The sequence below is a fragment of the Acinetobacter sichuanensis genome (assembly GCF_003024515.2).
Lineage (GTDB): Bacteria > Pseudomonadota > Gammaproteobacteria > Pseudomonadales > Moraxellaceae > Acinetobacter > Acinetobacter sichuanensis.
Genome location: NZ_PYIX02000018.1, coordinates 1 through 57,671, shown reverse-complemented (window position 1 = coordinate 57,671; position 57,671 = coordinate 1). Strand labels below are relative to the sequence as shown.

Sequence of the window (57,671 nt, the reverse complement as noted above, 5' to 3'; positions counted from 1 at the left end):
TTGGTTGGGGGATACGAATGAAAAAAATGCTACTTGCGCTCAGCCTGTCTGGCGCACTCCTTGGTGGATCAGTTGCGTGGGCTGAAGAAAACGTAACTGAACCCACTTCTACAGCAGTGGCTGAACCAAGTTCAAATGCTGCAACAACAACGATATCAACAACAGCAGAAATTACACCTGCTGCACCTGTAGAAGCAACCGCAGAACCTACTTTAAATACAGGTGATACGGCTTGGATTTTGGTTTCTACAGCACTTGTTTTACTCATGACTATTCCGGGCTTAGCACTCTTTTATGGTGGGATGGTTCGTAAAAAAAATGTTTTGAGTACAATGGCACATAGTTTAATGGCGGCAGCAATTGTCAGTCTGGTTTGGGTCGTTGTAGGCTATTCATTGGCTTTTAGTGGCGGCAATGCTTTCATTGGTAACTTAGATAAAGCCATGCTTTCAGGTATTACAACTGATGCGTTAAGTGGCTCTATTCCTGAAATTCTTTTTGTTATTTTCCAAATGACTTTTGCAATTATTACCGTGGCAATTATTAGCGGTTCAATTGCAGAACGTATGAAGTTTAGTGCTTATATTGCATTTATTACGGTGTGGGTCATTATTGTGTACGCACCAATTGCCCATTGGGTTTGGGGTGGCGGTTGGTTAATGAATGATGGCGCGCTTGATTTTGCGGGCGGTACTGTGGTTCATATTAACTCAGGTGTTGCAGGTTTAGTGACGGCTTATCTACTGGGTAAACGTATTGGACTGGGCAAAGAGTCTATGGCTCCACATAACTTGACTTTAACTGTACTTGGTGCAAGTTTGATTTGGGTTGGTTGGTTTGGTTTCAATGGTGGTTCAGCATTAGGTGCAAATGGTTCAGCAGCTTATGCTTTAGTGACAACTCAAGTCGCCGCAGCCGCAGCCGCAATCTCATGGTTATTGGTTGAAAAAATCGTTCGTGGTAAAGCATCTGTTTTAGGTGGTGCATCTGGTGCAGTTGCAGGTCTTGTGGTGATTACACCAGCAGCAGGTTTTGTGACAGTAAGTGGTGCTTTGATCATGGGCTTAATTGGTGGTGTTGTTTGTTTCTGGGGAATTTCAGGACTGAAACGCTTACTCAAAGCAGATGACTCTTTAGACGCATTTGGCTTACATGGTGTTGGTGGTATTGTGGGTGCAATTTTAACCGCAGTTTTTGCCAGTGAATTTATCATGGGCGAAAAAGTCCCTACCAATATGTTGCATCAACTTTGGGTACAAGTTGAGGGTGTTTTAGCAACGATTGTATATTCAGCAGTGATGACATTCATTATCTTAAAAGTCATTGATTTGGTGATTGGAATCCGTGTTGGTACAGATGATGAGCGTATGGGACTTGATTTAAGTCAACATGGCGAACGTATTGAATAATTTAAAAAGTTATACTATATATTGTGTAAAACAGCTCATTTGAGCTGTTTTTTTTCTATATATTGAGGAAAGCTCAACAAAATTCCTATTTTTTGATACACTAAATAAAATTTTAAAATGTGTTCAATTAAACCACTATGCATTGTCCATTTTGCAACGCTGCTGATAGTAAAGTGATCGATTCGCGTTTGGCGGCTGAAGGCTGTCAGATTCGTAGACGTCGTGAATGTATCAAATGTGCAGAACGTTTTACCACTTTCGAAACGTATGAAGTGGTGATGCCGCGTGTTATTAAATCTGATGGTAAAAGTGAACCTTTTGATGAGTTAAAATTACGTCGCTCATTGATGCATGCATTACAAAAACGTCCAGTAACTCAAGAGCAAATTGAAACGGTACTCAGTGACATTCAACTCAAAATTCGTAGATTGGGTGAGCGTGATGTACGTTCACGTACGATTGGTGAAATTGTCATGCAGTCTTTATTTTCCTTAGACCATGTTGCTTATGTACGTTTTGCATCGGTTTATCAAGATTTCCAAGATGTCGAAGCTTTTCGCCAACAAATAGAATTGATGCAGCATCGCGATCAAGAAAAATCTGATTGATTAGGCAGACATGAGAAGATTATGAATACAACGGTTGAAGCATTACAACAACATCAATATTGGATGCAAAAAGCGATTGCATTAGCACAACAAGGTCAATATTCAACCCGTCCAAACCCTAATGTAGGTTGTGTCATTGTCAAAGATGGGCAAATGGTCGGAGCAGGCTTTCACCCTCAAGCGGGTCAGCCACATGCTGAAGTTTTCGCCTTACGTCAGGCAGGAGAGTTGGCACGAGGTGCAACAGCTTATGTCACCTTAGAGCCTTGTGCACATTATGGACGTACACCACCGTGTGCTAAAGGTTTGGTTGAAGCGGGTGTGGCAAAAGTTATCGTGGCTTGTTCAGACCCAAATCCTTTGGTGGCAGGCAAAGGCGTTCAAATTTTAAAAGATGCAGGAATAGAGGTTGAAGTCGGCATTTGTGAGAAAGAAGCTGCTGTTTTAAATCGTGGATTTTTAAAAGCAATGTCTACAGGCATGCCTTATGTACGTTTAAAAGTAGCATCTAGTTTAGATGGGCGTACTGCAATGGCATCAGGTGAGTCCAAATGGATTACGGGCAGTGAGGCACGTCAAGATGTACAACATTGGCGTGCGATTTCTGGGGCAGTGATTACGGGAATTGATACGATTTTGGCAGATGACCCTCAAATCAATGTGCGTCATTTACCCAATATTGAAATTGATAGTATTGTTCAGCCTCAACGTATCATTTTAGATCGACAAGGTCGTTTACCTTTGACTGCCCAAATTTTGCAACAACCTGACACTGTGATGGTCATGGGACCATTTCGTGAGGAATTGGCTCAACTGGGTGTGGTACAATTAGAGATTCAATCTTTATTCAATTTATTGAAAACTTTAAAAGATTTTCACATTTATGATGTCATGATTGAGGCAGGCGCGACTTTATCGACTGCTTTTTTACAAGCGCATCTTGTCGATGAAGTCATTAGCTATGTTGCACCGACATTTTTAGGTCAATCTGCACGTGCGATGTTCAACGCTTCTTTTGAGCAGATGGCACAACAACTCCGCTTTAAACTTGAGAATGTCACTCAGTTGGGTCAAGACATTCGCTTAAGATTAATTCCTTTGCAAGAGTCAGTATGAATTCAGAGTCTTCGATATATCACAAACGTCGTCATGCTGCACGTACGACGGATGAATATCTTTTCAATCAGCTCGTCCCTTATTTAGGTAATAAACGCCGATTGTTACATCTGATTTTAGAGGCACTTGAGCAAACAGGAACTTTAAATCAAAAAGGTAAAAGAGCCCCAATTTTTGCTGACTTTTTTGCTGGTAGCGGTGTTGTTTCGCGTTTAGCAAGACAAAATGGTTATCGTGTGATCGCAAATGATTGGGAGCCTTATAGTCATGCACTTAATCATGCAATTTTGGCATGTACTGATGCACCCGTATTTAAAGAGTTAGGTGGGTATCAAAAAGCCATTGATTATTTAAATCGATTACCTGAAGTGAAAGGCTGGGTGACACATAACTTATGTCCACGCAATGATGAAATTTATGATCCTGCACGTGATCGTTTGTTCTTTAAACGCCGTAATGGGATGCGTATAGATGCCATTCGCCAACAAATAGCCACTTGGCAAGCGCAAGGTGCGATTGATGATGTAGAAATGAGTGCTTTGCTTGCACCTTTGCTTTATTCGGCGAGTTTTGTTAGTAATACCAGTGGTGTATTTAAAAGTTTCCATCATGGTTGGGGTGGTAAAACCCAAACCGCTTTAGAACGGATTGAGTCTTTATTGTGGTTAACACCAAGCCGTTTTAGTGAAGTAGGTGACAATAAGCAAAAAACACCAATGGCAGAAATGTGGTGTGTAGATGCACAGCATTTGGCAAATCAAATGAGTGGCTTTGAGGTGGATGTTGCATATTTAGATCCACCTTATAACCAACATGCTTATAGTAGTAATTATCATGTGTTAAATTCTTTAACATTATGGGATCAGGTCGATTTACCTACACCAGATACCAAAGGTTTTAAGAGTGGTATTGACCGTGCTTGGCGTAAAGAACGCCCAAGTCAGTATAATTCTTCAAAGCATGCACAAGACGCATATGAAAAATTATTATCTACGATTAATGCACGCTATATTTTAACCAGTTATTCAACTGATGGTAATATCGAAGCCAAAGACTTACTCAAAGCCAATTTGGCACGAGGAAAGGTGACATTACTGACCCAAGATGTACCGCGTTATCGGGTGAGTAAGCAGCGCCAGTCAGAACGCGCACGTGTGTTAGAGTTTATTGTAATTACAGATACACACGCAAAATCTGGTCCACCATTACGTCAATTATTAAGTCAGCTTTATCATTTTGCTGAATTAGGTGGTGTCGATACATCAGGTGTTAGTACTCAGTTAGCACTTTGGTAAATTTCTACTTTTAACAAGTCGGAAACTACATAGTGTGAAACGCGATAGATTAAAAACTTAATGATGAAAAGTTTAGGGTAGTATTTATGTTCACAGGCATTATTGAAAGTTTAGGAAAAGTAGAAAGTCTGCAAAATGTAGGTGGTGATGTACGTTTACGTATTCATACTGACTTAGATATGTCTGATGTTCATTTAGGTGATTCTATCGCGACCAATGGAATTTGCTTAACTGTGATTGATTGGGGCGAAAATTGGTATGCTGCGGATGTTTCGCGTGAAAGCCTAAATCGTTCAACCTTAGCCCAGTGGAAAGTTGGGCAAGCTGTAAATGTTGAAAAGGCGATGCTACCAACAACACGTTTTGGGGGGCATATCGTCAGTGGTCATGTGGATGTTGTTGGTGAAATTACAGTGGTGCGTTCAGATGCACGTTCATTGTATTTTGAAGTGACCACACCTGTTGAAATTGCAAAATATTTAGCTGAAAAAGGTTCAATTACTGTAGATGGAATTAGCCTAACCATTAATCATTTACGTGGTAATATTTTGAGCCTTAACCTTATTCCACATACAGCAGAACGTACCAATATTGGGACATGGAAAGTCGGTACTAAAGTGAACTTAGAAGTAGATGTTTTAGCACGTTATATTGAACGTTTATTGTTAGGCGATAAAGCTGCTGAAGTAAAAACTGAATCAAAATTGAGCATGGAGTTTTTGGCTCAAAATGGCTTTTTAAAATAATCAAATACGCCCTCATAAATCAGAAGTCTAATTTATTTTAGGCTTTTTTTTATTTACATCGTGAAACTAGACGAATATATTGCAATTACTTTATTGAGAAGAGAATTGAGTATTGCTTGATTTTTTAATGCATATAGAACAATTATTGCCTGTATTGCTTGATCAATATGGTTTGTGGATTTACGCCATTTTGTTCCTGATTATTTTTGCAGAAACAGGCTCCGTATTTATGTTTTTTTTGCCGGGAGACAGTTTACTGATCGCCATAGGTGCTTTGTGTTCAACAGCAGAAGCTGTGCATTTAAGTTATATGGGGATTTTGTTGATTATTGCTTCAATTCTTGGCTATATCGTCAATTACTATACAGGTAAAGCATTAGGTTTTCGTTTTTTTAAAAAGCACCCTAAAATTTTTAAACCTGAATATATAGAAAAAACCAATCAATATTTTTTAAAACATGGTGGAAAAACCATCATGATGGCACGTTTTATTCCCTTTGTTCGTTCATTTGCACCGTTTGCCGCAGGTGCGGGGCATATGAAAATGAGTAATTTTATGTTTTATAACGTGGTTGGTGGTTTTATTTGGATTGGACTATTATTGGGGATAGGTTATGGCACAGGTAATCTAATTTCCTATACTGTTGATTTATTTTAATTATTTATTATATAAAATGAGAAAAATAGCCAAGCTCAAATTTGTATTGAACTTGGTTAAAATCATTAATGTTTGGTGATGGTGAGTGTTGTTTGTTCAAACCAAGAGTTTTTTGCTTGGATTTGATCAATTGAAAAAATACCTTTTTGAGATTCACGTACTAAATATACAGAGATCGAATGAAAATCTGAGCGGCTAATCAGTAAGTCTTGAGCAGAAACAGTCCATTTCTCACCTGAACTGAGTACCGCAATTTGCTTCGAGATTTGGTTGAGCATGTCCATATTCTTTTCCTCGTTATTCAGTTTTGAGATATTCAAAAACTGTTTTTATCGTAAAGAGATTTAAAACATGACTATGATGTGACATTAATATGTCAATTTAGTGACATTGAAAATAAAAATAATGAACATGCGATGTTTAAACTTGATCTGAAAAATGAGTATTTTTTAAAATATACGCAATTTCTTCATCTGAAGCTGCTTTTAACTTTGCTCTAAAGTCGTTGACGGCTTGTTCGATAAAAGTTTCAGCTTCTAGCTCTAAACGTAAGCGCACACTTTCAAGTTCAGACATCATCTCTTGATCAGCGACTTTAAAATGATTATTGGCATAATCAGTTGCAGGTGTTTTTGGGTTTTCAGTATAACGTTCAGTATACAGCTCTGTTTCAATTTGAATTTGTTCTTGAATTGAAGCAAGTGTTTGAATTTGTTGTTGTGTTTGTTTTAGTTCATCTTGAATTAATTGTTGATTATATTGTTCTTGTTGCGCACGTTTTTCAGCTAAAGACTGCTCTAAAGCCAATTGCTTACGAATACGTGCTTCTTCGATCAGTTGTGCTTTGAGGTCGGCATAGGCTTGTTCAACTTTAAGCTGAGCGACTTGCATCGCACGTTTATCATTGTCCATCCATGCTTGAATTGGGGACTCAGGAGTGAGTAAATCACAGACACGACTGAGGTCATCTAAATACGTTTGGCGCACGACTTCAGGGGTATCTAGCCAACGTTTTTTAAAATCTTGACCAACATTTAATGCCACAACGCATCTCCTTTTCGGCGCTTTAAAATGACTTTCTTTATAATTTAAATGTTTGAGGAGCAAAGCCTAAACGTCGATAAGTTTTATACTTTTCACGTCCTATCTGCTTAGCAGGCTCATCATTTTCAATTATTTCAATAATGTGACTAAATTGTCCAACTTGATCAAGTGCTTGATTGTTAAAATTAAACACAATCCATTCAGCTTGGGTTGGCAAATGTGCAGAAATACAAATCGGTGCATCTTTTTGGTCAATGCCATGTGCTAAAAAACTAGCAGGGTCAAATGTCCAAAGTAGCTCATCAAGTTGCTGTTGAACCTCAGGATCTGGACAATAAATCCAAATTTTTGCATGCTGTTTTGAGATCTTGCGGCAGAGACGACAAGTGCTTTGCACTCGTCGTTCTGGGCTTTTTTCAAAAAGATAAAAGCTAATTTTAGCCATTGGCTTTAACACGATTGGCAATGAATTGCATTAATAGCGGTACAGGACGACCTGTTGAGCCTTTTGCCGCACCAGATAACCATGCAGTTCCTGCAACATCTAAATGTGCCCAACGGTATTCACGTGTAAAACGTTGTAAGAAACATGCCGCTAAAATTGCACCTGCTTGTGGACCTGCACCACTGATATTACCGATATCAGCAAAGTTTGAATCTAGCATATCTTGATAATCATCAATGACAGGTAAACGCCAAACACGGTCAAAGCTTTCTTCACCTGCAAGATTAATTTCTTGAGCAAGTTCATTATCTGGGGTAAATAAACCACTGAGTACTTTACCCAAAGCAACGACACATGCACCTGTTAACGTTGCGATATCAATCACCACCGCAGGATTAAAGCGTTTTACATAGGTTAAAGCATCACATAACACTAAACGACCTTCAGCATCAGTGTTAAGAATTTCAACAGTTTGTCCACTCATTGTTGTCACGATATCGCCTGGGCGAGTTGCATGACCTGATGGCATATTTTCTGCCGCAGCAATTGTACCGACAACATGAATTGGAAGATTTGCTTCACATAAAGCACGTAATGTCCCAAGCACAGATGCAGCACCACACATGTCATATTTCATTTCATCCATGCCAACGCCTGGTTTAAGTGAAATACCACCTGTATCAAAAGTAATCCCTTTACCCACTAAAACAATAGGTGCTTGATCTGGATTGGCTTTATATTCAAGGGTAATGACACGTCCTGGACGTTCCGAACCTTTACTTACAGCAAGGAAAGAGTGCATGCCCAAATCAGCCAACTGCTGTTCTTCAAGTACAGTAACTTTTAAAACATCAGGGAACTCAGCAGCAAGCGCACGTGCTTGATCTGCTAAATATTCAGGAAAACAAATATTGGCAGGACAGTTACCCAAGTCACGAGCAAGATTTTGACCTTGTTGTACTGCCTCAATTAAACTAATTTGTGCTGCATCAAGACTGGTATGTGTCGAAACAAGCTCAATATCAGTTAATGAAAATTCATTTTTTTTACTTTTGAATTCATCATAAGCATAAGCTGCTTGAGTTAAATTTAATGCAAAAAGATAATGTAATTCATTTGGCAAAACAGAAATATCAATACTGATTTGTTTGAATTTTTTTTGTGATGCTTTGATAATGATTTGTGCGATTTTTGCTAATTTTGCAGCTTTTAATTCACTCGCTTGATCAACTCCGACTAAAATGCTGTAAGCATTCTGTGTGACTTGACCAACCAAGGTTAAAGTTTCTGCAACACTTGCTTTAAATTGTGCCGCGCTAATTGCAGTATCTAAATCTTTGATTTGATAGTTAGATTTTACTTCTGATAAGTTGTCTGAACTTGCCAAAATAAAAAGTGCTTGGCTTGATGCACTGCTTGTTACTGAAGTATTAATGCTTAATTTCATATGCGATCTATATGCCTTTAGAGACGTTTGAAAACATTAAACCATTGAAACACTACCAATGATAGAATTTCAATGTGGTTTTATATTTTTAACATTCGGGTAAAATACTAAAACGCATATTCACCCAACTCACTTTGGAAGATTCCCTTGATTATAAGACGTTATCTCGTCAAACAAGTTGTTTCAACATCTTTAGTTGTTGTCGCACTGCTCACACTCATTATGATGGGTGGACGTTTGATCAAGTATTTTGGTGTTGCAGCACAAGGGCGCTTAGATGCCACAATTTTATTTAGCATCATTGGCTACCGTTTACCTGAGTTTTTAACCCTTATTTTACCACTGGGATTTTTCATTGGTTTAATGCTGGTTTTTGGTCGTTTATATGTAGATCATGAAATGGCGGTACTCAATGGGAGTGGTGTCAGTAAAATTCAGCTTGCGCGCTTATTGATTCCTTTAACGATCATTTATTTATTTGTACAAAGTGTACTGATGATCTGGATGTCACCATGGGGCATTCGTGAATATGAAAAACTGGTTTCAACACAAGCTGTTCGTACAGGTTTCGATCTCGTCCGACCCAAAGAATTTATTTCATCAGGTCCTTATACCATCTATGCAGGTTCATTATCTGACGATCGTAAAAATTTAAAAGATATTTTCTTTTATCAACGCGCTCAAAAAGAGGGTAAACCTGATGTCATGATTTTGGCAAAAGAAGCAACGCGTGTTGAAGTTGCTGATGATACGGCAAACGTTGTGGATTTATTGCAAGGTCGTCGTTACGAGATTTTCCCAGGTACAGCAAAATATACACAAGCTGAATTTCAGTCCTATCGTCTACGTTTAGAAAATGACAAAGAAGCTAAGTTTGAAAGTAACGAAGTCGAAGCTTTATCTTTCTCTAAACTGCTCAAAAATACCGATGATCCTGTTGTTGCGAGTGAGTTGGGGTGGCGGATTTTTGTACCATTTAGCATGATTGTGGCATTGATGTTAGCCACAGCGTTGTCTGAAGTGAGTCCACGACAAGGGCGCTATTTAAAGTTATTTCCTGCTTTGCTGATTTTTGCGAGTTTAATTGTTGCACTCATGGCAATCAAAACCCGTATGAGTAAAGGTGAAATTGGAATTTGGGCATATCCTGCTGTTTTACTGTTTTATGCAATTGGCGCAGCGCTATTTTCCCGTAAGCAAAAATTAGCACCTAAGATTAAGAAACAAATTCAGCGAGTGAAATCATAATGTTAGCACGTAAAATTGTCGCCAAGCATGTGGTCAATACAACAGCGCTCGCAATGTTGGGTGCAACAGCTGTATTGTCAGTCTTACAGGTTTTATTTACTTATTTAGGCGAATTAGGTGATTTAAAAGAAGGTTATAATGCTTGGAATGCGTTGCAATATGTCTTGTGGGGCGCACCCAAATACCTATATGAAATTTTACCTATTTCAGCGTTGATTGGTGCCGTGCTTGGACTGGGTTCAATGGCATCAAATAGCGAATTGATTGTGATGCGTGCCTCAGGAATTAGCCTATGGCGTATTGTGGGCTGGGTCATGCGATCAGCCATGCTATTGGTTGTACTGTCTTTTATTCTCAGCCAATTTGTTGTGCCTTATACCAACGAACAAGCTAAAAGTATCAAAAGTAAACAAAGTGTTGCAGCCTTAGGCGAAGTTAAAGGCTATTGGACACGTGAAGGACAGCGCTTTATTTATATTGATTATGCCAATTCAAAAGGTAATCTAAAGCAAGTACAAGTTGTTGACTTCGATCAAGATTATCGCATGAAGTCGCTTTTGAATGCTGAGCAAGGTAATTTTGTTGAAAATGGTCAATGGAACCTCAGTCAAGCGACACAAGTAAACTTACAAACAGATGGGCGAGCAACCCTCAACCGTGATAGCCAGCATAATTTAGCTTTAGCATTACAACCAAAATATGTGCATATGGTGACGATTGACCCTGAAGATTTAGCACCAAGTCAATTGGTAAGCTTTATGCGCTATATGGATCAATATAGCCAAGTACCCAAAACATATTCATTGGCATTTTGGCAAAATGTTGGATCGCCATTTGCTTTATTAGCGTTGGTCTTGATTGCCTGTTCATTTATTTTTGGACCATTGCGTCAACAGTCTATGGGCTTTCGTTTAGTGATTGCTCTATTTGTTGGACTTGGTTTTTACTATATTCAAGACTTTTTAGGCTATGCGAGTTTGGTTTATTCACCATCTCCTGCATGGTTTGTATTCGTACCTATTGTCTTGATGTTTGGTGTGGGTAGTTATTTATTATACCGAGCTAGATAGTAATCTTTCTCATTTAAAATACTGATGGTACTTATAAATGAATACCATCAGCTTCACATAGAGTCTGCCGTAAAAAAACGGTAAGATATGACGATTAATTTGTAAACAGTAAAGAGTGAAAATTATGACGGATGCAACTGCTGGCAAAATCCCTCACGTTCTAGTGATCATGGACGGTGTGGGTCATCGTGAAGCGGTCGAAGATAATGCGTTTTTAGCAGCAAAAACGCCAAATCTAACCATGATGCAAGAAAAGCATCCGCATAGTTTAATTTCAGGCTCTGGTGAAGATGTCGGTCTACCTGATGGTCAAATGGGTAACTCAGAAGTGGGTCACATGAACTTGGGTGCAGGTCGTGTGCTATATCAAGACTTTACCCGTATTACCAAAGATATTCGTGATGGCGCTTTTTTTGAGCATGAAGTTCTCGTCGATGCTGTAGAAAAAGCCAAAGCGGCAAATGGCTCAGTTCACATCATGGGCTTATTGTCACAAGGTGGCGTACATTCACATGAAGATCATATCGTGGCAATGTGCGAGTTGGCATTGAAACGTGGTGCTAAAGTCTATTTACATGCTTTCCTTGACGGACGTGATACACCACCACGTAGTGCACAACCTTCATTAGAAAAGTTGGATGCTTTATTTGCACAATATCCAAATCAAGGTCGTATTGCGACGATGATTGGTCGTTATTTTGCGATGGATCGTGACAACCGTTGGGATCGTGTAGAACAAGCTTACCGTTTAATGACTGAAGGCGAAGCGCTTCGTGTTGTTGACTCTGCGGTTGAAGGCTTGGAACAAGCATATGCAGCCAATGAAAATGATGAGTTTGTAAAAGCGACTCGCATCGGTGAGATTGCTAAAGTTTCAGATGGTGACAGCATTGTGTTTATGAATTTCCGTGCTGACCGTGCACGTGAAATCACCAAAGCTTTTGTTGAAAAAGACTTTGCAGGCTTTGAACGTAAAGTTGTACCAAATCTGTCTAAATTTGTCATGTTGACACGTTATCAGGCAACGATTGATGCACCTGTTGCGTATATGCCTGAAGAACTGAAAAATTCAATTGGTGAATACTTATCTTCATTGGGCAAAACTCAGTTACGTATTGCCGAAACTGAAAAATATGCACATGTGACATTCTTCTTTAGTGGTGGTCGTGAAGATGAATATGTAGGTGAAAAGCGTATTTTGATTCCATCACCAAAAGTTGCAACCTATGACTTACAGCCAGAAATGAGTGCACCAGAAGTCACTGAACAATTGGTTGCTGCGGTGAACTCTGGTGAATATGACTTATTGGTGGTGAACTATGCCAATGGTGATATGGTCGGTCATACAGGTGTTTTTGATGCCGCAGTCAAAGCTGTTGAAGCTGTAGATACAGGTTTAGGTCGCCTATATGAAGCAGTGATGGCAAAACATGGGCATATGATTATTACTGCCGATCATGGTAATGTAGAACAAATGCAAGACTATGTCAGCGGTCAGGTTCATACTCAACATACCACTGAATTAGTGCCATTTATCTATGTTGGTCCAACTTCAGCAACCATTGCAGAAGGTGGTGTATTAGCCGATGTTGCTCCAACATTGTTGAATCTCATGAATATTCCTGCACCAAAAGAAATGCAGGGACGTAATTTAATTACGCTAAATCCATAAAATCAAAAAAGGTGAGTGAATGGCTCAAGCTTGGAAATACATTGCTGTTTTAACAGGGTTAATTGCTAGTGGAAGCCATTCTCTTTGGGCTGCGGAGCAATCCGTAGTCCTAGACTTTGATAATGAAATAGAACAAGGGACTACAGAAGTTCCGATTGAGTCAATTGAACAATTTGTACAGATTTATGGCTTAGTGAAAGACAACTATGTACAAGAAAAACCAGATGACACATTATTTTTACAAGCAATCAAAGGGCTTGTTGGTGGACTAGACCGTTACTCGCGTTATTTAAGCCCAGAAGAATATAAACAATTAATACAATATACAGAGGCAGATTTAGCGACTGTCGATTTTAAACTGATCTTTGATACACATATGCATCAGTGGCAAATTAGTCAATTAAAAGAAAACTCAGATGCAGCGAAACAAGGATTAAAAGAAGGTTTTACGGTTTTTAAAATTGATAATCAAGAGTTAAAAAATTTAAATGCCGAACAAGTTGAAGATCTACTACATGGTTCAATTGGTTCTAGTTTTCAACTACAGTTAAACCCTAAAAGCACTGCCATTACGTTATTGCGTAATAAAAAATTAGAAATCGCTGATATTGAACCTATGTTATTACATAATCAAGTTCTGCTTTTAAAAGTAAAGGTTTTTCAACAAGATACCGCAAATGAAATTAAACGTATTTTAGAAGAATATAATTCGCCTCGTTTAAAAGCTGTCCTTATTGATTTGCGTAATAATCCTGGTGGACTGTTGTCTGCTGCGGTTGAAACAGCCGATTTATTTTTAAATCAAGGAACGATCGTTTCAACTAAAAGTCGTTCAGAAGGCAATCAACAATTTCAAGCTTTGCCTGGAAATGAGTTCCCAAATATTAAAATGGGGATCTTAATTAATCATCGTTCGGCATCTGCTGCAGAAGTTTTTACTGCTGCAATGAAAGAACATCAACGTGCTTGGGTCATTGGTGAGAAAAGCTATGGCAAAGGAGTTGTACAAAAGCTTTTTCCATTGCCTAATGGTGCGGCATTGCAAATGACAGTGTCACATTATTTTACCCCGAAAGACAGCATGATTGATGGTACAGGCATTGCTCCAAATCAAGAATATACGTGGTCTTTAGATATGAAAGAAGACACATATTTAAATAATGTGTCTGAACTTTTGTTAAAGCATCACTAGCCTAACTTTAGTCTTCTTCGCTATCTAAACCAAACTTTTTTAAACGATAGCGCAAAGATCGAAAGGTCATACCAAGTTTTTTCGCAGCTAAAGTTCTATTCCAATGGGTTTGATTGAGAGCGTTTAGAAGAACCTCTTTTTCTACATTTTCTAAAAACTGCTCTAAACCTTCTGAAGGAATATTATTGGAAATGGGCTGCGTGGCTAAACGTGGCTCGATATTGATTTGTTCTTCAGTTTTCTCAACGTTAAAATTACGTTTCTGTGAATACTGAAGGTGTTCAATACCGATCACATGTTCATCACATAAGGTGATGGCACGTTCAATCATGTTGCGTAGTTCACGAACATTGCCTGCAAAAGGCTGCACTTGTAAAAAACGTTTTGCATCTTCATTTAAAACTTTACTTGGAATATCCCATTCCAAACAAATATTTTTAATAAAATGATGTGCCAAGATAAGAATATCTTTGCCACGTTCTCTTAAAGGTGGTAAGTGTAAGTCCATGACATGAATACGGAAAAATAAATCTTGACGAAATTTTCCTTGTTGTACACGTTCTTCTAAGTTTTGATTTGTTGCGCTAATAATCCGAAAATCCACATCAACTTCTTGATCACTGCCTAAAGGGCGAATTTTCTTTTCTTGTAACGCACGTAATAACTTGGTTTGAGTGGTCAACGAAAGTTCAGCAATCTCATCTAAAAATAAGCATCCACCATTTGCAGATTGGATTAAGCCTAATTTATCAGGTGTCGTTCCTGCACTTGTTGCGCTCACAGAACCAAATAATTCACGTTCGATTAATTCTTCAGAAATTGCCCCACAATTAATCGCGACAAATGCACTATCACTGCGGTTACTTAATTTATGAATTAAGTGGGCAACGACTTCTTTTCCTGTACCTGATTCACCAGAAATAAAAACAGGGGCTTGTGAGCGAGCTACTTTCTTGATGGTTTCTTTCAATTTCAACATTGGTTTAGATTCACCAATAAGAAGTTGATGCTCAAGCTGTAAATTATCTTCACTAAAATCAACTAAAGGCACCTGCCTTTAAGGAAGCAATCGCAATTTCCATATTTCCATAAGCGGTGAGTACCGCAATAGGAACTTTAGGATAATGCTGTGTAACATGTTTAACCAAGTCTAAACCACTTCCATCAGGAAGATTTAAATCGGTAATACATGCGTTGTATTTGTGTTCACTAAAGAACAATTTTGCCTGTTGTAGATGATGTGCAATATGTGTTTTGATCCCCATTCGTGCCAAAGTCATTTGCATTAGCACGCACAAGTCATGCTCATCGTCCACAAGTAGAACTAATGGTTGTCGTGTGGTCATATCCCCAATAACCTAAATTAAGTTTTAAATGGGCACTCTATTCGGAAGCATGCCCCTTGTTGTTTTTTCTGCTCTATGTAAATGAGCTTTGCTTGATTTGCTTCACAGATACTCTGCGATAAATATAAACCTAAACCTGTACCATTAATTTCAGTTGTAAAAAATGGTTGAAATAATTGCGCTAGGTTTTGATGTGTAATACCTTGACCGAAGTCTATCACATCAATAAACAGATGTTGAGCCTCAGTATGCACTAGAATTTGGATAAAATCAGCATCATGTGAATTATGTCTTATCGCATTACGAATGAGATTAATCAAAACTTGTCTTAACTGTGAATCATCAAACTGAATTACATAGTTTTGCGGCAGACTTAACGCAATTTTATTTTTTACATCTGCTAAGTCATTGATGAATAAATCTTTAAAAAATACTTCAAGTTGAATGTCTGATATGGTGGTTTTTTTATTTTTTGCCATATCTAAAGTTTGTTGAATAATATGGTTAATACGATGCGTCTGCTTTTGAATCATTTGATTGAGCATGAGGCGTTGCTCTTCATCAGCATCTAAATTTAACTCATTGGCTTGCGAAATTGCGGCAAGTGGGTTGCGAATTTCATGGGCAATACTCGCTGAAAGTTGCCCTAAAGACGCCAGTTTGAGCTGTTGTGCTTTTTGATTAATTTTCTGTGCATCTTCTAAAGTTAAAAGGCTTAAAGCTTGATGTGGAACGAGAAGCTTTTGTACACGAATATCAATCGTATAATGACTTTGTGCTGAGTCAAATTGAAAACGTTGCCCATCCTCTAAAGGTCGTTTTTGTAATAAATCAAATAACTCTTTTTGAAATTTGATCAATGAATATTGTTCATGTGAATAGGCATATAAAGGTGCAATTCCTAATAAAGAACATGCCGCAGGGTTGCATACCACAATGCGATAATTTTCGTCTAAAACCAAATAGCCGAGTTCAATTTGTTCTAAAATATAACGATTAATATTTTGTAATTTTAAAAGTTCTAAAGACTGTAGAGAATTAATCGTTTCTAAAACTCTAAAGCGTTGAATTGAAATTTGTCCTATGCCATACACAATAAAAAATAGAAAAGCCAAAAGGGCACTATTACTAATATTATTGAGATTAGAAATATCTAAAAAACTACCAACAAATTGTTGATAAATTACGGCAATGACTGAAATAAGAGTAACAATTAAAGCTTCATTTTTTTGCAGTAAAAAATTGGCTGAAAATACCATAATCACAAAAAGCAGACTAATCGAAAGATTTGGTCCACCTAAGGAAAAGGTTAAAGTACTTAAAAATAAAATATCAACAATAAAAATAGCAAAGAGCTGCTGTGCAATAAATTGATGGATAAATCTGAGAGCAAGTAACTGGATTAGACTCATCACAGCAAAAATAATTAAGCTGTCAAAATACAATTTGCTATGTAGATAATTGAGTCCATTATGTTCAGATGTGAACAAAAAAATGCTGATGAGACAGAAAGATAAAGTGAGTCTATAAACTGAATATAATGTGCCTAAACGGTAAATGGTTTGTTGAAGTGAGTTTGCTACCGCAGGCCACATAGTATTCATTTTTATGCCAAATTTATGGTTTGATTAAACCATAGCGTATTGCTAAATGGGTTAATTTAACATCGCTATCAATGCCTAACTTTTCAAAAATACGATAACGATAAGTATTGACCGTTTTGACACTAACAAAAAGTTTATCAGAAATTTCTTGTGCGCTAATACAATTGACAACCATCATCGCCACTTGCATTTCACGTTCAGATAAAGCATCGAAAGGAGAGCTTTGGTTGTCCGACAAATAAGAACTTGCAAGTTGTTCGGCAATATCAGCACTAAAATATTTACCACCTTGCATCACTTTATTAATTGCACGAACCATTTCAGAGATCGGGGCACCTTTCGTGATATAACCACGCGCACCTGCTTTTAATAATAAAGAAGGATAAGGTTCTTCTGCTAAACCACTCACAGCTAATACTTTAGTGTCAGGGGCGGTCTGTAATAAACGACGTGTTGTTTCAACGCCACCAATACCGGGCATATTAACATCAAGTAAAACAATATTAGGGTGTTGTTGGCGGACAATGGCGATGGCTTCTTCACCTGATTCAGCTTGACCAATGACTTGAATATCAGCTTGATCTTCAAGCATACGACAAATGCCCGTACGTACTAATTCATGGTCATCTACCACTAAAACCGTGATCACTAAGACCTCCTTATATTTTCAAAAAAGCAACTTTTTTGTTACACAAAGCAAAAAGTACTTGCAATGTCATAACAAAATTAGCAATGCTATTCGTAATCTTTCTTAAACTTTTATGCACAATGACGTAGCTAATTTGATTATTCAATATTAGTCATGTTTGAGTATAAATGTAAGTCATAATTGAGGTAATTAGCAATAGTGCAAAAAGCCTCCCTGAATGAGTAAGTTACCGTGATAAAGTCAAAAAAAACGTTAATGCATGCCCTGTCTGCAGCAGTGCTACTCAGTTTGAGTTCGGCAAGCTTTGCAGATCTTGTAAATGTTTCAGGGGGGACACAACATGCTTCTATGAGCTGGTCAGCCGATGATGCGAGCCAGTTACTCAATGGCGATATGTCAGTCAGTGAAGATGACGACGAACCATCTCCACCAGGTTCTGTGACCTATTTATCTGCGCCACCAACTAAAACATATACAACAACGACAACAGCCGCAGCACCAATTCAGCAATCTGTTCAAATTTCAGATACTAACCGATATTTAAACCAGCCTTCTGTAAGCGCACGCGCTGCTTTGGTCATGGATGCAAATACTGGTGAGGTGCTTTATAGTAAAAATACCAATACTGCTTTACCTATCGCGTCTATTACCAAGTTAATGACGGCTGTGGTCACAGCAGATGCTCGTTTAAATATGTCTGAAGACATTATGTTGCAATCAATTGATTTTGCTGGAGCTGGTGGTAAAAATTCAAGCTCAACTCTAAAAGTTGGCGATACCATGAACCGTGCAGAGATGTTATTGGTTGCATTAATGAAATCTGAAAATCCAGCAGCAGCCGCTTTAGCACGGACTTATCCAGGTGGACGACCTGCCTTTGTTGCTGCAATGAATGCAAAAGCACGTCAATTAGGAATGAGTTCAACTTATTATACCGAGTCTACAGGTTTAGACCCGCATAACATTTCTTCAGCACGTGATTTAGGAATTTTAGTGAGTGCTGCATCTCAGTATGGTTTGATTCGTCAATTTTCTACTACAGCACATTATGACTTTAATCTTGGTTATCGTATTTTAAAATCCAACAATACCAATGCAATGGTGCGTAATGGTGGTTGGAACATTAATATTTCAAAAACAGGTTATATTAATGAAGCAGGGCGTTGTGTTGTAATGCACACGACAGTAAATAACCGTCCTGCCGTTGTCGTGTTATTGGGTGCAAGCACTTCGCAATCTCGTACTAACGATGCAACCAATCTATTAAATTGGGTGAGTAATTTACCAAAACGTATCTAATAAATATGATGTGAAAATAACCCTTCCATTGTGAAGGGTTTCTTATATTGGTCAATAATAACGAAGAAAAAACAATCAGGAAAACAATAATCAGGAAAACAACAATGACGACTTATGTGATTCGTGAAAACAGCTTCTTTTATGATGATAGCTATGATGCTTATGAAGGCTCTAGAATTGCCAGTTATTTTACAGATCGTGCAGCAGCAGAGGCAGAATATAAACGACTGGAAATTGAGGCGACACGCTATATTATTTTGTGGAATCAAGAAACTTTATGGAATGCACAAGAAGCCTTTGAACCTGAATTAAAACTTTTAAAAGAGTTGGATGCTTTTGTTTTTTCTTGCTGTGGGCAACATTTTTTAGAAGATGGTAGAGTAAAAATAGAATTACCTGAAAATATGCAAGATGATGATATTTTTGAATTTGTACAGCGAGCAGGGATTCAAAAATACGAAATTTTTGAGTTTGAAGAAGAATCGATGTTTTATGCGATTTGGTTAAATTATGAAGAAGAATGGGTACAGAATGAAAGAGAGACAGGAACTTATCTTATTTATGGAATAAGTGAGGAAGCTATATGGCAGGAAGCGAATTGTGGTTATTGTATTAATAATCCAGAAGATTTTATTTTTAATGGTCAACTTGAATGTATAAGTGATGCGCCTATTTTATTACATTCAGTTTTACAGCAGCGAAAATCTATTCAATATGATGAAAAAAACCAAAAAATAACAATAGGTAAGTATAATATTGATGATATTTTAGCGATTAATCCATTGCTAAAAAAACCAATTTTTGAAGTAAAAGCATTGTCTTTACAACAAGTGTTAGAGATTGAAAAAAAAAATTGCATAGTAGGAATATGAACAATGGGAAGCCGAATATCGTGCTCGATTAGCAAAAAACAATCCACCACTTGAGAGTTAAAATAAAAAACCTGCACTTGGCAGGTTTTTTTACATCTATTCAAATTTTACATATTTGAAAGAATAGAATCACGAACTTGGTTAAGCTCAGCATCAATAGATAACATGACTGCATCAGCACATTGTTTGATTGCAGTATCAGGGTCTTTTAAGCCGTTACCTGTTACAGTACATACGATCACAGAACCTTCAGCAATTTTACCTGCTTTAATGTCACGGATCGCACCACCGATAGACGCTGCAGAAGCAGGTTCAACAAATACACCTTCATACATAGAAAGTAAACGTTGCGCTTCTAAAATTTCAGCATCTGTTAACTCATCAAACCAGCCATTTGAATCACGAACGACTGCTTTAGCATGGTTAAAGCTTTGTGGATTACCGATACGAATTGCAGTAGCAACAGTTTCAGGGTTTTCTACAGGACCGCCACGTAAGAATGGTGCAGCGCCAGATGCTTGGTAACCGACCATGATTGGGCGACCTTCTGGGTTTGGACCTGTAAATTTGTCAGTTTCAGCGTCATAAACCACTTGCTCAAACTCTTCTGCTGGCTGGTCAGCAACTGCTTCGGTATAACCCATCCAGTGTGCAGTGATGTTCCCTGCGTTACCAACTGGCAAGCAGTGATAATCAGGTGCACGACCCAAAGCTTCTACGATTTCGTAAGCAATGGTTTTTTGACCTTGTAAACGGTAAGGGTTGATTGAGTTTACAATTGTTACAGGTGCTTGGTCTGCAACTTCTTTAACAAGACGCATACCATCATCGAAGTTACCATGAATTTGTAAAGTCACAGCACCATACATCATTGATTGCGCCATTTTACCCATCGCAATTTTGCCTTCTGGGATTAAAACAAACGCTTTGATGCCTGCACGTGCAGCATAAGCAGCAGCAGCAGCAGAGGTATTACCTGTAGATGCACAGATGATTGCTTTAGAGCCTTCTTCTACAGCTTTTGTTACAGCCATGGTCATACCACGGTCTTTAAATGAACCAGTCGGGTTTAAGCCCTCATACTTCACATAAATTTCAACATTTTTACCAATAAGACGTGGGATATTGTCTAATTTAATGAGTGGAGTATTCCCTTCATTTAAAGAGATAGCACGTGTAGTTTTAGATACTGGTAAGCGGTCACGATAGCGATCAACAAGTCCTGTATAGCGATTTGCATTAGACATGAGGGTGTTCCAAGTGTTATGTAGAGCAAATAGAGATATTTGTTAATTGTCCTAAGATCGGCATATTCAATGAATTGAGTTGCATGATCACTCCTCTTCAAATCAGAGGAGTTTAGGACAATTTAAACCCGATTAGTTATCAAGCAATTCTAAACGAATTCGTACGATTTCGCCATGAATCACAGGTAAAGCTTGAATTTGAGATAAAGCTTCGTTCATTTTTGATTCAACGACTGGATCAGTTAAAATCACAATAGGAATCAAATCTTTTAAGCGCGGTTGCTGCATGATGGCATCAATACTGATCCCTGCACGGCTGAGAATAGTCGTCACATCAGCAAGTACGCCTGTTTGGTCTTCAGCATTGATACGGATATAGTAACCCGTTGTCATTTCATCACTTTCTAAAATTGGAAGGTCTGAAAGTGCCTCAAATGCCAACTGTGGAATAGTTCCTGCACCATCTTCTGTATAAATAATGTCACGAACAATATCAACCACGTCAGCAATGACCGCAGATGCAGTAGGACCCGCACCCGCACCCGCGCCATAATACAATGTTGGACCAACGGCATTGGCTTGTACCAAGACAGCGTTTTTCACACCATTTACATTGGCGATTAATTCTTCTTCAGGAATTAAGGTTGGGTGAACACGCAGTTCAATGCCTTTTGCTGAACGGCGAGCAATACCTAAATGTTTAATACGATAGCCAAGCTCTTCAGCATATTTGACATCTTGTGCTGTGATTTTGGTAATACCTTCGGTATACACTTTGTCAAATTGTAATGGAATACCAAATGCACAAGACGCAAGAATAGTCAGTTTATGTGCAGCATCGATTCCTTCAACATCAAATGTTGGATCTGCTTCAGCATAACCGAGCTCTTGTGCTTCTTTAAGTACATCATCAAATGCACGACCTTTTTCACTCATTTCAGTCAGAATGAAGTTGCCTGTACCGTTAATAATGCCTGCGAGCCAGTCAATTTTGTTGGCTGCCAAACCTTCACGAATCACTTTGATAATTGGAATACCGCCAGCAACCGCAGCTTCATATGCGATTTGTACATGATGGTCATCGGCTGCTTTAAATAGCTCATTACCATGTTCAGCAAGCAAGGCTTTGTTGGCAGTGACCACTTGTTTGCCATGTTTGATGGCTTCCATAATCACTTCATAAGCAGGATGAATGCCACCCATGACTTCCACAACAACATCGACATCAGGTTGACGAACGATATCAAGGAGATCTGAGCTTTGTTTGACACTCGCAGGTAAATTTAGATCTGGACGTGGGCGACGTGTTCCCACATAGGTAATTTCAATTTCACGACCGGTGCGACGTCTAATTTCAGCAGCGTTTTCTTGTAATAGTTTAAGGGCACCACCACCTACGGTTCCAAGACCGAGTATTGCCAGACGTACTGGTTTCACGTCACACTCCAAAATATATAAAAAATTTTATTCGCATTAGATCATAGCTAAAAAATGCGCCAGACTCTAGAGGCTGACGCATCTTTATATTTTTCTATAAAAAATAGTAAATTAACTTATAAATATTGGTTATTTAAGGCGTGCAACAAGCTCTTCAGCAGTCATATATGCACCAATATGTTCACCATTTGCATTATAAATTGCAGGTGTACCATTTACGCCCATTTTTAAACCTAACTCATATTGAGCGCGAACAGGGTTTTTACAGCTTGCAGGTGGAAGCTGTGTACCTGAAATTGCTTGATCAAAGGCGGTTTGACGGTCTGCACTACACCACACACTTTCCATTGCAGGCATAAATTGCTCGCCACGTGGCCATGCGATATAACGTACTTCTATACCTTTGGCAGTAATTGCAGGAATTTGCTCATGTAGTTTATGGCAATACGGACAACTTGCATCAGTAAATACGTAAATGACATGTTTGGTTTTACCTTGAGCAGGGTAGACCAATAAGTCTTCAGTTTTTAATTGTGTTAAATATTTTTTATTTTCTTCTGCTTGAAGCGAGTCACCAATGCTGCTGAGCTCTTTATCACCCAAACGAATCACATCACCTTGAATAAGGTATTTGCCATCACCTGTAGCATAGACAGAACTCATGCCTTCTAAACTCACCCAATATAAATTCGGCATTTCAGTTGGTTTTACATCTAAAATTTTAGCATTAATATTTGCTTTTTTTAGATGTCCTTGCAATGTCTGAATAAGTCGTTGCTGCGCATTACGTTCAGTCAAATTTGATGCTTCGCCCGTCGCAGGTGCAGTCGCTGTCAAAGTATCATCTTTTTTAGTGTCGGGAGATTTTGAGCAAGCACTGAGTGCAAGTCCACTCGCAAGCATACAAGCAATCATCAATTTTGAACGTTTTAATTGCATAAATAACTCTTTGTGTTTTTCAGCTTTATTGTGAGCAAATAAGCATAGCAAAAAAATCGGGGCAGTTCGTTAAAACTTGATTAAGGGATGAAAATTAACGACATTGGCATTTCATCTTTGATTAGGCTCTAGGATGATATTGTTGATGTAATTGTTGCATACGAACTTGTGCCACATGGGTATAAATTTGTGTAGTAGACAAATCACTATGTCCTAGCAACATTTGAACTACGCGTAGGTCTGCACCATGATTGATGAGGTGCGTAGCAAAAGCATGTCTTAATGTATGTGGAGATAATTCTATTTGAATATTGGCTTGTAAGGCATAACGTTTAATAGCATACCAAAAGTTTTGTCGACTCATGATGCCGCCATGTTGGGTTAAAAATAAATAATCTGTACTACTTTTATAAAGCTGAGAGCGTGCTTCATTGAGGTATTGTTCCACCCATTCACAGGCAACTTGTCCTAAGGGAACTAAACGTTCTTTATTGCCTTTACCTACAATGCGTAAATAACCTTGTTTTAAATTGATTAAATCTAGGCGTAAATTGAGTAGTTCTGATACACGTAGACCACAAGCATAGAGTACCTCTAACATAGCACGATCACGCAAACCCAATGCTGTTGTTAGATCAGGGGCTTGCAGTAAATCTTCTATATCTTGTTCTGATAAATCTTTAGGGAGTGCACGACCAATTTTTGGGGTTTTATGCGCGACCATAGGGTTGTCTAAGCGAATTTTTTGTTCACGTAAAAATTTATAAAAAGAACGCAGTGCAGATAAACTACGGGCAATGGAACGGGGGCTTTTACCTTGTTTGGTCAGTGTAATCATAACATCTGAAATATCATCATGTGACCATGTTGGCAGATATTGCGTAGAACATTCACTGCATTGAATGAGATCTGACAAATACGCATTACGCGTATGTGGGCTGACTGTTTGTGCGATTAAATAGTCTTTATAACCATTTAAAAAGCTAAGTGATTCAGGAATCGTAACAGCCGTAGGAATACGAGGTTTTTTATTGAGCATAATGAACAGAAAACTGTAAAATTTTAATCTATTTTTAAAATGTAGACTAAAACAATAAATAAGTCGAATCAGATAAAGTGGATGAGAATTGTAATCAAACCTTACTTGGTAATTATTCTCATTTGTATGTATAATCGACACAAATACCGTTTCTTTTTTAGGGTCAGTTGCAGTGCGTTTGTCAGAATTGAAAGTGAAGCAGACTGCTATTATTACTAAAGTTAATCGAACATTAGCTGATAATTCAGGTCAACCCGATCTCGTAGCGAGTCGTTTAGAAACCTTAGGTTTTGTACCTGGTACAACGGTGCAGGTTATTACCAAAGGTATTTTTGGTGGCGATCCGATTTTAATTCAAGTTGGATTTACCCGTTTTGCATTACGTAAAATAGAAGCTGCTCGTATTGAAATTCAGCAAGAAATGCAAGGAGCTTCCGCATGAGCGAAACTTTAAGAGTCGCTTTAGTCGGAAATCCTAACTGCGGTAAAACATCACTTTTCAATCATTTAACAGGGACACGCCAAAAAGTTGCCAACTATGCAGGTGTTACTGTTGAGCGTAAGGTTGGTTCATTTACTTTAGCATCTGGACGTGCTGTTCGTGTTTTAGATTTGCCTGGTGCTTATAGTTTAGATGCTACAAGTCCAGATGAAGCGATTACACGTGATGTGGTCTTGGGAAAAATTGCTGAAGAGCAAGATCAACATGCATTCTTATGTGTGGTTGATGCAACAAACTTAAAATTACATTTAGGTTTAGTGCTTGAAATTATTGCTCAAGGGAAGCCAATTCTTTTAGTGCTTAACATGATGGATGAAGCACGTCGTCGTGGCATGCAAATTAATACTGAAAAATTATCACAGCGTTTAGGTGTTCCTATCGTGGAAACCGTCGCAGTGCGTAATGCAGGTATTGAAAACCTCATGGGAGCGTTAGATCAGGAAAAATTCCGTACACCGAATTTTGAGTTAAGTGATGTGATTTTGACAGGTTCAAATCATGACAAAGTTTCTCAAATTTTAAGAGATGTGGTGATTTTTGTTGATCAAGAAGATAAACGTACTGACTTCCTCGATAAAATATTCTTGCATCCTATTTTAGGTTTAGCGAGCTTAGCCTTGATGATGTTCGTGGTTTTCCAAGCTGTTTTTGCTTGGGCGGAACCGATTATGACCCGAATAGAAGATAGTTTTGCATGGCTCGGTGAGTTTGTTGGGCAATTTATTTCTCATCCCTTGCTCAATAGTTTGGTGGTGGACGGCATTATTGCAGGTGCTGGTGGTGTAGTGGTGTTCTTACCACAAATCTTGATCTTATTCTTTTTTATTCTGGTGCTTGAAGAATCTGGTTATTTACCACGTGCTGCATTTCTGCTTGATAAACTCATGTTTAAAGCGGGCTTAAGTGGTCGTTCATTTATTCCTTTGCTGTCTAGTTTTGCCTGTGCTGTACCTGGGATTATGGCGACACGAAGCATTAGTGATCCACGAGATCGTTTGACCACGATTTTTGTGGCACCACTGATGACCTGTTCGGCACGGTTGCCTGTATACGCTCTACTGATTGCTGCGTTTATTCCATCACAAACGGTATGGGGCTTTTTAAATTTACAAGGTTTGGTGCTGTTTGGTTTGTATATGTCAGGCATTGTCAGTGCCCTGATCGTTGCAACGGTATTGAAGTTCTTCCAAAAAGATAAATCAGAACATGCGTTATTGATGGAACTACCAAGTTATCGTATTCCTGATATTAAAAGTGTTTGGATTGGCTTACTTGACCGTGCCAAAATTTTCTTAAAACGTGTGGGCGGCATTATTTTTGCCTTATCAATTTTGTTATGGTTCTTGTGTACGTTCCCACAACCGCCAGAAGGTGGCACTTTACCAGCGATCGATTATTCTTTTGCAGGTATGTTAGGACATTTGATGCAACCGATTTTTGCACCACTGGGTTTTAACTGGCAAATTTGTATCGCTCTTATTCCTGCGATGGCAGCACGTGAAGTTCTCGTTGCATCTTTAGGTGTAGTTTATGCACTATCTGCAACGGATGAAGATGCCGTAACTCAAGGCTTATCGCAGATCATCAGCCAAGGTGATTTAAGTTGGTCATTGGCAACAGGTTTATCTTTATTGGTTTGGTTTATCTATGCACCGCATTGCCTAGCAACTTTAGCAACTGTAAAACGTGAAACAGGCTCATGGAAAACAGTTGCAGGTATGACAGCATATTTATTTGGTTTGGCTTACTTGATGTCTTTTCTGACCTACCAAATTGCAACTCATTATTTTGGTTGATAAGACCTCACAAAACTTAAGGAGTTTGAGATGGTTGAAGTATTGATTATTACAGCATTAGTGATTTGGAGTGCGATCTTTGTTTTTAAGAAGGTTTTTCCAAAATCAGCGTATTCGGTATTTTCAAAACTGGCTCAGTTGTGTCGATCGCGTGGCTGGAATGGTCTAGCAAAATGGTTACAACCTGCGATGGTTGCAGGCTGTGGCGGTGGATGTGGTTGTTCAACTGATACATCTGAAGCACCGAAAAAAGTTGAAGTCCAAGCCGTAAAATGGAAATAAAAACTTAAAATATATCGAAAGCCATTCTAATATTAGGGTGGCTTTTTTTTATGGGCTAAATAAAAATGAAAAATAAAATGCGAAAAGTGAGTGTCAAAGAAAATGTGTATTTTTACAAGGTGATTTCAGGGTATTGCGATGATGATCGGGCGATTGCCATTTTAGAAATTTATTTAGAAGGTTATCGTCATACACCTTATGTGATTAATTTTCATTGTCGTGGTGATTTTTATGGGGGTATTCCACTTTCTGAAGGGGTTTTATTATTTAATACACAAACGCATCTGACTGAGTTGGTAAATTTACATCGTCCTTATTTTGTACGGCTTTGTATTTTAAAAGCTTTAGAGGAGGAGTGGGATGCCTCAACAAGGCAAGTGAATGATTTTGGGATGCAATTTTTAACGGAGTTAAATTTAGATATAGCACCGATTACGCCGAAAGCACTTCAACATAAATAAAAAATAAAGCGATTTAAACATATTGATTTGTGATGCAGGCAGATCGATGCTGAACAGGTCTGATTCAATAAAATATGACAGTTTTTTTACGCACTGACACAAAAAATCATAGATAAAGTGAAAACATAAAAAGCTTTCAAATCTGCAAAGTGCTAACATTTTGCAAGTTTCAAAATTTACTCTGAGTGGGACAAAAATGTTAATTCAACGTGGTGGCTTAAAAGTCGTTGCTGGTCTAGGTATTTCGGGTGTTTCAGCAGTTAATTTTTTACATGAAAAAGGCTACCGCGTTGCAGTAACGGATTCACGTGAGGTTCCACCAGGGCACGATCAAATCCCGACAGATGTACAAACCAGTTTTGGACAATTTGACCAAGATTTATTATTGCAAGCTGACGAAATTATTATCAGTCCAGGATTAGACCCTAAGCTGTCAGAAATTCAAGCTGCGATTGCCAAAGGCATTCCTGTGGTCAGTGAAATTCAAATCTTACGCCGTGCAACTGATAAGCCGATTATGGCAATTACAGGCTCAAATGCGAAAAGCACTGTGACGACTTTGATGGGTTTAATGGCACAAGATGCAGGTGTAAAAGCTGCGATTGGTGGGAATCTTGGTCGTCCAGCTTTAGATTTAACACATGATGATCCAGATCTTTATATTTTAGAACTGTCGAGTTTTCAGCTTGAAACTACATCAAATTTAAATGCAGAAGTCGCTGTTGTCCTCAATATGAGTGAAGATCATTTAGATCGTCATGGTGATATGGCAGGTTATCATGCAGCAAAACATCGTATTTTTCAGGGCGTGAAAAAAGTGGTTCATAACCGTGATGATTCTCTCACACGTCCGCTTGTACCCGATGTAACACCGATGCAAAGTTTTGGTTTGAATGCACCTGATTTAAATCAGTATGGTGTTTTACGTGAAGATGATGGCACCATTTGGTTGGCGCGTGGTCGTGAACGTTTGTTGAAAAGTTCTGAGATGTATATTCAGGGGACTCATAATGTTGCTAATGCGTTGGCTTGTCTAGCTTTAGGTGAGGCGATTGGCTTGCCTATGGATAAAATGTTAGAGACGTTAAAAACGTTTAAAGGTCTTGAGCATCGCTGCGAGTTTGTCAAAGAGGTCAATGCTGTACGTTATTATAATGATTCTAAAGGCACTAATATTGGTGCGACTTTAGCTGCATTAGATGGTTTAGGCGCTGCAATTGAGGCACAAGGTGGCAAAGTTGCCATCATTTTGGGTGGTCAGGGTAAAGGACAAGATTTCACTGCATTACGTGATTCATTACAAAAGTATGCCAAAGTTGCAGTGTTGATTGGTGAAGATCGCTCGATCATCGAAAAAGCCATTGAAGGCACAACAACGTTATTACACGCCGCATCTTTGCAAGAAGCTGTTGCATTATGTCAGCACAATACGCAGCCTAATGATGTGGTGTTATTATCTCCTGCTTGTGCGAGTTTTGATATGTTTACAGGTTATCCTCAGCGTGGTCATCACTTCGTTGAATATGTAAATGCTTTAAACTAAAAGAATCATAAGGAAATAAGTATGGCTGGGTTTGCTCAGACAACGGTCAGTAAGATTAACCAAATGCTTGAACGCTGGATGCCAAAAATTCCAGCAGAAATTACGCCACGTAATGTCCTCATTTTCTGTGTAATTTCCTTATTGTGTTTAGGTACAGTGATGGTGGCTTCGGCTTCTATGCCTTATGCAGAGCGTATGCATGAAGCACCATTTCACTATGTCATTCGGCATACGATATCTATCATTGTTGCTGCTGTGGCTGCATTTTGTGTGTATAAGGTTTCTCTCAATATATGGTTTAAAAATACCTTTCCACTCTGGTTGATTACCATTGCACTTTTGCTGGCTGTTTTATTGGTCGGGCGAGAGGTGAATGGTTCAACACGTTGGATTAGTGTTGGTGGTTTTAGTTTGCAAGCCACAGAAATTGCTAAAGTGATGATGGCAATTTTTACCGCAGATTATGTGGTACGACGTGCCGAAGAAGTCCGAAGTAATATCAAAGGTTTGGTACGCCTAGGCGTGATTATGCTACTGACAGTAGGACTCATTATTGCTGAGCCAGATTTAGGCGCAACAGTCGTTATTGCGGTTTCTATGTTAGGTGTGTTCTTTCTTGCAGGAGCACCTTTAATTCAATTTGGTATTGCATTTGGGGCGATTTTAGCTGCATTTGTATTTTTAATTGTATTTGAACCTTATCGTTATGAACGGTTAATGTCTTTTTCTAATCCATGGGCAGATCCACTTGGAACAGGTTACCAACTTTCAAATGCACTGATGGCTTTTGGGCGTGGTGAATGGACAGGTGTAGGCTTAGGGCACAGTATTCAAAAAATGTCTTATTTACCTGAAGCACATACTGACTTTATGTTAGCAATTTTAGGTGAAGAGTTTGGCTTTTTTGGTATTGCGACAGTCTTAATTTTATCTTTTGGGATGTTATTTTGCTGTATTCGTATTGCTCATCGTGCTTTAAAACATCAATACTTACGTGCAGGTTATCTCGCATATGGCATTAGTATCATTTTCTTATTACAGATTTTGGTTAATGCAGGTATGAACATGGGAATGTTGCCTACTAAAGGTTTAACCCTGCCTTTTATTAGTTATGGTGGTTCATCGCTCATTATGTGCGCTGTAATGATCAGCTTAATTTTGAAAATTGATGCAACAACTCAGCAAGCGAACCCTGCAAGAGAACAATCTAGTTTTTAAAAAGCTTTTTGTTTACTGATTTTTTCACTGAAAATGGTGCTATGAATGATGTTCTAGCACCATTTTTGGCATATGTGTACCACAATTTAAGCAAACAACGGCACTTTCTTTGGGTTTGGAAATGGGAAATAATGAAATAAAAAAGACAGAAAAATAACGTCGTTGAACTTTGATTTCATATGCACTACGTGTTTTACAAACAGGACATAAAAATTGTCCTTGATCACTTTTTATAGTTTTTGCTGAAATTCCAAGAATAAAAAACATAATCATTCTTTTCCATAAAAAGAAAAAATTAGATTTAAATATAAACTATTTTATTGAAAATATGACGAAGCTTTATTGAAAGATCCCTTGAATCTCAGTACCCGTAGGAATGCGCTGAACTTGCCATTGTGCGACAGCTTGAGCGAGCATCTTGTGAGGGGAGTCAAGGTCTACAGCAGCCTGCCCAAGTGCTGCAATTGCTTGCTTAAGCAATTGAGAAGCATTGTTAGGGTCAAGCGCCTGTGCCAGATTTTGCTTAGAGAGTTTTTGCCCTTGATCATTCATGGCAAGAGGAAGATGCATATATGTTAATTCAGGATAGCCAAGTAATCGACCAAGCCAGATTTGACGTTCAGTGTTATCCAGTAGATCTGCACCACGCACCACATGAGTTATGCCTTGCAAATAATCATCTACAACCACAGCCAATTGATAATTAATGATGCCATCACGGCGTTTTAAGACAAAATCACCTAAATCCATTTGCAGATTAGAACAGTGTTGACCTTGAAGACGATCTTGAAAACAAATGGTTTCATCTGCTACTTTGACGCGAATGGCTTGTTGATGAAAGTCTAAGTTTTTTTCTCGACAAGTCCCTGTATAGATATGATTTGAACCTAAGATTTTACGGGTACATTCACAAGCATAGACTAATTTTTTTTGTCTTAGCTGTTCAATGACAGATTCATAATATTCTAAACGGTCTTTTTGATAAATGATTTCAACATCAGATTCAAATTCAAATGCATCTAAGCATTGCAGAATATGTTGTTCACTATTGGGATAGATTCGAGGAATATCGGTGTCTTCGATCCGTACAATCCAGCGACCATGTTGAGCTTTAGCATCACAATAACTCGCAACTGCGGTAATCAAAGACCCAAAATGCAAAGGACCGGTTGGCGATGGCGCGAACCGACCTAAATGCACCTGCCTTTTATCCCCCTCCTTTTCAAAAGGAGGGGTTAGGGGAGGATTATGCAATAACATGAATTAACCGTTATTCTGCTTCTCTTTGATCTCTGCAAGTGTTTTACAGTCGATACATAAAGTTGCTGTTGGACGTGCTTCTAAGCGACGCAAGCCAATTTCAATACCACAAGTTTCACAGAAACCGTAATCATCATTTTTAATCGCTTCAATTGACTGCTCAATTTTACGAATCAATTTACGTTCACGATCACGAGTACGTAGTTCAATTGCGAACTCTTCCTCTTGAGTAGCACGGTCGTTGACATCAGGTAGAGAAGAAGACTCATCTTGCATCGTATTTAAAGTACGATCCACTTCAGACATTAACTCTGCTTTCCATGCAAGTAGAATCTTGCGGAAATGCTCAAGTTGCCCCTCAGACATGTATTCTTCATTTTTTTTCGGCTGATAAGGCTCAATACCAAAAAGACTAGCAGTGCTGCCACCCTCAGTCGCTTTTGGCTTGGTTTTACGTACACGTTTTACAGACTTGTCGTCCAAAGCGTCAATTTGCTCGTCCAAGATTTGGTTTTGGTTGTCATTCGCCATAAAGGGCATTCCTCATCATATACGTATGGTTTATACGTAAAAAATATGGTGATATGCAAGTATTTTTATCGCTACCGATAGAATGCTGCTATCGGGGGTCGTCATCATATAGACTTTTTCCCAAAGATGAAAGCAGTGAATTTTTCAATTTTGCTTTCAAACTTTTTCTAAGGGCAATAACTTAATGCAAAAAAAACAAAATGAAAAGCTAATAACCTGAAATTTCTTTATTTATTGTCGGTATATATCCTTCTAAACGGTAAATCGATGTTTCAAATTGCCCATCTGATTTTAAATGTAAATAACGGTAACCAGGTGCAGCCTCATCTAAAGCAAAATCTTCACTTAAAGGTTTAAACTGAGCACAAGTTGCGGGTGTAGATAAAAATTCAGTTTCTTGCCAAAGTGTATTTGATTCTTGATGTACATGACCAAATAAAACGATTTTAATATTCTTAAATTTGGCTAATACATCGGTTAATTGGTCTGTATTTTTAAGTTTATGCTGATCAATCCATTTTGATTTCATCGCAAAAGGATGATGGTGGCATGCTAAAAGCACAAACTTATCTTGTATTGAATATAACAATTCTTCTAAAAGCTGCAACTGTTCTGTTTGAATCCAACCATCTACCTGATTTGGAACAGCACTATTGAGCAAAATTAAGCGCCAAGGATCAAGGTCAATGACCGCAGGTACAAGTGCAGAAGCTGCAAATGGAAAATATTCTAAATGATCATGATTGCCTGGAATTTGAAAAAATGGAATATTCAAACGCTGCATATAAGCTTGATAGCGTTGATAAGTTGTTGGATTTGCCTCTTGTGCAACATCGCCTGTATGTATGATTGTATCAATCTGTGAGTGCTGTTGTTGAATTTGTGCAATGACTTGATGAAAGTTTTGCTCAGGATTAATCCCAATAAAACCATCATTTGGGTCAGTCATCAAATGTGTATCTGAGATTTGAATCAAAATATGATCTTTGGGCTTTGAGATAACGTGATGCATTGACATGTCTACCTCCTTATCCAATTTTGAGCGCTAAGAGATGTTGTTTAAGCCATTGTAAAGCGATGATAATTGCTGCATTACATAGGCGTCCACTCTGTAATAATTCGTCCAATGCCGCATAATCAAAAATATGCAATTGGATATTTTCTCCTTCATCAGGCATACCAAAAACACCACCTGTTTCAGGCAGTATTGCTTGAGCTGTATAAAGATGAAAAATTTCATCACATGCGCCCGCTGAAGGGTAAAAACTAAAGATATGTTGTAGATCGTTTAATTCACAGCCTGACTCTTCAAGGCTTTCTCTTTTTATACATGTTTCAGGGGATTCATCACCATCAAGTACACCTGCAATAATTTCAAGTTGCCAAGGTGAAACAGGGTCATCCATTGCACCAATACGAAATTGTTCAATTAAAGCGAATTTTTTTTGTTGGTCGTTATAAATGAGAACACCAGCAGCCTCTTTACGTTGAATTAATTCTCGCTGAATTGTTGGTGTATATTCAGTTTGATTAAACAAACGATGACGCAAGCTGACTTTTTCTACACGCAAAAAACCAGAGTAGAGTGTTTCACGAGATTGTATTTCAACATCTTGATGCGAATAGGTTGCGTGTTTAGTTATATTCATGAATGCGGAGGGTTAGGATGAAACATGTTCATTCCATCCTAACGGAGAATTGTTCAAAGACAAATCATTTTTTGCCTGTTTAAACTTTATGGTACAACTTTTGCCCATGTTCCTGATAAGCGGTTTTCATTGCATTCAGACCAGCCTCAACTTTATTGTTGTTTGACTTATCATTTTGTTGATTTTGTGCATAATCTCGCACATTTTGGGTGATTTTCATCGAGCAGAATTTTGGACCACACATTGAACAAAAGTGAGCAGATTTATGTGCTTCTTTCGGCATAGTTTCATCATGCATAGAACGTGCAGTGTCAGGGTCTAAACTCAAATTAAACTGATCTTCCCAACGGAACTCGAAACGTGCCTTAGATAAAGCATTGTCACGCACCTGCGCACCCGGATGACCTTTGGCAAGGTCGGCTGCATGTGCCGCAATTTTATAAGTGATGATGCCATCTTTCACATCTTTCTTATTCGGCAAGCCTAAGTGTTCTTTTGGTGTCACATAGCAGAGCATTGCTGTGCCATACCAACCAATCATGGCTGCACCAATTGCTGAAGTGATGTGATCATAACCCGGTGCAATATCCGTTGTGAGTGGACCGAGTGTATAGAAAGGCGCTTCCTGACAGACTTCAAGTTGCAAGTCCATATTTTCCTTCACCATGTGCATAGGCACATGCCCCGGACCTTCAATCATGACCTGTACATCATGTTTCCAAGCACGATGCGTCAGCTCACCTAAAGTACGCAGCTCTGAAAATTGAGCTTCATCATTGGCATCTTGGATACAACCTGGACGTAAACCATCGCCCAGACTGAACGATACGTCATAAGCTTTCATGATTTCACAGATTTCATCAAAATGCGTATAAAGGAAGTTTTCTTCATGGTGCGCCAAGCACCACTGCGCCATGATTGAACCGCCACGTGACACGATGCCTGTTAAACGATTCGCTGTCATTGGGACATAACGCAGCAATACGCCTGCATGAATAGTAAAGTAGTCTACGCCTTGCTCAGCTTGTTCAATCAGCGTGTCTTTGAAAATTTCCCAAGTCAGGTCTTCTGCTACACCATCGACTTTTTCCAAAGCTTGATAAATCGGTACTGTACCAATCGGTACAGGTGAGTTACGGATAATCCATTCACGGGTTTCATGAATGTTTTTACCTGTAGACAAATCCATGATGGTGTCTGCGCCCCAACGGGTTGCCCATGTCATTTTTGACACTTCTTCATCAATAGATGAACCAAGCGCAGAGTTACCAATATTGGCATTAATTTTCACCAGGAAATTACGTCCAATAATCATTGGTTCGCATTCAGGGTGGTTAATGTTGGCAGGAATAATGGCACGACCTTCGGCAACTTCTTTACGCACAAACTCAGGCGTGATTTCCATGAGGTTACGTGCGCCAAAATTTTGTCCTGCATGCTGACGCATATCCACGCCTTCACGCTGACGCTGATTTTCACGAATCGCGATGTATTCCATTTCAGGAGTAATAATGCCTTGTTTGGCATAGTGCATTTGCGAGACGTTCTGACCTGTTTTAGCACGACGAGGTTTTTGAATGTGGGCAAAACGGATATTGGCTGTGCGGATATCTTTAAGGCGTTCCTGACCAAAAGCAGAAGTTAAGGTATCGAGGCGTTCTGTATCTGCACGTTCCTCAATCCATGTTTCACGGACATTGGGTAAACCTTTATTCAGGTCAATCTGTACATTTGGGTCGGTATATACGCCTGAAGTGTCATAGACCATGATTGGTGGATTTTTCTCACCACCTAAACCTGTTGGGGTATCGGTCAGCTCAATTTCACGCATTGGAACTTGAATGTCAGGGCGTGAACCTTGGATATAGACTTTTTTAGATGCAGGTAAAATACGAGTCAGATCTTTGGCTTCTTGCTCATGTTGTGCAAGTTGATCAACAGGGGATAGATTCGTTAATTGGTTCATTGCAATGATCCTTATGAATGACATCAACGAATCAAGCACGACCAAAAACAGTGGCAGTCACCTCTATTTTTTGGCTGTAATTTACATTTATGTGTGTAAATTCAGGTATTTCTACAAAAATAGCGCAACTTTAGGCTGCAGTTTTCAGATGGGCTTGATTCCTACGCAGGTTTTAACCTGATCAGGTTCAACGGTACTCATCTTCATTAGATGATCTCAGCGAGGGATTACTCGCGCTCCGTCAAGCGATGCCACGATACTAACATGATCATCAGAAAATAGCTGATATGTTGTATAATTTTTATCTTTATTTTAAAAGTTGTGACCTTAAAAGATAAATTAAAAAGATAAAAGAAGAGCTTTAACTTTTGTTTAAAATCGCATCAACTTCAGTTTCCACCTGTTTTTGTAAAACTTGTCGTTGCTCACGAATATCTTTTTGTTCAGCAGAATCATACTCAGCCTCATCTTCTGAGGATTTAGGAAGTTGTTGCCACTGTGCTTCACTAGATGTAATTAAATTTAAAAAAGCTTGTGCTGTTTTATGACTGGCAGAGTCACTTGCTGCAAGTTTACGAATTGCTTTTAAAGCATCTTGATCTGCAATTTTGTCATGATCAAACCAAAGTGTACGGGTATTTTCATGCCCATGAAATAAATCATTTTTATAGTTTTTAATGAGTTCGGCAACTTGACTTTGATAATGTGCTTTTGGATAGTTTTTGAGATAACTTTCCCAAAATATTAACCGATTTTTAACCTCATCAAAACTAATAGCCAATCCTGCATCTAAAATATAATCAGAGCCTGTGTATTCTTTACGGAGCTGTTTAAAATAGACTTGATCTGCTTTTTCAAGATGCGGCACAAAAAGATCGATATAGTATTGAGGATGTTGTACAACCGTATATTCACCTTCACCTAGATAATATTTTTCTAAATATAAAGCTTTGGCATGATCAACTAAGTACTGCTCCTCAGGTTTTAGTTCCGCATATAACGCTTTTTTGGCTTGGGCTGTTAATTCTTCATGATCACCTGTTGAATTGGTCATGTATTGATAGAATTCAATAGAAGATTTTTCTAGTAAATTTTGATAAACCTGTTCACTGTCTTTGATCCATTGATAACGTTTTTCCAAAGGTACTTCAGCAATACACAGTTGCAGTAAATGATTGAGATCTGAAAGTTTTTTGGGTGAAGATTTGTTTGCTAAGGCTTTGATTTTTAAGTCAACACTTTGGCATTTTGCTTTTAATTTTTTCTGTGCATCATTTTCCACTGCTTTGAGTGTTTCAGCATTTTTGCTTTGAGTATTTTGTGGATTGGTATCACTTTTTTGACAAGCGATGAGTAAGCAACTTATGGTCAATAAACCAATTAAACGCAGTTTACTTTTCATTTTTTATCTTCCATTTGCGTTTAAAAAAAGATGTGATAGGCGCATTTTGCTCTGCTTACATCAGGGATTTTTTTTACAAAGAGCACCAGTATGACAATCGATTTCATAATTTGATGGTGTCAATTTGAGTAATTTGATCAGCGATTCATGTTGTTTGTCATAATCTTGGTCACCAATCGTGGCATAATTTTTTGCAGTATAATCGAGGAAAATACGTGCTTTTTCCGCAATTTTTGAATGAGGTTGTTTGGCTAACCATTTTAAAGCAGGTAGCACTTCTTCACTTTCAACTACGTAGTGACCATTTGAAAAACCAAAAGTATCACTATTATCTGAACCCATGAAGCTGAGATATTCATATTCATGAAATAAATTTTTTGCATCTTGATTGAAGCGACTATTTGGGTACTTTTCAAGATATTTTTCCCAAAATAAAGCACGTTCTACTAAGGTTTGCCAAGGAATACTAATAGCGGCATCGGAATACAAAATATCGCTATTGTCTTGTGCCATGCGACGAATAAAAACTGCTTCTGCTTCAGGTAGATAAGATGCAAAAAGATCAGCAACATAAAGTGGGTGGCGTTTAAGGTCAAAATAACCCTCACCAATATCTAAAAATTGAATATATTCTTTGCCAATTTGATCCATTAGATATTGATCACGTTTAGGTAATGTTTTCTTAATACTTTCAGCGGTGTTATAACCTAAGTCTTGTGCATTTTCGGGATAAAATTTTGCATAACCATAGGCATTTAGCCCTGTTAAAGAATCATCACCTGAAGTTGTCGTTAAAAAGCGTGCATACATCTTGTCCGTCGTTTCTAATAATGTATAAAGTTGCGCATGATTGAGTGTTTTTATGCACTTTTTTAAGACGAAATTAGCAGAAGAAAGTTGTTGGATTGAACTTTTTTGATCAATTTTAGACAAAATTTCTTGAGTATCCGTGAGGCAATCCGCTGTTGTTTCAATAATCGGTTTAGCTTTAGTTTGCGTTTGTGTATTTTGTTGAGGTGAGCTTGTATTTTGATTGCAAGCCGCTAAGGTAAAACAACTCAAAAATAAAAAAAGCATTTTTTTCATAGAAATATCTTAAGATTTTTTAAATGAATATTTGAACAATAACTCATTAATAAATAAAAAAAGGATTTTAAATTTGATAAAAAAACAACATTTACTCAGATAAGTATAGAACTTTATTCAAAAAATGCTGTATCTAGAAGATTAACTTTGATGAGTGAGACAAATAGAATCACTAAAACAATCACGATTTCTTGATTTTAGATCAATTGTCGTTAAATTTAAATATTGATTCAGTTGAGTGGTGGCTAATAATTGTGGATTATTTTCAATTTTCTTAAGTTGTGTTGATTTTAGAGGGATTTTCACTAAACGTTCTGCAGGTGACATATGAACAAACTGGATAAATTTGTCAGCTTGTGCAGCGAGTTGACTATTTTTTTGTTGTGCAAGCGTTTCTATTTCTAACCAAACAGGGGTTTGAATGTCATTTTGATCGCTATATTGTGTCGTGATTGGTGAGTTATCTAAACCTTTAAATAATAAGGCACTATATGTCTTTTGTAGATATTGTGCATCTGCTAAATAGGTGCTATTTGGATAATTTTTGATATAACTTTCCCAGAAAATTGCACGTTCTACAATCTCATTTGGATTGATATTGAGTTTTTGATTTTGTAGTAAAGGTTGACTATTTTGCTGTGCCAGTTCTTCAATGAAAACACGTTCAGCTTCAGGTAAATAAGGTGCGAAAACCTTAGCTAAATATTGTGGATGGCGACGATAAAAAATATGTGCTGGACCTTCGTCAACCAATTCAATATAAGCTTGACCTTGATGGCGAATCAAATACTGATCACGAAGATTAAGCTGTTCAAAATGATTTTGCTGAATGGTCGGATATTCTGATTTATCTAAAGCATAATTTTCAAAAGCCATTTGTTGCAATGGTGTTCTGTCAATTGCTAAAAATTGTTTATACATTTGATTAGATAAATCAATCAGTTGCTTTTGTTCACCCCATTCCATTAAAGGAAGGCACACACGTATATCTTGATTCACTTGTTCAATGGCAAGTGTGGTGCGTTGAGCATTCATCTCTGTCATTTCTTTTTTGAGATTTTCACAAATAAGGGCTAAATCAGGTTGAGCGACTTGAGATGCAGGAGTTTCTTTTGTTTCAGCAACAATTTCAGGTTCAGGTTTTTGGCATGCCGAAAGCACAGCGCAAAGGCTGACAATGATACTCAGTGATTTTAGATTATCAAATAAATTTAAATTCATTTAGATCATTAGAAACAGGGATTGGGAGAGTGTTAATGCTGCTATTGTTACCTAAATCACATGGAAAAAATGCAATATTTTGTAGTTTTGTGAAGTGAATACGTTACACAACTGTATATTCAAATTTGATTTTGCTTTTTGTCTGGCTATAAATAGGATATTTGACTGAAAAATAATAATTAAATTTTTAAAAATAACTCATAAATGAAGCCTTATAAATCGGGTTTTTTAGCTTATTTCCCAATAATATTTTTAAATTCATAGATAAATTTTTGCTTCAAATAACGTGAAAAGTCACGAAAAACATCATTTGAGTGATAAAGATCAGATCTTTGCTGATTGTCATCAAAGTTTCATAATAAATGTGTTTAAATATGTCTAATTAGTCTATCTCATTTCACTTGTTGTGGAGTAAAACACTTTGAGCCTAAATAATCCTGTATTAGGACACCATATTTCTTCACAATTTAATGAGGATTTACAGGCTGTAAATACTAAATTTATGACCATGGGTGGTTTAGTTGAACAACAAGTGGGAAATGCCATTCATGCTTTGTTAGATACCAATGCCAATTTAGCCATCGATGTTCAATTTCAAGATAATGCAGTCAATCAATATGAACGAGAAATTGATGAAGCATTAACATTGATTTTGGCACGTCGCCATCCTGCTGCAATTGATTTGCGTATGGTAATCGCGATGAGTAAAGCCAATACTGATCTTGAGCGTATTGGTGATGAAGCAGCAAAAATAGCACGTATTGCACAAACATTATGTGAAGAAGGTGAATCACCACGTGGTTATATGGAAACACGCCATATTGGTAATCAAGTTCGTGTGATGATTCATGATGCACTAGATGCTTTTGCGCGTATTGATGCAGAACAAGCTTTAAAAGTGCTATTGGCAGATGCTGATATTGATCGTGAATATCAGTCAGCAACACGTACATTGATGACCTATATGATTGAAGATCCAAGACATATTAGTCGAGTCATTAATGTGATGTGGGTCTTACGTTCTTTGGAGCGTATAGGTGATCATGCGCGGAACATTTCTGAGCAAGTGATTTATATGGCAAAAGGTTATGATGTTCGTCATACCAATATCGAAGAAATTGAAGAAAAAGTACAAGGTAAATAAATTTTTAAGTTGAGTACGACTGTACGCAAGCTCTAGAACTTTCTAGAGCTTTTTTTATGTAAATATCAAATGAAATATATTTTATGCATAAAAAAATTCCTAGATTTTGGGGGAAATCTAGGAATAAAATCGAAATATTCTGGAGAATATTTACACTAATGTTGCTGTCTTGGGGAAAATAGTTTCATTAGCTGATGTAGTTATTCTATGCAAAAATAATGAAACAGTCATGATGTATCCTGTGTGTTCCATGTAAAATTGCATTTCATCATGTAATTAAATTGGCTAAATTTACTTTACAGTTATATTTTATAATTTGTTTTTTTATAAATATTATTAAAAATTAAATACTTATTTTCTTTAAAAAGAAAACTTGCATTTACTTAATAATAAAAAAATATTTGAATGTTGTTTAGTTGCTTGTTTTATATGACTTATTTTTTATTTGAAGTTTTTTTGAATGAAATTTTCTTCAGACAGCTTCAATATTAAAAGTGTGTACAGTTGAGTTGTATTAAAAAAAAAGGAGTCTTTTTAGACTCCTTCTTTGTATTGAAAACTACACGCTTCGCGTGTCTTGCAGCAAAATAAGGCTTTGCCTTATTTTTCTTCAGGCTTTAGACCTTCCGCTTTTTCCAATGATTCATCATTGTTCAAGAACTTCTCACGTTGTTCTTCTAAGAACTTCTTTGCATCAGGTTCAAACACATTTAAACGCTTTTCATTGATCAGCGTCGTTTGATGTTTTAACCATTCTTGCCAAGCTTGTTTAGACACAGTATCAAATAATTCTTGACCCTTTGCACCAGGAAATGGTGCAAAATCTAAACCTTCTAACTCTTTTTGATATTTACGGCAAAGTACTTGTCGAGTCATATCAATCATCTCCAATATGAGCGTTGCAATTATGCATAAAGTTTTTCTAAACGTGTATAAGCGCGTTCAATCGCAGCTTCAACCTGTGCAGGTGCAGTACCACCAATATGATTACGTGCATTGACAGATGCTTCTAAAGTTAATGCTTTTTCAAAGACATCAGCTTGGATCAAGTCGGAGAATTGCTGTAATTGCTCAAGTGTTAATTCAGATAAGTCCTTAGACTCTTGAACACCTAGAGCAACTGCTTTACCCACAATTTCATGCGCATCACGGAATGCAACGCCATTTTTCACCAAATAATCTGCAAGGTCAGTTGCTGTAGAGAAACCACGTAAAGCTGCTTCACGCATGATTTCAATATTTGGAACCAAAGCAGGGATCATATCAGCAAATGCCATCAGTGAACCACGCACAGTATCAATCGCATCAAACAAAGGCTCTTTGTCTTCTTGGTTGTCTTTGTTGTATGCCAATGGTTGACCTTTCATGAGTGTTAAAAGACTCATCAAATCACCATAAACACGACCCGTTTTACCACGGATCAACTCAGGCACATCTGGGTTTTTCTTTTGTGGCATGATCGAAGAACCTGTACAGAAACGATCAGGAATATTCACAAATTTAAATTGTGCAGAAGTCCATAAAATCATTTCTTCTGACATACGTGACAAATGCATCATGATGAGTGATGCAGCAGCATTGAACTCAATGCCAAAGTCACGGTCAGACACCGCATCCAGTGAGTTTTCAGCAACAGCTTCAAAACCTAAAAGCTCAGCTGTATAAGCACGATCGATTGGGTAAGTTGTCCCTGCAAGTGCAGCAGAACCCAAAGGCATACGATTGGTGCGTTTACGGCAGTCAATCAGACGCTCTGAATCACGTACTAACATTTCAAACCATGCCATTAAATGGTGACCAAAAGTCACAGGCTGTGCAGTTTGTAAATGGGTGAAACCAGGCATAATGGTATTGGTGTTTTTGGCAGCAAGGCTCAAAATACCTTTTTGTAATTTTTCGAGTAATTGTAAAATTGCATCAATTTCGTCACGAACATAAAGACGAATATCGGTTGCAACTTGGTCATTACGACTACGACCCGTGTGTAGTTTTTTACCTGTAATTCCAATACGTTGAGTCAAACGTGACTCAATATTCATATGCACATCTTCTAAATCGATGCGCCATTCGAAGTTACCTGTCTCAATTTCAGCTTTAATGGTGTTCAAACCATTGATAATGTCATCACGTTCTTGTTCTGTTAGTACACCAACTTTTGCTAACATAGTGGCATGTGCGATTGAGCCAGCAATATCTTGTTTATAAAAGCGTTGGTCAAATTGAACAGATGCAGTAAATTCAGCAACAAAGGCATCAGTAGCTTCAGAGAAACGACCGCCCCACATACCCGATGTTTGGGCTTGTGACGGATTTGAGGAATTAGAAGATGTGGTCATGTCGGCTCATTTTAAAAAAAGCAGTAGAACTAAAAAGAGTATAGCAAATTCAAGCTTACTTTCCGCAGCGCAGTAACATGAATCTGGTTTAAATATGCAAAATGCCCTAAATCGCTCACATTTTTTTAGTAAAATCAGTCATTGGCAGTATTTTTTTGAATTATTTATTGCGAGTAATGTTCTCGCATTGCTTTTAGCCTTAGCTGAAGCACAGTCATGGTCAAACTTGCAATTTGGTCATGTCATACAATATATTTTGTATATTAATTGGGTGCTCTTAGCTTTTACGGCTTGGGTCGATATTTTTCAAAATAAACTCAAAAAATATACAGACGTTCAAGCCATGATTTTTGGTTTTATTTTATTAGAAGTCATAGTCTTGGTGACGACATGTGTTTTGAATGTCATTTTCCATTGGGGATTTAATTTTTCTTTTAAAAATTTAAATACAAATATTGTTTTTGAAAATGTCAGTTTGCATTTGAGCTATGGTGCATTATTAGGGGCTTTTTGCTTGCGTTATATTTATATGCGTGGGCAATGGTTTAAGCAGCAAAATAGTGAATTAAACGCACGTGTACAAGCGATGCAGGCACGTATTCATCCTCATTTTTTATTTAATAGTTTAAATAGTGTGGTAAGTTTAATCAGTCTAGATCCTGACAAAGCTGAACAAATGTTGATTGATTTGTCTAAGCTTTTTCGTGCGAGTATGCAAGAACTTAAATTGGTGACATTGGCAGAAGAAATCGAATTATCTAAAAAATATATCAGTATTGAAAAAATTCGACTGGGAGATCGTTTAAATGTGGAATGGAATATTCAACAACCTGAACTCTTGCATAAGGTCAAAATTCCTTTACTGACCTTACAGCCACTGATAGAAAATAGTATTTTTCATGGCGTTGAGAAAAAACATATCAATGCTAAAATAGGTATACTGGTTGAAATATTGCAAAATCAAGTCACTATAGTCATTACTAACCCATTTATACAGGATAGAATAAATTTAAGAGAAGGACATGGTATTGCATTAGAAAATGTCAAACAGCGTTTAAAAGCTCATTTTGGAACTTCTGTTCAATTTCGAAGTTTTGCAGGTGATGAGCGGTTTACTACATTACTACAGTACCATTATAAGTAATACAGAAGACATTAAAATAATGATGATGTGATAAGGAGGGAGAATGGACATCCTAATTTGTGATGATGAGCCACTCGCGGTTGAGCGATTATCACGATTAGTATCGCAATTGGGGCATCATGTTATTGCAACTGCACAACATGGGCAGGAAGCTTTAGAGCTTGCAGAACTTTATATGCCTGATGTTGTTTTATTGGATATTCAAATGCCAGAAATGGATGGTTTGGAGTGTGCTCGACATTTAAGTCAACTTGAGCCTATGCCAGCAGTTATTTTTTGCACAGCATATGATGAGCATGCATTACAAGCGATCCGATCGCAAGCAAAAGGATATTTGTTAAAACCTATAGCAAAAGAAGACTTAGAGACAGTATTAGCGAGTTTAACCAAGTTAACTCAAGCCCAAATGACTAACCTAGAAAAAAAAGAACTCATGGAAGAAAAAGTGCAAAGACAGCAAATTGCTGCAAAAACTTATCGTGGTTTAGAATTGATTCCGCTTGAAAATATTTATTACTTTTTAGCCGATCAAAAATATGTCACAGTGCGCCATAAACATGGCAGTGTATTGATTGATGAAACTTTGAAGGATTTAGAACAAGAATTTTCAGATAAGTTTATTCGTATTCATCGTAATGCACTCATTTCTCTAGACTATTTGGATGGTCTAGAAATGGTTGCTTCTGGGCAATATCAAGTGCGTTGTCGTGAATTAGATGAAAAACTTGCTGTAAGTCGTCGCCACTTACCAAGTTTAAGAGAGCGTATGCAAAACTTATAAGCAGCTTAACATCACATTTGATGATAATTTGCTTGCATTTTCAGAACAGCAGGTTAAGTTTAGAGTGTTTAAACGTTTGGCAAAGCTGAAATGATGAAAACCCTGAAAATAGCGACAAGACAAAGCCCACTTGCAATGTGGCAAGCGGAACATATTCGTGATCGCTTAGAGCAATTGCATCCACAAGTGAAGGTGGAGTTGGTTACGTTTGTCACTCAAGGTGACAAAATTTTAGATACTCCTTTGGCAAAAATTGGCGGTAAAGGCTTATTTGTTAAAGAGTTAGAGGCGGCTTTGTTGGATGGTCGTGCTGATTTAGCAGTACATTCAATGAAAGATGTACCTATGCACTTACCTGAAGGTTTAGAACTTGCTGTAATTTGTGAGCGAGAAGACCCATTCGATGCTTTTGTATCTAACCAATATGAAAAATTCGAAGACTTACCACAAGGTGCAAAACTTGGAACTTCGAGTTTACGTCGTAAATGCCAAGTACTAAAACAGCGTCCTGATCTAGATGTCATTGATTTACGGGGTAATGTGGGTACACGTTTATCTAAGTTAGATGCGGGTCAATACGATGCGATTATTTTGGCCAGTTCAGGTTTAAAGCGCTTAGGTTTACATGAGCGTATTCGCCATACACTTGACGCTCAAGTGAGTTTACCTGCTGTCGGGCAAGGTGCTCTAGGTTTAGAGTGTCGCTCAAACGACCAAGAAATTTTAGATTTAATTATGCCTTTGATGCATCAAGAAACGGATGTGTGTGTACGTGCTGAGCGCGCTTTTAATGCCTATTTAGAAGGTGGTTGCCAAGTGCCAATTGCAGGTTATGCCACACTAGAAGGTCAGACGATTTCTTTAGAAGGACGTGTCGGTAGTCCTGATGGTCAAACGTTATTGATACAGCAAGTTCAAGGGACAACAGCCCAAGCCGAAGAGCTAGGGGTAACTTTGGCTAAAGCTTTGCTCGATTTAGGCGCAGGCGATTTGCTTAAAGCGCTTTATCAAGATTAATGCAATTTATTAATACTCGACCTGTAGAGCGTGCTCAGACATTAACACAATGTTTGAGACAGGCAGGAATAGATGTGGTGGAGCTGCCCTTGTTAGAGTTGGTGGCTTGTCCATTTTCTATGCAGTTACAAGCGCTGTATAGTCAACTATTCGATACGCAAGTGATTGTGGTGGTTAGCCCTACAGCAGTACAGTTCGGGATGAAGTATTTACAAGAAAGTGGCATAAAATTATCTCAACTACAACATATAAAATGGGTTGCTGTTGGACAAACAACGGCTCAATTATTACAAACATATGGCTGTGAGAGTTTAGTGCCTGAAGTTGAAACTTCAGAAGGCATGTTGAGTTTAGCTATTTTTAACAATAATAAAAACTTAAAAAAGATTGCATTTTGGCGTGGTGAAGGTGGTCGTCAATTTATGATGCAACAATGTGCCTTGGATCAGCTTGAAGTACTCAATTTTGTATTATATGAACGTCAGCTACCTCAACAAACATTTACAGAATATCAAAGATTTATGCATTCTTATCAGCATAATCAGACTTATATAAACTGTATCAGTAGTGAAGCGAGTTGGTTGAATTGGTTGCTACTCAATCAGCAAAATTTTGAATTGATTAATCAATGTCATTATTTAGTTTTGGGCGAACGTTTGTATCAAATTTTACAAGAATATAAGAAAAAAAATGCAATGTGCTTTAATATCAGCATACTTGAAAGTCTAAAAGCGAGTACTGTTTTGCAGCATGTGACAGAATTACAAAGGAATGTATGAAGAAGTTTCTCTCTCTCTTGTTCATTATCATGTTGGCATGGCTAATTAAATTAAGCTATGACTTCTATCATGTTTCTCAGCAGCTCACCGAAATTCAAAGTAATTTACATCAAAGTGAGCAAAAGAATGCAGCTTTAAATGATCAAGTGGTGGCACTACAGCGTACGCCTGAAATGAATCATAGTATGCCTGCGAAAAATGTACAAAAGAATGCCGTTGTCAAAGAAACAACGATTCATCATATTCAGCCTTCGGCAATGATTAAACAACATTTGGAATTAGTCAAATTTGCCTTGCAGCAGCAACAATTTGTTTTTGCTTTAGATCAACTGATTCATTTAAATCAGAGTATTGAAAAATATGATTTAGCGGACACCTTAAAGACCAGTTTGCATCAAGCGATTCAGCAAGATATGCAGAGTATTCAAAAGTTTATCCAAGCAAGATATGCACAACAAGAACAATTAAATGATGCTTTACAGCAAGTTGATCAAGCAATACAAAGTGAAATAAAACATTCAAATTTAACTCCAGCCAAACAAAATACCGAATATTTTTGGCAGCGTTGGTTTCAAATCAAACGTGTTGATGAGCAAAGCACAGCATTAATTAGCCGAAAGCTTATTTTAAAAGAAACTCAGTTACGTATTTTGTCGGCACAACAAGCCTTAGGGCGTGGGGAATATGCTGAATATCAAAATATTTTAAATTTGGTGATTCAACAATTGGATCAATTACCTGATGCAAATAGTGAAAAATTAAAGCAGCAGTTGATTAAAATTAAACAAATGCCAATTTTAACAATTCCAAAACTCAACACCGCAACAGTGCTGGGGTAGTGCATGAAGCAAATACTATGGGTTTATGGCTTAATCGCATTGATTACTTTAGCTTTGCTGAGTGTATTAAGTTATCGCTCAGGAGCGGGTTATATTTATGCATATTGGAATAATATTCAAATTCAAACTAATGTTTGGATTTTAGTTTATTTTTTTGTGGCTTTGAGTTTTTTAGGTCATAGTGCTTGGTACATTTTAAAACGGTATTTTAATCAAGAGCGCCGCAAAATAGAAACGACTTTTAGTTTTAATCGTTTACATCCTTATGAGCAATTAGGTGTGATTTGGTTATTAGAAGGTGCGCAAGAAAAAAAAGATTTTGTACAAGAAGTTTTTAATCAGTCAGGTTTATTAAAACAAATTATTCAAGCACGGCTGTTATTTTCTCAGCAACATTATGCAGAAGCTTTAAATATATTAGAAAGTAGTTCTACATCAGCTTTTGAATTGGCTGAAATACAACGTATTGAGATTTATTTAGCACAAAATCAAGCACAACAAGCATTAACACATTTAGAGTTTTTAAATGGACATGAGTTATCTCCTTGGTTGAGTCAAGTCAGTCAAGCTTATAAAAATAAATTACAAGTATTGTGGGGGGGGGTTGCAATTCAATTTCCTTTTCAATATTTGCATTCAACTCAATTTGGACAGTTATTAACTTTAGACACAAAACAAAAATGGTTAACTGCGCTTTTAAGCCAGCTCGATACAGCAAGTTTAGAAGAGCATGAGCTTGTTCAAAAACGTTATTTAAATATAGAAAATCATTTAGATGTATTGCCGTATGAAATAAAAGTTTTATGGTTAAAACTATTAACGCATTATCCTGAAATGAGTCAGCAGCATCAGCATTTAGCCTTGCAATTATTAAATGAAAAATTTGATCAAGATGTATTTTATTTGCTATTTCAGCAGCATTTATTACGTCAAAACCCAGATTATGATGCGATAGAACAGCAAATAGAAACTTTAGAAAAGAAATACTTAGGAATACCTGTGTTTACTTTTGCAAAATGGCATATTTATAATGCAACAGGAAAAACACAACAAGCAGAACAGCTCCTGTCTTTATATCCCGATGATGCATTAATGAATTATTTGAGAATTAAATCAACATTGAAAGGGAATGATGAGTTGATTATGCAATTAAATTCTATTTTTGAAAATGATGCAAACTTTGTTAAATTTAAAATTTAAGGCTTAATAATGAATCAGTTCTCTGAATACCCAGTCATTTATAAACAAAATGTTGCATGGGGAGATATGGATGCATTTGGGCATGTAAATAATGTTCAATATTATCGTTATATAGAAAGTGCGCGTATTGCTTATTTTGATGCACTTCAGGTATTTACTGAAGATGCTTTAACTGTTGTGGCATCAAGTCAATGTAAATATTTAAAGCCTGTTTTTTATCCAGATCAATTAACCATTTATACGCGTATAGATGAAATGCGTAATAGTGCAATTCGCATGCATTATATTTTATGGAGCGAACAGCAAAATCAAGTCGTTGCTGAGGGAGAAGCTGTTGTCGTATTTGTTGATAAAATTGAGATGAAAAAAATGAATATACCAACAGTTTTAAGAGAAAGAATAATTAATTTAGAGAATAGCGTACAACATGATTTAAAATAGAATGATTTTTCATGTAATGAAAAGTTATTTTTTATACTTAAACAGTATTTGATTTTTTAAATACTTTAAAATGTTTTTAAGAATTATACTGTTTAATTCTTTATGCTATAAATTAAGCCCTTAATATTATATATTTTTGTTTTTTTATGTGAATATCATGTGGTTTTACTATTGCTAATCAATAATATTAAAAATATTATAATGGCGAAATGTTTTAAAAAATTATTTAAGAATTAACAACGGAGTTAATATGATGCAGGATATTAGTGGTCTTTCAGTAGAAGAGTTAGAGCGTTTAACAGCGCAAGCTGAAGCATTGATTGAATCAAAAAAAGATCAAAAGATCGAAGATGCTTATAATAAAATTATGGAAATTGCTGAAGCTGTTGGTCTAACTTTAGAACAGTTCATTGAGTATGGTTCACATAAACGTAAAAAAACCACGCGTAAAGCAGTAGAGCCACGTTATCGTAATAAAAACAATGCTTCAGACACTTGGACAGGGCGTGGTAAACAACCTCGTTGGTTGGTTGCTGAAATTGAAAAAGGCGCTAAATTAGAAGATTTCTTGATCTAACCTTCATCTAAGTGTCATTCAAAGTCCCTAAAATTTAAAAACCAAGCAAAACTGCTTGGTTTTTTTATCAGAGTCAATTGGAGATATTCAAAAATTATGCATAATGTGTAGTTTGCGCATCATCTTGCATGGAAGAATAAATGAATATGTTGGTATGGCTAGATGAATAAAAAATCAAAACAGATAACATGGTGGATTGTTGGCGTTGTTGCCTTTTTAATTTTTGTTTTATTGCAAGTTCCAGCGACATGGTTGATTTCAAAATTTTATAAAAATAATCAAACTTTACAAAATGTCAGTGGCAATATTTGGCAAGGACAAGCAGATTGGCACAAAGATAATCTACGTGGTTCAGTGACATGGCGCACTCGACCATTTGATTTAATTTTATTACGTGCTGGGGCAAACGTCGAAATCCATAGTGGACAGACCCAATTAGCAGGTGTTGTGGCTTATGGTTTAGGGCAGCGTTTGACTGTTAAAAATATGACAGGACAAATTGCGCCTGAAACACTAAAAACAATAGTCGATTGGCAATGGCCGACAAATGCAATTCAACTCAAAGATGTTGGTTTTAAATTTAAAAAAGATGCAGGCTTTAGTGAAAGTGATGGTCAGTTACAGTGGGCAGGTGGTGAGCTGATTTATACCTATGCACAACGTCAAGACCGCATGAATATGCCTTCTCTAAATGGTCAGTTAAAAGATGAATCAGGCAAGCTTATTTTTGATATTCAAGATCAGCGTAGCCAAAAAATGGTCAATATCACCTTAGACCCAAGCATGATGTTAGATGTGCAACTTACTCAGCGCTTTTTGCTAAATGTACCTTCTTATGATGGTAAAGCAGGACTAGATACGTATGTCATTAGTAGTCGTCAGCCCTTATTACAAGGAGGGTCGTAACGGTGAATATACAAGAGCGCTTAGAACAAATTTCTTGGAAAAAATTAGATAAACTTGCACCTGTTGTTTTGTTATTACTTATTTTAGCCTTATGCTGGAAATTAGCTGCAATGTTTTGGTGGACGATTGCCCCACCACAAACCATGCAACCAGAAAATGTACAATTAGGATCGCAACAACCACAAGTACCTAATATTTCAAGTTTTGCATTGTTTTATGAAGCAAATAAAGCTGATTCTCAGGTAGATGAAAGCATTGCAATGCAATTGCAAGGTGTAGTTGTTGGTTACCCAAGTAGAAACTCATCGGCTGTCATTAAAGTGAATGAAACAGCAGATCGTTTTATTGTTGGGCAAAACATTGAAAATAGCGGTTATCAACTTTCTGAAGTTTATTGGGATCGAGTAGTTTTACGACAAGCAAATGGCGCGACACGTGAGTTAAAATTTGCAAGTTTAGGAAATTTATATCAACCGATAGAGCCAAACCAAACGGGTTCATCGAATATTCCTCCTGCGCAAGTTGCACCAGAAATGTCCCAAGAAGCAGCGCAACCAAACAATAGTCAAACGGCTCTGAGTCAAGCAATTGAAAAAATGAGTCAAGACAAAGACCAATATTTAAAAAATCTGGGTGTAAATACTCAAGGTGGTCAGGGCTATGAAGTGACTGATCAAACGCCACCCGCGTTAAGGAATAAACTTGGACTCCGCTCAGGTGATCGCATTATTTCACTGAATGGACAAGCAGTAGGTCAAGGACAAAGTGATATACAACTGTTAGAACAAGCAAAACGTGACGGTAAAGTAAAAATTGAAATTAAGCGTGGTGATCAGGTGATGACCATTCAGCAAAGTTTGTAAGTGATGAGAGCTACAAATAAAATTAGGAAAGATAATAAGTTATGGCTTTTTTGAATCATCGACCAGTTTGGGCACTCGTTGCAGCAGCTCCTTTAATGACGGTTATTAGTACAGCAACCTATGCACAGACATGGAAAATTAATTTACGTGATGCTGATTTAACAGCTTTTATTAATGAAGTTGCCGATATTACAGGTAAAAATTTTGCTGTTGATCCCCGTGTGCGTGGCAATGTAACCGTGATTTCAAATAAGCCACTCAATAAAAATGAAGTATATGACTTATTTTTAGGTGTTTTAAATGTAAATGGCGTGGTGGCGATTCCCTCTGGAAATTCGATTCGTTTAGTTCCAGACAGTAATGTACGAAGTTCAGGTGTTGCTTATGATCCACGTAATAACGCACGTGGTGATCAGGTCGTAACACGCGTAATTTGGCTAGAAAATACCAATCCAAATGATTTAATTCCTGCTTTGCGCCCGCTCATGCCTCAATTTGCACATATGGCAGCAATTCAGGGAACCAATGCCCTGATTGTTTCTGACCGTGCTGCGAATATTTATCAGCTTGAAACGATTATTCGTAATTTAGATGGTACGGGTCAAAATGATATTGAGGCGATCACATTACAGTCAAGCCAAGCTGAAGAAATCATTACGCTATTAGACTCTATGGCTGCAACAGGTGCATCAAAGGACTTTGCAGGTTCACGAGTCAGAATTATTGCGGATAAGCGTACCAATCGTATTTTGCTTAAAGGTGATCCAACGTCACGTAAACGTTTACGTCAAATGGTAGAAATGTTAGATGTACCATCAGCAGATCGTTTGGGTGGCTTAAAAGTCTTTAAATTAAAATACGCCAGTGCCAAAAATTTATCAGAAATTTTACAAGGCTTAGTGACTGGACAAGCGGTTAATTCAACCTCAAATAACAGTAGTTCAAGCACCAGCAATAATTCAATGAGTAGTTTAATCAATAATAACTCAAATACTTCAAGTAGTTCGAGTAACTCCTCAGCTTCAGGTTCTTCAATTAATTTAAGTGGTAATTCATCTAATAATAATCAAGATAATATCACCAGTTTTAATGCCAATGGGGTCAGTATTATTGCTGATAGCTCACAAAATGCATTAGTCGTGAAAGCTGATCCACAATTAATGCGTGAAATAGATGCTGCAATTCAGCAACTTGATGTGCGTCGCCAACAAGTTTTAATTGAGGCAACGATTATCGAGGTCGAGGGGAACGATACAGATCAATTGGGCGTGCAATGGGCAATGGGCGATCTAAGTAGTGGTGTGGGTTTGATGAGCTTTGATAATATTGGATCAAGCTTGTCAAGTATTGCTGCAGGTTATTTAACAGGCGGTGCAGCAGGTGCAGCGGGTGCATTGGGGAGTTCTGGTACTTCTTTGGTTTTAGGTGATTATAAAGAAGGGGCGAATGGCTCTCGTAGATTATATGGTGCTTTGATTCAAGCATTAAAAGAGCGCACCAAATCAAACTTACTGTCTACGCCTTCTATTTTAACGATGGATAACGAAGAAGCTTATATTGTTGTGGGTCAAAATGTACCTTTTGTCACAGGTTCAGTGTCTACAACGGGTGGTACAGCCAACCCATATACTTCTATTGAGCGTAAAGATGTGGGTGTAACCCTGAAAGTGATTCCGCATATTGGTGAAGGTGGCTCTATTCGCCTTGAGGTAGAGCAAGAGGTTTCTGCCGTGGCTGATAAAGGTCAAGCACAAGATCTTGTGACAAGTAAACGCTCAATAAAAACCTCAGTATTGGCGGATCATGGTCAAACTGTGGTTTTGGGAGGGTTAATTTCTGACGACACTGTACACTCACGTCAATCTGTACCATTTTTGGGAGATATTCCTGGTTTAGGGCGTTTATTTAGATCAGATGGTAAATCGAATGTTAAGCGTAATCTTTTAGTATTTATTCATCCAACTATTGTCAGTGATAGTGGTGATATGCGTAGAGTGGGTCAGCAACGTTATGACCAACTATATAGTTTACAATTGGCAATGGATAAAGATGGTAATTTTGCCAAACTGCCTGCCAATGTCGATGACGTTTTTCAACAGCGTTTGCCTTTAACCTCTAACCCACAAAATCAGCCAAAAATTATTCAGCCTACTGTACAAAACTATCAGCAAGTGCCTTCAGGTGGTCAAAACCAAGTGATTACAACACCAATGGCAGTGGATGAACCTGCGATTCAGAAAAAATCAGTAAATTAAAATTTGGGTGCATATTCATTATATGTTGAAAAATGGTTTTTTACAGACAAAGCGTTAAAATTATTAAAAACTGATTTTGACATGTTAATATGCTTTCGAATCAGAATGAGAAGATCATCATGACTTGGAAATTAAAGGCAATAACCGCAGAACTTGGCGAAAATGAAATCTCAATTGATCGAGATATGCTTGTTGGTCGTCATCAAGATGCTGATATTTTATTGCAATCGGCAGAGATTTCTCGTCGACACGCAGCTTTTTTAATAAAAGATGATGCACTTTGGGTTCAAGATTTAAAATCATCGAATGGTACATTTGTAAATGATATCCGTGTTGATGATCAAAAATTACTGAAAGATAATGATGTTGTGCAATTTGCCAGTATTAAGTTTCACGTTTATGCATCGGAAGCACAGCCACAACAGGCGGAAAAAGTTTCTGAACCAGTAGAATCTCCTGCTGTTCAGCAAAAAGAGACTGTAATCGTGCAACCTGCTGAAGCAATCGCGACATCTGAGATTGAAAAAACAATAGATGTTGTGAAAGAAAAAACACCTGCACAACAACTGAGTGAGCAGGGAATGCCTGAGCTATCTGCGCGTGATGCAGGTGTGCAATTAACCCGTGATGGTATGCCAACCAGTGTGGGTGTACCAAAACCTGCACCTATTCCACAAGGGATTGATGTTCATGCTCAACCAGAGCCTGCACCAGTTGCTATTCCAGAAACTCAATCAGTTGCAGATCAGCAGACAGAAGAAAAGAAAAATGCTTCAGTTGGATTGTTTACGATTATTACTTTGGTGATTTTGGCGGTTATTGCTTGGCTATTCTTTAAATAAGCCTTGTTTGCACCTACAATCAAGGCATGCCACTCGCATGCCTTTGTTTTATGTGTTTTAAATGATAAATGATCAAAGTTAATGATAAAGAGGGAAGTCATGAATGTAGCAAAACTGGATCAGCGTGACCTGATTTTATTTGATTTGGATGGAACATTGGTCGATTCGGCATTTGACTTGTATCGTGCCATGAATTTAAGCCTTGCTCGTTTAAATTTACCTCAAGTGGCTGAAGCACAGGTTCGTGTCTGGATTGGTAAAGGCACGGCATTATTCTGTGAAAGCACATTGAAATATTTAAAAGGTGAGGTCGATCCTGAACTGCATCAGCAATTATTAAGTACATTTTTAGAAATTTATAATGCTGAACCTTGTGTTGATACGCGACCATTTCAAGGTATTCTTGAGTTTTTGGATTGGGGAATCGCAAATGACAAGAAGCTGATTTGTGTGACCAATAAACCCGAACAGCCTGCACGAAAAATTTTACAAGAATTGAAAATGGATCATTATTTTGTTGACGTAATTGGTGGGGATCGTTTTGAAAAACGTAAGCCTGATCCAATTCAGTTAAATTATTGTGTTGAACAATACCAGTCTTCCATTGAAAAAACTTTAATGATTGGTGACTCGAGCAATGATGTGGAAGCCGCACGTCGTGCCGAGATTGATTGTATTGTGGTCAGCTATGGCTATAATCACGGTGAAGATATTCAGCTTTGTCAACCGCAGCAAGTGGTGGATGATTTGACTGAATTATTGGCTTAATTTGAATATATTGAAATCATTGCAAAAGAAGGAACAGGAATGAATAGTAAGTGTGTTTTTCGATGGCGTCGCTAAGTCAATTTTTAAAAACTTAGTTTAATCGAAAATAAAGAGATTCCTTATGACAACTGCAATGCAATTTGAACAACTGAAAAATAACGGCTATAACCTGATTCCTGTTTATCGTCAGCGTCTTGCCGATACAGATACGCCACTGTCGGTTTTTGCACGTTTAAAAGACCACAAACAGGCTTATCTATTTGAGTCTGTAGAGGGTGGGGAGAATTGGGCGCGCTATTCCATTATTGGTTTGGGTGAGTCGACTGTTTTTTCCTGCAATGACGGGCAACTGACAATTCAGGCGGCAGATGGCAGTCTGAGTACACAACACTGCGCTGACCCTTTTCAATATATTCGTGATTTTCAGGCACAATTCAAAGTTCCACCACATGCACTTACACCTGATCTGCCACAGTTTACAGGTGGTTTGGTGGGCTATTTTGGCTATGACTCTGTACGCTATATCGAACCACGACTGAAAAATGTACCTGAAGCAGATCCAGTTGGTTTACCTGACCTTTGGATGATGCTGTCCAAAACAGTGATTGTTTTTGATAATTTAAAAGATACGCTGTTTTTGATTGTACATGCTGATGTTAATAATGCGGACGCTTATCATCAGGCTCAGCAGCAACTCGATGAATTAGAGGCGCTATTGGCAACACCGATTAGTTTACAAGCGCATAAGCATACTGCACCACATTTTGAATCATTAACAGGTAAAGAAAACTATCTGGCATCGATTGAAACGGTGAAAGAATACATTCGGGCAGGGGATGTGATGCAGGTTGTACCAGGGCATCGTATGGTATCTGATTTTGATGGTGAAGCTTTACAAGTGTATCGTGCTTTACGTCATCTTAACCCATCGCCCTATTTGTTCCTTGTGCAAGGGCAAACCCTGACTGATCAAAAGCCGTTTCATATTGTCGGTTCATCACCTGAAATTCTTTCTCGTCTTGAAAATGGTATTGCCACCGTGCGTCCATTGGCAGGCACACGACCACGTGGTAAAACCAAAGAAGAAGATTTGGCACTTGAAAAAGACTTATTGTCCGATGAAAAAGAAATTGCTGAACATTTAATGTTGATCGATTTAGGTCGTAATGATATTGGTCGTGTTTCTAAAATTGGTAAAGTGCAAGTGACTGATCAAATGGTGATCGAGCGTTATTCACATGTCATGCACATAGTTTCCAATGTTCAAGGTGAAGTATTGGATGATATTGATGCATTGGATGTTTTTAAGGCAACTTTCCCAGCAGGAACCCTTTCTGGTGCGCCAAAAATTCGTGCTATGGAAATTATTGACGAAGTTGAACCCGTAAAACGAGGAATTTTTGGTGGTGCTGTTGGTTATTTAGGCTGGCATGGTGAAATGGACATGTCAATTGCGATTCGAACCTGTGTAATTCGTGAAAATAAGGTTTATGTTCAGGCTGGAGCAGGTCTAGTTTATGACTCAAATCCTGAATCTGAGTGGAATGAAACCCAAATAAAAGCTCGCGCAGTGATCAAAGCGGTTGAATTATCATCAAGTGGATTGATTTTATAGGTTTTTAACGATTTTTTTTAAAAAAACACTTGCAAGGTTTTGAGTTTTTGCTAAACTGCACACCGTTCCGATACGAAACGTACGAAACACTAAGAAACGCCGGCATAGCTCAGTTGGTAGAGCAACTGACTTGTAATCAGTAGGTCCACAGTTCGAATCCGTGTGCCGGCACCATCTTAAGGTTGTAAGTTAAAGTAGTAAAGGTTCAATACTGAAAGTAAGTGTAAAGGTGGGATTCCCGAGCGGTCAAAGGGAGCAGACTGTAACTCTGCCACGAAAGTTTCGAAGGTTCGAATCCTTCTCCCACCACCATTAACTTCGATTGAAGTGGTTAATTACCAACATTAAGCGGGAGTAGCTCAGTTGGTAGAGCGGTAGCCTTCCAAGCTACATGTCGCGAGTTCGACCCTCGTCTCCCGCTCCATCGAAGATGATTGCTCTTATAGCTCAGTGGTAGAGCACTCCCTTGGTAAGGGAGAGGTCTCGAGTTCAAATCTCGATAAGAGCTCCAGATACAGTTTAGTAGAGTAATCTACACCAGTTATTAAAAAGCAGGCTTATTAGTCTGCTTTTCAAGTATTAGGTGTCTAATTTTTTAGATGATTGTCGATGCTGAGTTGTTTAACTCGTGTTCGGCATAAACGAGGAAGAACAAATGGCTAAGGCTAAGTTTGAACGTAATAAGCCACACGTAAACGTGGGCACAATTGGTCACGTTGACCATGGTAAAACAACTTTAACTGCTGCGATTGCAACTGTATGTGCAAAAACTTTCGGTGGTGAAGCGAAAGACTATGCAGCAATTGACTCTGCACCAGAAGAAAAAGCACGTGGTATTACAATTAATACTTCACACGTAGAATAT

55 protein-coding genes, 4 tRNA genes, 1 pseudogene and 1 riboswitch are annotated in these 57,671 nt (G+C 37.7%); of the genes and pseudogenes, 38 read left to right on the top strand and 22 right to left on the bottom strand.

The window, feature by feature from the left end; all coding sequences use genetic code 11:
- Positions 1-17: 17 nt before the first annotated feature.
- The 6 genes from C9E89_RS11815 (at position 18) to C9E89_RS11790 (ending at position 5,832) form a co-directional block, all read left to right on the top strand.
- Complete coding sequence (locus C9E89_RS11815) at positions 18-1,409, top strand: ammonium transporter (protein ID WP_107008545.1); 1,392 nt, start codon at positions 18-20, stop codon at positions 1,407-1,409.
- 137 nt (positions 1,410-1,546) lie between these two features.
- Positions 1,547-2,017, top strand: coding sequence for a transcriptional regulator NrdR (gene nrdR / locus C9E89_RS11810; protein WP_107008544.1), 471 nt, complete (start codon positions 1,547-1,549; stop codon positions 2,015-2,017).
- 21 nt (positions 2,018-2,038) lie between these two features.
- A complete protein-coding gene (ribD, locus tag C9E89_RS11805; RefSeq protein WP_107008543.1) occupies positions 2,039-3,133 on the top strand; it encodes a bifunctional diaminohydroxyphosphoribosylaminopyrimidine deaminase/5-amino-6-(5-phosphoribosylamino)uracil reductase RibD in 1,095 nt (364 codons plus the stop codon).
- Entirely contained in the window at positions 3,130-4,428 is a 1,299-nt protein-coding gene (locus C9E89_RS11800; protein ID WP_107008542.1) for a DNA adenine methylase, read from the top strand. The genes ribD and C9E89_RS11800 overlap by 4 nt, the downstream gene beginning before the upstream one ends.
- An 86-nt stretch (positions 4,429-4,514) precedes the next feature.
- The gene (locus C9E89_RS11795; RefSeq protein WP_107008541.1) at positions 4,515-5,174 is read left to right on the top strand and encodes a riboflavin synthase; all 660 of its coding nucleotides are present in this window, start codon (positions 4,515-4,517) and stop codon (positions 5,172-5,174) included.
- A gap of 112 nt (positions 5,175-5,286) precedes the next feature.
- Positions 5,287-5,832 (top strand): VTT domain-containing protein, encoded by a 546-nt coding sequence (locus C9E89_RS11790; protein ID WP_107008540.1) that lies wholly within the window; start codon positions 5,287-5,289, stop codon positions 5,830-5,832.
- 65 nt (positions 5,833-5,897) lie between these two features.
- On the opposite strand, the gene C9E89_RS11785 is transcribed toward C9E89_RS11790, so the two are convergent.
- The 4 genes from C9E89_RS11785 to C9E89_RS11770 all read right to left on the bottom strand — a co-directional run bounded on the left by C9E89_RS11785 (position 5,898) and on the right by C9E89_RS11770 (position 8,768).
- Positions 5,898-6,116, bottom strand: coding sequence for a hypothetical protein (locus tag C9E89_RS11785; RefSeq protein ID WP_107008539.1), 219 nt, complete (start codon positions 6,114-6,116; stop codon positions 5,898-5,900).
- Between the two features lie 136 nt (positions 6,117-6,252).
- Positions 6,253-6,876 (bottom strand): cell division protein BlhA, encoded by a 624-nt coding sequence (gene blhA, locus C9E89_RS11780; protein ID WP_107008538.1) that lies wholly within the window; start codon positions 6,874-6,876, stop codon positions 6,253-6,255.
- Positions 6,877-6,913: 37 nt separating this feature from the next.
- On the bottom strand, positions 6,914-7,321 hold the full coding sequence (locus C9E89_RS11775) for a DNA polymerase III subunit chi (protein WP_107008537.1): 408 nt from the start codon (positions 7,319-7,321) through the stop codon (positions 6,914-6,916).
- Positions 7,314-8,768: a leucyl aminopeptidase gene (locus C9E89_RS11770; RefSeq protein WP_107008536.1), complete on the bottom strand. Its 1,455-nt coding sequence runs from the start codon at positions 8,766-8,768 to the stop codon at positions 7,314-7,316. The genes C9E89_RS11775 and C9E89_RS11770 overlap by 8 nt, the downstream gene beginning before the upstream one ends.
- Before the next feature lie 147 nt (positions 8,769-8,915).
- Between C9E89_RS11770 and lptF the strand changes: the two genes are divergently transcribed.
- The 4 genes from lptF (at position 8,916) to C9E89_RS11750 (ending at position 13,950) form a co-directional block, all read left to right on the top strand.
- A complete protein-coding gene (lptF, locus tag C9E89_RS11765; protein ID WP_107008535.1) occupies positions 8,916-10,016 on the top strand; it encodes an LPS export ABC transporter permease LptF in 1,101 nt (366 codons plus the stop codon).
- Positions 10,016-11,086: an LPS export ABC transporter permease LptG gene (gene lptG, locus C9E89_RS11760; RefSeq protein ID WP_107008534.1), complete on the top strand. Its 1,071-nt coding sequence runs from the start codon at positions 10,016-10,018 to the stop codon at positions 11,084-11,086. The genes lptF and lptG overlap by 1 nt, the downstream gene beginning before the upstream one ends.
- A 124-nt stretch (positions 11,087-11,210) precedes the next feature.
- The gene (gpmI, locus tag C9E89_RS11755) at positions 11,211-12,758 is read left to right on the top strand and encodes a 2,3-bisphosphoglycerate-independent phosphoglycerate mutase (protein WP_107008533.1); all 1,548 of its coding nucleotides are present in this window, start codon (positions 11,211-11,213) and stop codon (positions 12,756-12,758) included.
- Positions 12,759-12,777: 19 nt separating this feature from the next.
- The gene (locus C9E89_RS11750) at positions 12,778-13,950 is read left to right on the top strand and encodes a S41 family peptidase (protein ID WP_107008532.1); all 1,173 of its coding nucleotides are present in this window, start codon (positions 12,778-12,780) and stop codon (positions 13,948-13,950) included.
- Positions 13,951-13,957: 7 nt separating this feature from the next.
- Here the strand turns inward: C9E89_RS11750 and C9E89_RS11745 are convergent.
- The 3 genes and pseudogenes from C9E89_RS11745 to gacA form a co-directional block, all read right to left on the bottom strand.
- Positions 13,958-15,296, bottom strand: a pseudogene (locus tag C9E89_RS11745) (sigma-54-dependent transcriptional regulator).
- A gap of 17 nt (positions 15,297-15,313) precedes the next feature.
- Positions 15,314-16,891 carry a sensor histidine kinase gene (locus C9E89_RS11740; protein ID WP_107008531.1) on the bottom strand — a complete coding sequence of 526 codons (1,578 nt, stop codon included), beginning with the start codon at positions 16,889-16,891 and terminating at the stop codon, positions 15,314-15,316.
- A gap of 22 nt (positions 16,892-16,913) precedes the next feature.
- Positions 16,914-17,549: a response regulator transcription factor GacA gene (gene gacA, locus C9E89_RS11735; protein WP_107008530.1), complete on the bottom strand. Its 636-nt coding sequence runs from the start codon at positions 17,547-17,549 to the stop codon at positions 16,914-16,916.
- Between the two features lie 255 nt (positions 17,550-17,804).
- On the opposite strand from gacA, the gene C9E89_RS11730 reads away from it, so the two are divergent.
- Both C9E89_RS11730 and C9E89_RS11725 read left to right on the top strand, forming a co-directional pair.
- Positions 17,805-18,848 carry a serine hydrolase family protein gene (locus C9E89_RS11730; protein ID WP_373431887.1) on the top strand — a complete coding sequence of 348 codons (1,044 nt, stop codon included), beginning with the start codon at positions 17,805-17,807 and terminating at the stop codon, positions 18,846-18,848.
- Positions 18,849-18,952: 104 nt separating this feature from the next.
- Positions 18,953-19,720 (top strand): hypothetical protein, encoded by a 768-nt coding sequence (locus tag C9E89_RS11725; protein ID WP_107008528.1) that lies wholly within the window; start codon positions 18,953-18,955, stop codon positions 19,718-19,720.
- 107 nt (positions 19,721-19,827) lie between these two features.
- Here the strand turns inward: C9E89_RS11725 and thrC are convergent, their stop codons facing one another.
- The 4 genes from thrC to xerD form a co-directional block, all read right to left on the bottom strand.
- Positions 19,828-20,967 carry a threonine synthase gene (gene thrC, locus C9E89_RS11720; protein ID WP_107008527.1) on the bottom strand — a complete coding sequence of 380 codons (1,140 nt, stop codon included), beginning with the start codon at positions 20,965-20,967 and terminating at the stop codon, positions 19,828-19,830.
- Positions 20,968-21,099: 132 nt separating this feature from the next.
- Positions 21,100-22,404 (bottom strand): homoserine dehydrogenase, encoded by a 1,305-nt coding sequence (locus C9E89_RS11715; RefSeq protein ID WP_107008526.1) that lies wholly within the window; start codon positions 22,402-22,404, stop codon positions 21,100-21,102.
- Between the two features lie 129 nt (positions 22,405-22,533).
- Positions 22,534-23,343, bottom strand: a complete 810-nt coding sequence (locus C9E89_RS11710) for a DsbC family protein (protein WP_107008525.1) — start codon at positions 23,341-23,343, stop codon at positions 22,534-22,536.
- Between the two features lie 121 nt (positions 23,344-23,464).
- The gene (gene xerD, locus C9E89_RS11705; RefSeq protein ID WP_107008524.1) at positions 23,465-24,382 is read right to left on the bottom strand and encodes a site-specific tyrosine recombinase XerD; all 918 of its coding nucleotides are present in this window, start codon (positions 24,380-24,382) and stop codon (positions 23,465-23,467) included.
- A gap of 172 nt (positions 24,383-24,554) precedes the next feature.
- Between xerD and C9E89_RS11700 the strand changes: the two genes are divergently transcribed.
- The 6 genes from C9E89_RS11700 (at position 24,555) to ftsW (ending at position 30,184) form a co-directional block, all read left to right on the top strand.
- Positions 24,555-24,824 (top strand): FeoA family protein, encoded by a 270-nt coding sequence (locus tag C9E89_RS11700; RefSeq protein ID WP_107008523.1) that lies wholly within the window; start codon positions 24,555-24,557, stop codon positions 24,822-24,824.
- Positions 24,821-26,680 (top strand): ferrous iron transporter B, encoded by a 1,860-nt coding sequence (feoB, locus tag C9E89_RS11695; protein WP_107008522.1) that lies wholly within the window; start codon positions 24,821-24,823, stop codon positions 26,678-26,680. The genes C9E89_RS11700 and feoB overlap by 4 nt, the downstream gene beginning before the upstream one ends.
- A gap of 30 nt (positions 26,681-26,710) precedes the next feature.
- Positions 26,711-26,962 carry a DUF6587 family protein gene (locus tag C9E89_RS11690; protein WP_107008521.1) on the top strand — a complete coding sequence of 84 codons (252 nt, stop codon included), beginning with the start codon at positions 26,711-26,713 and terminating at the stop codon, positions 26,960-26,962.
- Positions 26,963-27,039: 77 nt separating this feature from the next.
- Positions 27,040-27,423 carry a hypothetical protein gene (locus C9E89_RS11685; protein WP_107008520.1) on the top strand — a complete coding sequence of 128 codons (384 nt, stop codon included), beginning with the start codon at positions 27,040-27,042 and terminating at the stop codon, positions 27,421-27,423.
- 196 nt (positions 27,424-27,619) lie between these two features.
- Positions 27,620-28,966 (top strand): UDP-N-acetylmuramoyl-L-alanine--D-glutamate ligase, encoded by a 1,347-nt coding sequence (murD, locus tag C9E89_RS11680; protein ID WP_107008519.1) that lies wholly within the window; start codon positions 27,620-27,622, stop codon positions 28,964-28,966.
- 21 nt (positions 28,967-28,987) lie between these two features.
- Positions 28,988-30,184 carry a putative lipid II flippase FtsW gene (gene ftsW, locus C9E89_RS11675; protein WP_107008518.1) on the top strand — a complete coding sequence of 399 codons (1,197 nt, stop codon included), beginning with the start codon at positions 28,988-28,990 and terminating at the stop codon, positions 30,182-30,184.
- 39 nt (positions 30,185-30,223) lie between these two features.
- On the opposite strand, the gene C9E89_RS11670 is transcribed toward ftsW, so the two are convergent.
- The 9 genes from C9E89_RS11670 to C9E89_RS11630 form a co-directional block, all read right to left on the bottom strand.
- Positions 30,224-30,451, bottom strand: a complete 228-nt coding sequence (locus tag C9E89_RS11670; RefSeq protein WP_107008561.1) for a zinc-ribbon domain-containing protein — start codon at positions 30,449-30,451, stop codon at positions 30,224-30,226.
- 72 nt (positions 30,452-30,523) lie between these two features.
- Entirely contained in the window at positions 30,524-31,444 is a 921-nt protein-coding gene (gene gluQRS / locus C9E89_RS11665) for a tRNA glutamyl-Q(34) synthetase GluQRS (RefSeq protein WP_107008517.1), read from the bottom strand.
- Positions 31,445-31,447: 3 nt separating this feature from the next.
- Positions 31,448-31,975 (bottom strand): RNA polymerase-binding protein DksA, encoded by a 528-nt coding sequence (dksA, locus tag C9E89_RS11660; RefSeq protein ID WP_107008516.1) that lies wholly within the window; start codon positions 31,973-31,975, stop codon positions 31,448-31,450.
- A 208-nt stretch (positions 31,976-32,183) separates the two neighbouring features.
- Positions 32,184-32,993 (bottom strand): 3',5'-cyclic-AMP phosphodiesterase, encoded by an 810-nt coding sequence (cpdA, locus tag C9E89_RS11655; RefSeq protein ID WP_107008515.1) that lies wholly within the window; start codon positions 32,991-32,993, stop codon positions 32,184-32,186.
- A 10-nt stretch (positions 32,994-33,003) separates the two neighbouring features.
- Positions 33,004-33,624 carry an NUDIX domain-containing protein gene (locus tag C9E89_RS11650; protein ID WP_107008514.1) on the bottom strand — a complete coding sequence of 207 codons (621 nt, stop codon included), beginning with the start codon at positions 33,622-33,624 and terminating at the stop codon, positions 33,004-33,006.
- A 79-nt stretch (positions 33,625-33,703) separates the two neighbouring features.
- Positions 33,704-35,590, bottom strand: a complete 1,887-nt coding sequence (gene thiC / locus C9E89_RS11645) for a phosphomethylpyrimidine synthase ThiC (RefSeq protein WP_107008513.1) — start codon at positions 35,588-35,590, stop codon at positions 33,704-33,706.
- A gap of 141 nt (positions 35,591-35,731) precedes the next feature.
- A riboswitch (TPP riboswitch) is annotated at positions 35,732-35,841 on the bottom strand.
- A gap of 110 nt (positions 35,842-35,951) precedes the next feature.
- Entirely contained in the window at positions 35,952-36,992 is a 1,041-nt protein-coding gene (locus C9E89_RS11640; protein WP_107008512.1) for a hypothetical protein, read from the bottom strand.
- Positions 36,993-37,052: 60 nt separating this feature from the next.
- Entirely contained in the window at positions 37,053-38,078 is a 1,026-nt protein-coding gene (locus C9E89_RS11635; RefSeq protein ID WP_107008511.1) for a hypothetical protein, read from the bottom strand.
- A 141-nt stretch (positions 38,079-38,219) separates the two neighbouring features.
- Positions 38,220-39,299, bottom strand: a complete 1,080-nt coding sequence (locus C9E89_RS11630; protein ID WP_171405125.1) for a tol-pal system YbgF family protein — start codon at positions 39,297-39,299, stop codon at positions 38,220-38,222.
- Positions 39,300-39,720: 421 nt separating this feature from the next.
- Between C9E89_RS11630 and phoU the strand changes: the two genes are divergently transcribed.
- Positions 39,721-40,443 carry a phosphate signaling complex protein PhoU gene (gene phoU / locus C9E89_RS11625; RefSeq protein WP_107008510.1) on the top strand — a complete coding sequence of 241 codons (723 nt, stop codon included), beginning with the start codon at positions 39,721-39,723 and terminating at the stop codon, positions 40,441-40,443.
- Positions 40,444-41,043: 600 nt separating this feature from the next.
- Here phoU and C9E89_RS11620 read toward each other — a convergent pair.
- Complete coding sequence (locus C9E89_RS11620) at positions 41,044-41,319, bottom strand: oxidative damage protection protein (protein ID WP_107008559.1); 276 nt, start codon at positions 41,317-41,319, stop codon at positions 41,044-41,046.
- 29 nt (positions 41,320-41,348) lie between these two features.
- Positions 41,349-42,779, bottom strand: coding sequence for an argininosuccinate lyase (gene argH, locus C9E89_RS11615; RefSeq protein WP_171405124.1), 1,431 nt, complete (start codon positions 42,777-42,779; stop codon positions 41,349-41,351).
- 94 nt (positions 42,780-42,873) lie between these two features.
- Here argH and C9E89_RS11610 point away from each other — a divergent pair, with 94 nt between their 5' ends.
- The 19 genes from C9E89_RS11610 to C9E89_RS11520 all read left to right on the top strand — a co-directional run.
- Entirely contained in the window at positions 42,874-43,923 is a 1,050-nt protein-coding gene (locus tag C9E89_RS11610; RefSeq protein WP_228199026.1) for a sensor histidine kinase, read from the top strand.
- Positions 43,924-43,966: 43 nt separating this feature from the next.
- On the top strand, positions 43,967-44,704 hold the full coding sequence (locus C9E89_RS11605) for a LytR/AlgR family response regulator transcription factor (protein ID WP_107008509.1): 738 nt from the start codon (positions 43,967-43,969) through the stop codon (positions 44,702-44,704).
- A 93-nt stretch (positions 44,705-44,797) separates the two neighbouring features.
- Positions 44,798-45,721: a hydroxymethylbilane synthase gene (hemC, locus tag C9E89_RS11600; RefSeq protein ID WP_107008556.1), complete on the top strand. Its 924-nt coding sequence runs from the start codon at positions 44,798-44,800 to the stop codon at positions 45,719-45,721.
- Complete coding sequence (locus tag C9E89_RS11595) at positions 45,721-46,500, top strand: uroporphyrinogen-III synthase (protein ID WP_107008508.1); 780 nt, start codon at positions 45,721-45,723, stop codon at positions 46,498-46,500. Before hemC ends, C9E89_RS11595 begins: the two co-directional genes overlap by 1 nt.
- The gene (locus tag C9E89_RS11590) at positions 46,497-47,339 is read left to right on the top strand and encodes a hypothetical protein (RefSeq protein WP_107008507.1); all 843 of its coding nucleotides are present in this window, start codon (positions 46,497-46,499) and stop codon (positions 47,337-47,339) included. The genes C9E89_RS11595 and C9E89_RS11590 overlap by 4 nt, the downstream gene beginning before the upstream one ends.
- 3 nt (positions 47,340-47,342) lie before the next feature.
- A complete protein-coding gene (locus C9E89_RS11585; RefSeq protein WP_107008506.1) occupies positions 47,343-48,539 on the top strand; it encodes an SPFH domain-containing protein in 1,197 nt (398 codons plus the stop codon).
- A 9-nt stretch (positions 48,540-48,548) separates the two neighbouring features.
- Entirely contained in the window at positions 48,549-48,980 is a 432-nt protein-coding gene (locus C9E89_RS11580) for an acyl-CoA thioesterase (RefSeq protein WP_107008505.1), read from the top strand.
- 250 nt (positions 48,981-49,230) lie between these two features.
- Positions 49,231-49,557 (top strand): H-NS histone family protein, encoded by a 327-nt coding sequence (locus C9E89_RS11575; RefSeq protein ID WP_107008504.1) that lies wholly within the window; start codon positions 49,231-49,233, stop codon positions 49,555-49,557.
- A 162-nt stretch (positions 49,558-49,719) separates the two neighbouring features.
- Entirely contained in the window at positions 49,720-50,463 is a 744-nt protein-coding gene (gene gspN / locus C9E89_RS11570) for a type II secretion system protein N (RefSeq protein ID WP_107008503.1), read from the top strand.
- Positions 50,464-50,465: 2 nt separating this feature from the next.
- Complete coding sequence (locus C9E89_RS11565; protein ID WP_107008502.1) at positions 50,466-51,326, top strand: type II secretion system protein N; 861 nt, start codon at positions 50,466-50,468, stop codon at positions 51,324-51,326.
- A 41-nt stretch (positions 51,327-51,367) separates the two neighbouring features.
- A complete protein-coding gene (gene gspD, locus C9E89_RS11560; protein ID WP_107008501.1) occupies positions 51,368-53,581 on the top strand; it encodes a type II secretion system secretin GspD in 2,214 nt (737 codons plus the stop codon).
- Positions 53,582-53,700: 119 nt separating this feature from the next.
- Entirely contained in the window at positions 53,701-54,423 is a 723-nt protein-coding gene (locus C9E89_RS11555) for an FHA domain-containing protein (protein ID WP_107008500.1), read from the top strand.
- Positions 54,424-54,522: 99 nt separating this feature from the next.
- Positions 54,523-55,191, top strand: coding sequence for an HAD-IA family hydrolase (locus tag C9E89_RS11550; protein WP_107008499.1), 669 nt, complete (start codon positions 54,523-54,525; stop codon positions 55,189-55,191).
- A 121-nt stretch (positions 55,192-55,312) separates the two neighbouring features.
- Positions 55,313-56,806 carry an anthranilate synthase component I gene (gene trpE, locus C9E89_RS11545; RefSeq protein WP_107008498.1) on the top strand — a complete coding sequence of 498 codons (1,494 nt, stop codon included), beginning with the start codon at positions 55,313-55,315 and terminating at the stop codon, positions 56,804-56,806.
- A 98-nt stretch (positions 56,807-56,904) separates the two neighbouring features.
- Positions 56,905-56,980: transfer RNA gene (locus C9E89_RS11540), tRNA-Thr, on the top strand.
- 54 nt (positions 56,981-57,034) lie between these two features.
- Positions 57,035-57,118: transfer RNA gene (locus C9E89_RS11535), tRNA-Tyr, on the top strand.
- A 36-nt stretch (positions 57,119-57,154) separates the two neighbouring features.
- A tRNA-Gly gene (locus C9E89_RS11530) sits at positions 57,155-57,230 on the top strand.
- Positions 57,231-57,242: 12 nt separating this feature from the next.
- Positions 57,243-57,317 (top strand) — tRNA-Thr (locus tag C9E89_RS11525).
- 144 nt (positions 57,318-57,461) lie between these two features.
- The coding region (locus C9E89_RS11520; RefSeq protein WP_228198978.1) for a GTP-binding protein at positions 57,462-57,671 on the top strand (210 nt) is incomplete at its 3' end.

Coding starts and splice junctions, on each gene's coding strand:
- C9E89_RS11815 (WP_107008545.1), top strand. CDS start 18: ATGAAAAAAATGCTACTTGCGCTCAGCCTGTCTGGCGCACTCCTTGGT.
- nrdR (WP_107008544.1), top strand. CDS start 1,547: ATGCATTGTCCATTTTGCAACGCTGCTGATAGTAAAGTGATCGATTCG.
- ribD (WP_107008543.1), top strand. CDS start 2,039: ATGAATACAACGGTTGAAGCATTACAACAACATCAATATTGGATGCAA.
- C9E89_RS11800 (WP_107008542.1), top strand. CDS start 3,130: ATGAATTCAGAGTCTTCGATATATCACAAACGTCGTCATGCTGCACGT.
- C9E89_RS11795 (WP_107008541.1), top strand. CDS start 4,515: ATGTTCACAGGCATTATTGAAAGTTTAGGAAAAGTAGAAAGTCTGCAA.
- C9E89_RS11785 (WP_107008539.1), bottom strand. CDS start 6,116: ATGGACATGCTCAACCAAATCTCGAAGCAAATTGCGGTACTCAGTTCA.
- C9E89_RS11775 (WP_107008537.1), bottom strand. CDS start 7,321: ATGGCTAAAATTAGCTTTTATCTTTTTGAAAAAAGCCCAGAACGACGA.
- C9E89_RS11770 (WP_107008536.1), bottom strand. CDS start 8,768: ATGAAATTAAGCATTAATACTTCAGTAACAAGCAGTGCATCAAGCCAA.
- lptG (WP_107008534.1), top strand. CDS start 10,016: ATGTTAGCACGTAAAATTGTCGCCAAGCATGTGGTCAATACAACAGCG.
- gpmI (WP_107008533.1), top strand. CDS start 11,211: ATGACGGATGCAACTGCTGGCAAAATCCCTCACGTTCTAGTGATCATG.
- C9E89_RS11750 (WP_107008532.1), top strand. CDS start 12,778: ATGGCTCAAGCTTGGAAATACATTGCTGTTTTAACAGGGTTAATTGCT.
- C9E89_RS11740 (WP_107008531.1), bottom strand. CDS start 16,891: ATGTGGCCTGCGGTAGCAAACTCACTTCAACAAACCATTTACCGTTTA.
- C9E89_RS11730 (WP_373431887.1), top strand. CDS start 17,805: ATGCATGCCCTGTCTGCAGCAGTGCTACTCAGTTTGAGTTCGGCAAGC.
- C9E89_RS11725 (WP_107008528.1), top strand. CDS start 18,953: ATGACGACTTATGTGATTCGTGAAAACAGCTTCTTTTATGATGATAGC.
- thrC (WP_107008527.1), bottom strand. CDS start 20,967: ATGTCTAATGCAAATCGCTATACAGGACTTGTTGATCGCTATCGTGAC.
- C9E89_RS11710 (WP_107008525.1), bottom strand. CDS start 23,343: ATGCAATTAAAACGTTCAAAATTGATGATTGCTTGTATGCTTGCGAGT.
- xerD (WP_107008524.1), bottom strand. CDS start 24,382: ATGCTCAATAAAAAACCTCGTATTCCTACGGCTGTTACGATTCCTGAA.
- feoB (WP_107008522.1), top strand. CDS start 24,821: ATGAGCGAAACTTTAAGAGTCGCTTTAGTCGGAAATCCTAACTGCGGT.
- C9E89_RS11690 (WP_107008521.1), top strand. CDS start 26,711: ATGGTTGAAGTATTGATTATTACAGCATTAGTGATTTGGAGTGCGATC.
- C9E89_RS11685 (WP_107008520.1), top strand. CDS start 27,040: ATGCGAAAAGTGAGTGTCAAAGAAAATGTGTATTTTTACAAGGTGATT.
- murD (WP_107008519.1), top strand. CDS start 27,620: ATGTTAATTCAACGTGGTGGCTTAAAAGTCGTTGCTGGTCTAGGTATT.
- ftsW (WP_107008518.1), top strand. CDS start 28,988: ATGGCTGGGTTTGCTCAGACAACGGTCAGTAAGATTAACCAAATGCTT.
- C9E89_RS11670 (WP_107008561.1), bottom strand. CDS start 30,451: ATGTTTTTTATTCTTGGAATTTCAGCAAAAACTATAAAAAGTGATCAA.
- gluQRS (WP_107008517.1), bottom strand. CDS start 31,444: ATGTTATTGCATAATCCTCCCCTAACCCCTCCTTTTGAAAAGGAGGGG.
- dksA (WP_107008516.1), bottom strand. CDS start 31,975: ATGGCGAATGACAACCAAAACCAAATCTTGGACGAGCAAATTGACGCT.
- cpdA (WP_107008515.1), bottom strand. CDS start 32,993: ATGTCAATGCATCACGTTATCTCAAAGCCCAAAGATCATATTTTGATT.
- C9E89_RS11650 (WP_107008514.1), bottom strand. CDS start 33,624: ATGAATATAACTAAACACGCAACCTATTCGCATCAAGATGTTGAAATA.
- thiC (WP_107008513.1), bottom strand. CDS start 35,590: ATGAACCAATTAACGAATCTATCCCCTGTTGATCAACTTGCACAACAT.
- C9E89_RS11640 (WP_107008512.1), bottom strand. CDS start 36,992: ATGAAAAGTAAACTGCGTTTAATTGGTTTATTGACCATAAGTTGCTTA.
- C9E89_RS11635 (WP_107008511.1), bottom strand. CDS start 38,078: ATGAAAAAAATGCTTTTTTTATTTTTGAGTTGTTTTACCTTAGCGGCT.
- C9E89_RS11630 (WP_171405125.1), bottom strand. CDS start 39,299: ATGAATTTAAATTTATTTGATAATCTAAAATCACTGAGTATCATTGTC.
- C9E89_RS11620 (WP_107008559.1), bottom strand. CDS start 41,319: ATGACTCGACAAGTACTTTGCCGTAAATATCAAAAAGAGTTAGAAGGT.
- argH (WP_171405124.1), bottom strand. CDS start 42,779: ATGACCACATCTTCTAATTCCTCAAATCCGTCACAAGCCCAAACATCG.
- C9E89_RS11610 (WP_228199026.1), top strand. CDS start 42,874: ATGCAAAATGCCCTAAATCGCTCACATTTTTTTAGTAAAATCAGTCAT.
- C9E89_RS11605 (WP_107008509.1), top strand. CDS start 43,967: ATGGACATCCTAATTTGTGATGATGAGCCACTCGCGGTTGAGCGATTA.
- hemC (WP_107008556.1), top strand. CDS start 44,798: ATGAAAACCCTGAAAATAGCGACAAGACAAAGCCCACTTGCAATGTGG.
- C9E89_RS11595 (WP_107008508.1), top strand. CDS start 45,721: ATGCAATTTATTAATACTCGACCTGTAGAGCGTGCTCAGACATTAACA.
- C9E89_RS11590 (WP_107008507.1), top strand. CDS start 46,497: ATGAAGAAGTTTCTCTCTCTCTTGTTCATTATCATGTTGGCATGGCTA.
- C9E89_RS11585 (WP_107008506.1), top strand. CDS start 47,343: ATGAAGCAAATACTATGGGTTTATGGCTTAATCGCATTGATTACTTTA.
- C9E89_RS11580 (WP_107008505.1), top strand. CDS start 48,549: ATGAATCAGTTCTCTGAATACCCAGTCATTTATAAACAAAATGTTGCA.
- C9E89_RS11575 (WP_107008504.1), top strand. CDS start 49,231: ATGATGCAGGATATTAGTGGTCTTTCAGTAGAAGAGTTAGAGCGTTTA.
- gspN (WP_107008503.1), top strand. CDS start 49,720: ATGAATAAAAAATCAAAACAGATAACATGGTGGATTGTTGGCGTTGTT.
- gspD (WP_107008501.1), top strand. CDS start 51,368: ATGGCTTTTTTGAATCATCGACCAGTTTGGGCACTCGTTGCAGCAGCT.
- C9E89_RS11555 (WP_107008500.1), top strand. CDS start 53,701: ATGACTTGGAAATTAAAGGCAATAACCGCAGAACTTGGCGAAAATGAA.
- C9E89_RS11550 (WP_107008499.1), top strand. CDS start 54,523: ATGAATGTAGCAAAACTGGATCAGCGTGACCTGATTTTATTTGATTTG.
- trpE (WP_107008498.1), top strand. CDS start 55,313: ATGACAACTGCAATGCAATTTGAACAACTGAAAAATAACGGCTATAAC.